At 71.1% G+C, this 54,131-nt stretch carries 61 protein-coding genes and 1 pseudogene (2 of these 62 only partly in view); 34 read left to right on the plus strand and 28 right to left on the minus strand.

What is annotated here, in order from left to right:
- From QSK36_RS08615 to QSK36_RS08625, 3 genes are all read right to left on the minus strand, one after another.
- Nucleotides 1–789 carry the 5' portion of a serine hydrolase domain-containing protein gene (locus tag QSK36_RS08615; protein WP_183532283.1) on the minus strand. Its footprint begins 564 nt before the window's first position, so only the first 789 of its 1,353 coding nucleotides appear in the window; it begins with the start codon at nt 787–789; its stop codon lies off the left edge, out of view.
- 116 nt (nt 790–905) lie between these two features.
- Nucleotides 906–1,853: an adenosine deaminase gene (gene add / locus QSK36_RS08620; protein WP_285781965.1), complete on the minus strand. Its 948-nt coding sequence runs from the start codon at nt 1,851–1,853 to the stop codon at nt 906–908.
- A 133-nt stretch (nt 1,854–1,986) separates the two neighbouring features.
- Nucleotides 1,987–2,550: a TetR/AcrR family transcriptional regulator gene (locus tag QSK36_RS08625; protein ID WP_285781966.1), complete on the minus strand. Its 564-nt coding sequence runs from the start codon at nt 2,548–2,550 to the stop codon at nt 1,987–1,989.
- Nucleotides 2,551–2,626: 76 nt separating this feature from the next.
- Here QSK36_RS08625 and QSK36_RS08630 point away from each other — a divergent pair, with 76 nt between their 5' ends.
- Nucleotides 2,627–3,892, plus strand: coding sequence for a CynX/NimT family MFS transporter (locus QSK36_RS08630; RefSeq protein ID WP_285781967.1), 1,266 nt, complete (start codon nt 2,627–2,629; stop codon nt 3,890–3,892).
- A gap of 33 nt (nt 3,893–3,925) precedes the next feature.
- On the opposite strand, the gene QSK36_RS08635 is transcribed toward QSK36_RS08630, so the two are convergent.
- Together QSK36_RS08635 and QSK36_RS08640 are read right to left on the minus strand one after the other, a co-directional pair.
- Nucleotides 3,926–4,777, minus strand: coding sequence for an alpha/beta fold hydrolase (locus QSK36_RS08635; RefSeq protein WP_183532280.1), 852 nt, complete (start codon nt 4,775–4,777; stop codon nt 3,926–3,928).
- The gene (locus QSK36_RS08640) at nt 4,774–5,211 is read right to left on the minus strand and encodes a MarR family winged helix-turn-helix transcriptional regulator (RefSeq protein ID WP_285781968.1); all 438 of its coding nucleotides are present in this window, start codon (nt 5,209–5,211) and stop codon (nt 4,774–4,776) included. The genes QSK36_RS08635 and QSK36_RS08640 overlap by 4 nt, the downstream gene beginning before the upstream one ends.
- Nucleotides 5,212–5,367: 156 nt before the next feature.
- Between QSK36_RS08640 and QSK36_RS08645 the strand changes: the two genes are divergently transcribed.
- Together QSK36_RS08645 and QSK36_RS08650 are read left to right on the plus strand one after the other, a co-directional pair.
- Complete coding sequence (locus tag QSK36_RS08645) at nt 5,368–6,210, plus strand: AraC family transcriptional regulator (RefSeq protein WP_285781969.1); 843 nt, start codon at nt 5,368–5,370, stop codon at nt 6,208–6,210.
- A 73-nt stretch (nt 6,211–6,283) separates the two neighbouring features.
- Nucleotides 6,284–6,895: a dihydrofolate reductase family protein gene (locus QSK36_RS08650; RefSeq protein WP_285781970.1), complete on the plus strand. Its 612-nt coding sequence runs from the start codon at nt 6,284–6,286 to the stop codon at nt 6,893–6,895.
- Here QSK36_RS08650 and QSK36_RS08655 read toward each other — a convergent pair.
- Entirely contained in the window at nt 6,892–7,374 is a 483-nt protein-coding gene (locus QSK36_RS08655) for a winged helix-turn-helix transcriptional regulator (RefSeq protein WP_285782301.1), read from the minus strand. The two genes, QSK36_RS08650 and QSK36_RS08655, sit on opposite strands and share 4 nt — an antisense overlap.
- Before the next feature lie 91 nt (nt 7,375–7,465).
- Here QSK36_RS08655 and QSK36_RS08660 point away from each other — a divergent pair, with 91 nt between their 5' ends.
- Together QSK36_RS08660 and QSK36_RS08665 are read left to right on the plus strand one after the other, a co-directional pair.
- The gene (locus tag QSK36_RS08660) at nt 7,466–8,167 is read left to right on the plus strand and encodes an SDR family oxidoreductase (RefSeq protein ID WP_285781971.1); all 702 of its coding nucleotides are present in this window, start codon (nt 7,466–7,468) and stop codon (nt 8,165–8,167) included.
- A 36-nt stretch (nt 8,168–8,203) separates the two neighbouring features.
- A complete protein-coding gene (locus tag QSK36_RS08665) occupies nt 8,204–8,629 on the plus strand; it encodes a tautomerase family protein (protein WP_285781972.1) in 426 nt (141 codons plus the stop codon).
- 97 nt (nt 8,630–8,726) lie between these two features.
- On the opposite strand, the gene QSK36_RS08670 is transcribed toward QSK36_RS08665, so the two are convergent.
- The gene (locus tag QSK36_RS08670; RefSeq protein ID WP_285781973.1) at nt 8,727–9,671 is read right to left on the minus strand and encodes an alpha/beta hydrolase family protein; all 945 of its coding nucleotides are present in this window, start codon (nt 9,669–9,671) and stop codon (nt 8,727–8,729) included.
- 15 nt (nt 9,672–9,686) lie between these two features.
- A complete protein-coding gene (locus QSK36_RS08675) occupies nt 9,687–10,532 on the minus strand; it encodes an LLM class flavin-dependent oxidoreductase (RefSeq protein WP_285781974.1) in 846 nt (281 codons plus the stop codon).
- 244 nt (nt 10,533–10,776) lie between these two features.
- On the opposite strand from QSK36_RS08675, the gene QSK36_RS08680 reads away from it, so the two are divergent.
- Together QSK36_RS08680 and recD2 are read left to right on the plus strand one after the other, a co-directional pair.
- Nucleotides 10,777–11,367 carry a TetR/AcrR family transcriptional regulator gene (locus QSK36_RS08680; RefSeq protein ID WP_182900959.1) on the plus strand — a complete coding sequence of 197 codons (591 nt, stop codon included), beginning with the start codon at nt 10,777–10,779 and terminating at the stop codon, nt 11,365–11,367.
- Nucleotides 11,368–11,456: 89 nt separating this feature from the next.
- Nucleotides 11,457–13,718 (plus strand): SF1B family DNA helicase RecD2, encoded by a 2,262-nt coding sequence (gene recD2 / locus QSK36_RS08685; protein WP_285781975.1) that lies wholly within the window; start codon nt 11,457–11,459, stop codon nt 13,716–13,718.
- A 43-nt stretch (nt 13,719–13,761) separates the two neighbouring features.
- Here the strand turns inward: recD2 and QSK36_RS08690 are convergent, their stop codons facing one another.
- Nucleotides 13,762–14,856, minus strand: a complete 1,095-nt coding sequence (locus QSK36_RS08690) for a hypothetical protein (RefSeq protein WP_285781976.1) — start codon at nt 14,854–14,856, stop codon at nt 13,762–13,764.
- Nucleotides 14,857–15,173: 317 nt separating this feature from the next.
- On the opposite strand from QSK36_RS08690, the gene QSK36_RS08695 reads away from it, so the two are divergent.
- The 5 genes from QSK36_RS08695 (at nt 15,174) to QSK36_RS08715 (ending at nt 19,758) form a co-directional block, all read left to right on the plus strand.
- On the plus strand, nt 15,174–16,196 hold the full coding sequence (locus QSK36_RS08695; RefSeq protein WP_285781977.1) for a cytochrome P450: 1,023 nt from the start codon (nt 15,174–15,176) through the stop codon (nt 16,194–16,196).
- Nucleotides 16,193–17,002, plus strand: a complete 810-nt coding sequence (locus QSK36_RS08700) for an isocitrate lyase/PEP mutase family protein (protein WP_285781978.1) — start codon at nt 16,193–16,195, stop codon at nt 17,000–17,002. The genes QSK36_RS08695 and QSK36_RS08700 overlap by 4 nt, the downstream gene beginning before the upstream one ends.
- Before the next feature lie 187 nt (nt 17,003–17,189).
- Nucleotides 17,190–18,344, plus strand: a complete 1,155-nt coding sequence (locus tag QSK36_RS08705; RefSeq protein ID WP_285781979.1) for a L,D-transpeptidase — start codon at nt 17,190–17,192, stop codon at nt 18,342–18,344.
- Between the two features lie 58 nt (nt 18,345–18,402).
- Nucleotides 18,403–18,735, plus strand: coding sequence for an ArsR/SmtB family transcription factor (locus QSK36_RS08710; RefSeq protein ID WP_285781980.1), 333 nt, complete (start codon nt 18,403–18,405; stop codon nt 18,733–18,735).
- 105 nt (nt 18,736–18,840) lie between these two features.
- The gene (locus QSK36_RS08715; protein WP_285781981.1) at nt 18,841–19,758 is read left to right on the plus strand and encodes a TIGR03620 family F420-dependent LLM class oxidoreductase; all 918 of its coding nucleotides are present in this window, start codon (nt 18,841–18,843) and stop codon (nt 19,756–19,758) included.
- A gap of 15 nt (nt 19,759–19,773) precedes the next feature.
- On the opposite strand, the gene QSK36_RS08720 is transcribed toward QSK36_RS08715, so the two are convergent.
- Nucleotides 19,774–19,953 (minus strand): hypothetical protein, encoded by a 180-nt coding sequence (locus tag QSK36_RS08720; RefSeq protein WP_139572524.1) that lies wholly within the window; start codon nt 19,951–19,953, stop codon nt 19,774–19,776.
- Nucleotides 19,954–20,086: 133 nt separating this feature from the next.
- On the opposite strand from QSK36_RS08720, the gene QSK36_RS08725 reads away from it, so the two are divergent.
- From QSK36_RS08725 to QSK36_RS08745, 5 genes are all read left to right on the plus strand, one after another.
- Nucleotides 20,087–20,518, plus strand: coding sequence for a helix-turn-helix domain-containing protein (locus tag QSK36_RS08725; protein ID WP_183532256.1), 432 nt, complete (start codon nt 20,087–20,089; stop codon nt 20,516–20,518).
- A 206-nt stretch (nt 20,519–20,724) separates the two neighbouring features.
- Nucleotides 20,725–21,615, plus strand: coding sequence for an RNA polymerase sigma factor SigJ (gene sigJ, locus QSK36_RS08730; RefSeq protein ID WP_285781982.1), 891 nt, complete (start codon nt 20,725–20,727; stop codon nt 21,613–21,615).
- A gap of 176 nt (nt 21,616–21,791) precedes the next feature.
- Complete coding sequence (locus QSK36_RS08735; RefSeq protein WP_285781983.1) at nt 21,792–22,709, plus strand: NADP-dependent oxidoreductase; 918 nt, start codon at nt 21,792–21,794, stop codon at nt 22,707–22,709.
- 328 nt (nt 22,710–23,037) lie between these two features.
- The gene (locus QSK36_RS08740; protein ID WP_285781984.1) at nt 23,038–23,502 is read left to right on the plus strand and encodes a YkgB family protein; all 465 of its coding nucleotides are present in this window, start codon (nt 23,038–23,040) and stop codon (nt 23,500–23,502) included.
- A gap of 296 nt (nt 23,503–23,798) precedes the next feature.
- Nucleotides 23,799–25,712 carry a glycoside hydrolase family 15 protein gene (locus QSK36_RS08745; protein WP_285781985.1) on the plus strand — a complete coding sequence of 638 codons (1,914 nt, stop codon included), beginning with the start codon at nt 23,799–23,801 and terminating at the stop codon, nt 25,710–25,712.
- Between the two features lie 60 nt (nt 25,713–25,772).
- On the opposite strand, the gene QSK36_RS08750 is transcribed toward QSK36_RS08745, so the two are convergent.
- Nucleotides 25,773–26,612, minus strand: coding sequence for a helix-turn-helix transcriptional regulator (locus QSK36_RS08750; RefSeq protein ID WP_285781986.1), 840 nt, complete (start codon nt 26,610–26,612; stop codon nt 25,773–25,775).
- A gap of 101 nt (nt 26,613–26,713) precedes the next feature.
- Between QSK36_RS08750 and QSK36_RS08755 the strand changes: the two genes are divergently transcribed.
- Nucleotides 26,714–27,928: an MFS transporter gene (locus QSK36_RS08755; protein ID WP_285781987.1), complete on the plus strand. Its 1,215-nt coding sequence runs from the start codon at nt 26,714–26,716 to the stop codon at nt 27,926–27,928.
- Nucleotides 27,929–27,972: 44 nt separating this feature from the next.
- On the opposite strand, the gene QSK36_RS08760 is transcribed toward QSK36_RS08755, so the two are convergent.
- The 4 genes from QSK36_RS08760 to QSK36_RS08775 form a co-directional block, all read right to left on the minus strand.
- Nucleotides 27,973–28,503: a MarR family winged helix-turn-helix transcriptional regulator gene (locus tag QSK36_RS08760; RefSeq protein WP_285781988.1), complete on the minus strand. Its 531-nt coding sequence runs from the start codon at nt 28,501–28,503 to the stop codon at nt 27,973–27,975.
- Nucleotides 28,493–29,215, minus strand: coding sequence for an SDR family NAD(P)-dependent oxidoreductase (locus QSK36_RS08765; protein WP_285781989.1), 723 nt, complete (start codon nt 29,213–29,215; stop codon nt 28,493–28,495). Before QSK36_RS08765 ends, QSK36_RS08760 begins: the two co-directional genes overlap by 11 nt.
- Nucleotides 29,216–29,288: 73 nt before the next feature.
- Nucleotides 29,289–30,050 (minus strand): phytanoyl-CoA dioxygenase family protein, encoded by a 762-nt coding sequence (locus tag QSK36_RS08770; protein WP_285781990.1) that lies wholly within the window; start codon nt 30,048–30,050, stop codon nt 29,289–29,291.
- Between the two features lie 53 nt (nt 30,051–30,103).
- Nucleotides 30,104–31,336 carry an FAD-dependent monooxygenase gene (locus QSK36_RS08775; RefSeq protein WP_285781991.1) on the minus strand — a complete coding sequence of 411 codons (1,233 nt, stop codon included), beginning with the start codon at nt 31,334–31,336 and terminating at the stop codon, nt 30,104–30,106.
- 76 nt (nt 31,337–31,412) lie between these two features.
- On the opposite strand from QSK36_RS08775, the gene QSK36_RS08780 reads away from it, so the two are divergent.
- Nucleotides 31,413–31,976, plus strand: coding sequence for a TetR/AcrR family transcriptional regulator (locus QSK36_RS08780; RefSeq protein WP_183532240.1), 564 nt, complete (start codon nt 31,413–31,415; stop codon nt 31,974–31,976).
- 83 nt (nt 31,977–32,059) lie between these two features.
- Here QSK36_RS08780 and QSK36_RS08785 read toward each other — a convergent pair whose 3' ends face one another.
- The gene (locus QSK36_RS08785) at nt 32,060–32,509 is read right to left on the minus strand and encodes a carboxymuconolactone decarboxylase family protein (protein WP_285781992.1); all 450 of its coding nucleotides are present in this window, start codon (nt 32,507–32,509) and stop codon (nt 32,060–32,062) included.
- Nucleotides 32,510–32,592: 83 nt separating this feature from the next.
- Here QSK36_RS08785 and QSK36_RS08790 point away from each other — a divergent pair, with 83 nt between their 5' ends.
- On the plus strand, nt 32,593–33,477 hold the full coding sequence (locus QSK36_RS08790) for a sigma-70 family RNA polymerase sigma factor (protein ID WP_285781993.1): 885 nt from the start codon (nt 32,593–32,595) through the stop codon (nt 33,475–33,477).
- A gap of 88 nt (nt 33,478–33,565) precedes the next feature.
- On the opposite strand, the gene QSK36_RS08795 is transcribed toward QSK36_RS08790, so the two are convergent.
- Entirely contained in the window at nt 33,566–34,714 is a 1,149-nt protein-coding gene (locus QSK36_RS08795) for an epoxide hydrolase family protein (protein ID WP_285781994.1), read from the minus strand.
- Between the two features lie 62 nt (nt 34,715–34,776).
- On the opposite strand from QSK36_RS08795, the pseudogene QSK36_RS08800 reads away from it, so the two are divergent.
- A pseudogene (locus QSK36_RS08800) lies at nt 34,777–35,731 on the plus strand (helix-turn-helix transcriptional regulator).
- A 37-nt stretch (nt 35,732–35,768) separates the two neighbouring features.
- Here the strand turns inward: QSK36_RS08800 and QSK36_RS08805 are convergent.
- Nucleotides 35,769–36,743 (minus strand): radical SAM protein, encoded by a 975-nt coding sequence (locus QSK36_RS08805; RefSeq protein ID WP_285781995.1) that lies wholly within the window; start codon nt 36,741–36,743, stop codon nt 35,769–35,771.
- A gap of 78 nt (nt 36,744–36,821) precedes the next feature.
- On the opposite strand from QSK36_RS08805, the gene QSK36_RS08810 reads away from it, so the two are divergent.
- Nucleotides 36,822–36,974 carry a hypothetical protein gene (locus QSK36_RS08810; RefSeq protein WP_285781996.1) on the plus strand — a complete coding sequence of 51 codons (153 nt, stop codon included), beginning with the start codon at nt 36,822–36,824 and terminating at the stop codon, nt 36,972–36,974.
- Nucleotides 36,975–37,059: 85 nt separating this feature from the next.
- Here QSK36_RS08810 and QSK36_RS08815 read toward each other — a convergent pair whose 3' ends face one another.
- Complete coding sequence (locus QSK36_RS08815; RefSeq protein WP_285781997.1) at nt 37,060–38,184, minus strand: TetR/AcrR family transcriptional regulator; 1,125 nt, start codon at nt 38,182–38,184, stop codon at nt 37,060–37,062.
- 104 nt (nt 38,185–38,288) lie between these two features.
- On the opposite strand from QSK36_RS08815, the gene QSK36_RS08820 reads away from it, so the two are divergent.
- Nucleotides 38,289–39,485, plus strand: a complete 1,197-nt coding sequence (locus QSK36_RS08820; protein ID WP_285782302.1) for a cytochrome P450 family protein — start codon at nt 38,289–38,291, stop codon at nt 39,483–39,485.
- Between the two features lie 27 nt (nt 39,486–39,512).
- On the opposite strand, the gene QSK36_RS08825 is transcribed toward QSK36_RS08820, so the two are convergent.
- A complete protein-coding gene (locus QSK36_RS08825; protein WP_285781998.1) occupies nt 39,513–40,400 on the minus strand; it encodes an MBL fold metallo-hydrolase in 888 nt (295 codons plus the stop codon).
- Nucleotides 40,401–40,507: 107 nt separating this feature from the next.
- On the opposite strand from QSK36_RS08825, the gene QSK36_RS08830 reads away from it, so the two are divergent.
- The 6 genes from QSK36_RS08830 (at nt 40,508) to QSK36_RS08855 (ending at nt 43,937) form a co-directional block, all read left to right on the plus strand.
- On the plus strand, nt 40,508–40,933 hold the full coding sequence (locus tag QSK36_RS08830) for a MarR family winged helix-turn-helix transcriptional regulator (RefSeq protein WP_183532224.1): 426 nt from the start codon (nt 40,508–40,510) through the stop codon (nt 40,931–40,933).
- A 226-nt stretch (nt 40,934–41,159) separates the two neighbouring features.
- Complete coding sequence (locus QSK36_RS08835; RefSeq protein ID WP_285781999.1) at nt 41,160–41,675, plus strand: DinB family protein; 516 nt, start codon at nt 41,160–41,162, stop codon at nt 41,673–41,675.
- Between the two features lie 384 nt (nt 41,676–42,059).
- Complete coding sequence (locus tag QSK36_RS08840; RefSeq protein WP_183532220.1) at nt 42,060–42,383, plus strand: DMT family transporter; 324 nt, start codon at nt 42,060–42,062, stop codon at nt 42,381–42,383.
- A gap of 106 nt (nt 42,384–42,489) precedes the next feature.
- Nucleotides 42,490–43,158 (plus strand): TetR/AcrR family transcriptional regulator, encoded by a 669-nt coding sequence (locus QSK36_RS08845; protein WP_183532218.1) that lies wholly within the window; start codon nt 42,490–42,492, stop codon nt 43,156–43,158.
- Nucleotides 43,155–43,472: a DUF952 domain-containing protein gene (locus QSK36_RS08850; protein ID WP_285782000.1), complete on the plus strand. Its 318-nt coding sequence runs from the start codon at nt 43,155–43,157 to the stop codon at nt 43,470–43,472. Before QSK36_RS08845 ends, QSK36_RS08850 begins: the two co-directional genes overlap by 4 nt.
- Nucleotides 43,473–43,538: 66 nt before the next feature.
- Nucleotides 43,539–43,937 carry a VOC family protein gene (locus QSK36_RS08855; RefSeq protein WP_183532215.1) on the plus strand — a complete coding sequence of 133 codons (399 nt, stop codon included), beginning with the start codon at nt 43,539–43,541 and terminating at the stop codon, nt 43,935–43,937.
- Nucleotides 43,938–43,963: 26 nt separating this feature from the next.
- On the opposite strand, the gene QSK36_RS08860 is transcribed toward QSK36_RS08855, so the two are convergent.
- Together QSK36_RS08860 and QSK36_RS08865 are read right to left on the minus strand one after the other, a co-directional pair.
- Nucleotides 43,964–44,671, minus strand: coding sequence for a helix-turn-helix domain-containing protein (locus QSK36_RS08860; protein ID WP_183532213.1), 708 nt, complete (start codon nt 44,669–44,671; stop codon nt 43,964–43,966).
- 28 nt (nt 44,672–44,699) lie between these two features.
- Nucleotides 44,700–45,719, minus strand: a complete 1,020-nt coding sequence (locus tag QSK36_RS08865; RefSeq protein WP_285782001.1) for an NAD-dependent epimerase/dehydratase family protein — start codon at nt 45,717–45,719, stop codon at nt 44,700–44,702.
- A gap of 84 nt (nt 45,720–45,803) precedes the next feature.
- Between QSK36_RS08865 and QSK36_RS08870 the strand changes: the two genes are divergently transcribed.
- Nucleotides 45,804–46,253, plus strand: a complete 450-nt coding sequence (locus tag QSK36_RS08870; protein WP_285782002.1) for a MarR family winged helix-turn-helix transcriptional regulator — start codon at nt 45,804–45,806, stop codon at nt 46,251–46,253.
- Between the two features lie 38 nt (nt 46,254–46,291).
- On the opposite strand, the gene QSK36_RS08875 is transcribed toward QSK36_RS08870, so the two are convergent.
- From QSK36_RS08875 to QSK36_RS08885, 3 genes are all read right to left on the minus strand, one after another.
- Nucleotides 46,292–46,954: a response regulator gene (locus QSK36_RS08875; protein ID WP_183532209.1), complete on the minus strand. Its 663-nt coding sequence runs from the start codon at nt 46,952–46,954 to the stop codon at nt 46,292–46,294.
- Nucleotides 46,951–48,126 (minus strand): sensor histidine kinase, encoded by a 1,176-nt coding sequence (locus tag QSK36_RS08880; RefSeq protein ID WP_285782003.1) that lies wholly within the window; start codon nt 48,124–48,126, stop codon nt 46,951–46,953. The genes QSK36_RS08875 and QSK36_RS08880 overlap by 4 nt, the downstream gene beginning before the upstream one ends.
- Nucleotides 48,127–48,592: 466 nt before the next feature.
- Entirely contained in the window at nt 48,593–49,087 is a 495-nt protein-coding gene (locus QSK36_RS08885) for a GNAT family N-acetyltransferase (protein ID WP_183532207.1), read from the minus strand.
- 112 nt (nt 49,088–49,199) lie between these two features.
- Here QSK36_RS08885 and QSK36_RS08890 point away from each other — a divergent pair, with 112 nt between their 5' ends.
- Nucleotides 49,200–49,523 carry a VOC family protein gene (locus QSK36_RS08890; protein ID WP_183532206.1) on the plus strand — a complete coding sequence of 108 codons (324 nt, stop codon included), beginning with the start codon at nt 49,200–49,202 and terminating at the stop codon, nt 49,521–49,523.
- 62 nt (nt 49,524–49,585) lie between these two features.
- Nucleotides 49,586–50,287: a 2-phosphosulfolactate phosphatase gene (locus QSK36_RS08895; protein ID WP_285782004.1), complete on the plus strand. Its 702-nt coding sequence runs from the start codon at nt 49,586–49,588 to the stop codon at nt 50,285–50,287.
- A gap of 134 nt (nt 50,288–50,421) precedes the next feature.
- Here QSK36_RS08895 and QSK36_RS08900 read toward each other — a convergent pair whose 3' ends face one another.
- Nucleotides 50,422–52,080, minus strand: a complete 1,659-nt coding sequence (locus tag QSK36_RS08900; RefSeq protein WP_285782005.1) for an ATP-binding cassette domain-containing protein — start codon at nt 52,078–52,080, stop codon at nt 50,422–50,424.
- Nucleotides 52,081–52,186: 106 nt separating this feature from the next.
- Between QSK36_RS08900 and QSK36_RS08905 the strand changes: the two genes are divergently transcribed.
- Nucleotides 52,187–52,918, plus strand: coding sequence for a TetR/AcrR family transcriptional regulator (locus QSK36_RS08905; protein WP_285782006.1), 732 nt, complete (start codon nt 52,187–52,189; stop codon nt 52,916–52,918).
- A gap of 20 nt (nt 52,919–52,938) precedes the next feature.
- Nucleotides 52,939–53,181 carry a Tn3 family transposase gene (locus QSK36_RS08910; RefSeq protein ID WP_285782007.1) on the plus strand — a complete coding sequence of 81 codons (243 nt, stop codon included), beginning with the start codon at nt 52,939–52,941 and terminating at the stop codon, nt 53,179–53,181.
- Nucleotides 53,182–53,283: 102 nt separating this feature from the next.
- Here QSK36_RS08910 and QSK36_RS08915 read toward each other — a convergent pair whose 3' ends face one another.
- Both QSK36_RS08915 and QSK36_RS08920 read right to left on the minus strand, forming a co-directional pair.
- Nucleotides 53,284–53,931 (minus strand): YdeI/OmpD-associated family protein, encoded by a 648-nt coding sequence (locus tag QSK36_RS08915; protein WP_285782008.1) that lies wholly within the window; start codon nt 53,929–53,931, stop codon nt 53,284–53,286.
- 127 nt (nt 53,932–54,058) lie between these two features.
- Nucleotides 54,059–54,131 carry the final stretch of a carboxymuconolactone decarboxylase family protein gene (locus tag QSK36_RS08920; protein WP_352239945.1) on the minus strand. The gene runs 365 nt beyond the window's last position, so the window shows 73 of its 438 coding nt (coding positions 366–438); its start codon lies beyond the right edge, outside the window; the stop codon is at nt 54,059–54,061.

The raw sequence follows: 54,131 nt of genomic DNA on the forward strand, positions 1-54,131 counted from the left end.
GTCGCCGTCCTCCACGACGGCCGGCTCGCGCATTTCCGCGACCGTGGCCGGCCGCAGCACCTCGCCGGTGTCGCCGCCGACGAAGGCCGCCCAGCGGGCCAGGTCGGCGGCCGTGGACCACATCTGCCCGGCGGGGGCCATCGCGCCGTGGTCGTTCTCCGGCTCCGGCAGCAGCGCGTCGGCCCAGGGGTGTACGGCGTATCCGGTGGCGTGCGGGGCGCGCGGGCGCGGGGTGGTGTCGCGCATGCCGAGCGGCTCCAGGACCTCCTCGCGTACGACCTCGTCCCATGGCGCCGACCGCTTGCGCGCGACCAGCTCGCCGAGCAGGGCGAACCCGACGTTGGAGTAGTGGAAGCGGCGGCCGGGCCGGTGCCGGGCGGACTCGGGGCCGAGCGCCGCGACCAGGTCGCCCACCGGCACGCCCGGGGTGCGCTCCCACCACGGGCCGGGCGACTCGGCGGTCAGCCCGCTGCTGTGCGACAGCAGCTGGGCGACCGTGACGTCGCCCAGCGGCGTGCCGGGCACGTGCTTGTCCAAGGGGTCGAGCAGGTCGAGCAGGCCCTCGTCGCGCAGCCGCATGACGACGGTCGCGACGAAGGTCTTGGTGATGGACCCGATGCGGTACTGGGTGTCCAGGGTGGGCGGCTCCCCGTCGACCCGGCCACGCGCCCCGAACCAGGCGATCTCGCCGCCCCGCACGATCGCCGCCACCAGCGACGGCACCCGTGCCTCCGCCTGCTCGGCCGCCAGCCTGCGCAGCAGTGCGCGGGCCGTCCCCTCCAGCACCATTCCGGTCGTCCCCTTTCCGTGATCCGCACCAGGCTAGCGCCCCGCCGCCCACACGGCCCGGGAGTCGGCCCAGGCCGCGCTTCGTCCCGGGAACGGCGGTGCCGGGAAGCAGGCTCTCATCCGCTCAGCCAGCGGTCGATCTCGACGCTGATCTGCGCTTTCACCTCGGCAGGTGCGAAGCTGCCCTCGACCGAGGCACGGGCCAGGTTCGCCAGTTCCGCATCGCTGCATCCGAAGATCTCTCTGGCGCGCTGGTACTCCGCCGCCAGCGACGTCTCCCCGTCAGTGTTCACGGTGACCGTCAGACCGGCCTCGATCAGGCGCGGCAGCGGGTGCTCCGCCAGTGACGGGACCAGCCCGAGCAGGACGTTCGAGGAGGGGCAGACCTCCAGCGGCACTCGGCGTCTCCGCAGTTCGGTCACCAGGTCCGGATCCTCCAGCACCCGGATGCCATGGCCGATCCGCTCCGCCTGCCCCACCGTCAAGGCCTCCCGGACGCTGGCCGGGCCCGCCGTCTCCCCGGCGTGATGCACCAGGTGCAGCCCCGCCTCGCGGGCGGGCCGGAACACCTCGGCGAACGGCGCCGCCGGGTAGGCCTCGTCTCCCGCGAGACCGATGGCGATCACCTGGGGGTGCCGGGTGGCCAGCTTGAGGCTGTGCCACAGCCGCTCGACGGGACGGCGGCGGGAGTGGTCGAGGATCACCCGAGTCTGGATGCCGTACCGCTCAGCGCCGGCGGCGAGTCCCCCCAGCACGGCCTCCAGCGGCATGTCCGGATCGCCGAGACGCTCGCCGTGAGCCGCCGCGGTGAAGGTGACCTCCGCGTAGCGAACCCCCTGGGCGGCCTCGTCCTGGCAGAACTCCTCGGCGATGCGACGGAAGTGCTCGTAGTCGCGCAGCAGCGCCCGCACTTTGGCTCGTTGGTCGGCGAACTCCCTGAAATCGGTGAACGGCCGGTCCTGGACCGGCGGCTTGCCTCCCAGCTCGCGGATCGTAGCGGGACGGACGGTGCTTTCCAGGTGGGTGTGCAGGTGAGCCTTGGGCAACAGGCGGAGATCTCTCACGGCAGAACCCTAGGCAATCGGCGTCCGCAGCACGGACATGATTTTGACGTGCGGCAACGGCGACCACGCACGGCTGCGCTCGGCGCTGACCCACATGGCCGAGGACGGCTTGTCCGGACGGGAGAGCGCCCGGTCAGCGGGGACGGAGACCGTCGAGCGCGACCTCGATGTACCGCCGCCAATCGCCCGCGGCGTTGCGGATGACCGCCGCCAGGCCGCAGATGATCATGTTGACGTCTCCGGTCGTCACCTCATGCCCGACCGTGCCGCGCGCCTGCGCCCGGTCGATCAGCTCCGCGGCGATGGCGAGCAGCGCCTCGCGGGTCTCTTCCCGCGGTTCGCTCGAGCCCATGGCCTTCTCGATGACCTCCGACATGCCGCGATCGTCCGACAGCACCTCGCCCACGTGGTGCAGGAAACGGGCCAGGCCTTGAGCCGGATCGTCGGCGTCGGTGAGCCGGCGTGCGGCGGCGATGATGTCGGCGGCCCGGTGCTCGGCGATGGCCTCGATCAGGGCTTCCCTGGTCGGGAACTTGCGGTAGAGGGTCCCGATGCCGACGCCCGCCGCCCGTGCGACCTCCGACATCTGCACGTCGTAGCCGGACTCGGCGAACAACGCGCGAGCCGCCTCCAGGACGCGATCTCGATTGCGTTCGGCGTCGGCACGCGTCTTGCGGCGGGCCTGCGGAGTTGACATACCAAACGATCCTCTGCCTAGACTTCGGTTCGGAATCCGGATTCCGCATTCCATATTATGCCTGAGGGGTCGACACATGTCGAAGGAGCGTTTCATCCTGCTCTCGCTGCTCCCGAAGCGGTCGACAGGGCGTTCCGGTCGAGCGCTGCTGGTGTGGGGATTGCTGGTGGTGGCGGCGAACCTACGGCCGAGCTTGACCGGTGTCGGGCCGTTGCTGGATCGCGTGCAGGCCGATCTGGAGCTGGATTCGGCCGTGGCCGGGCTGCTGAGCACGCTGCCCTTGCTGGCGTTCGCGGTGATATCGCCGATGGTTCCGCGACTGGCGGCGCGGTGGGGACCCGAGCGGCTCCTCTGGGGTGCGCTCGTTGTGCTGACCCTCGGGATCGCCATGCGGTGGGCGCCGACGGCGATCGGGCTGTTGGCGGGAACCCTGCTGATCGGGGCGGCGGTCGCTGTGGGCAACGTGCTGCTGCCGAGCCTGATCAAGCGCGATTTCCCTACCAGGGTGGGCCTGCTGACCAGCGCATACGCCACGGTGATGGGAGCTGTCGCCGCGGTGGCTTCCGGGGTGGCGGTACCGATGAGCCAGGTCGCCCCTGGCGGTTGGCACACCGCGCTGGGTTGCTGGATCGTGCTCGCGCTGGCGGCTGTCGTGTTGTGGCTGCCGCAGTTGCGCACTTCGCGGCCGACGCGGCCGGCCTCGGAGGCGATTCGCAGACACCGGTTGCCGTGGGGATCGGCGCTGGCGTGGGCGGTCACGGCGTTCATGGGATTGCAGTCGCTGGGCTTCTATGTCGTCGTCACGTGGTTGCCTCAGGTATTCCAGGACAGCGGGGTAAGCGCGGCGGCGGCGGGATGGCTGCTGTTCGTGTTCCAGGCGGTCGCGGTGTCGACCAGCCTGGCGGTGCCCGCCGCGCTGCGGTGGGCACGCGACCAACGGGTGGTGGCGACGGCGAGCTCGGTGGTCCTGCTCGCCGGCTACCTCGGACTTCTGGTGGTGCCGGGCTGGGCGTTGCTGTGGAGCGTCGTCCTCGGGCTGGGCGGCGGAGCCTGCCTGGTGCTCGCATTGGCCTTCCTCGGCCTGCGCGCCCAGGACGCGACCGTGGCGGGCGCATTGTCAGCGATGGCACAGTCGATCGGTTACCTGCTGGCCGCCGCAGGACCGGTGATTTTCGGGCTGCTGCACACCATCGGTTCCGGCTGGCAGGCACCGATCATTCTGCTGTGTGTCGCTGCGGTCGGTCAGACGGTCGTCGCGATGGTGGCCGGCCGGGGCACGGTGCCGCCAGCCGACGGCCGGGCACCCGACCGCGACGTGGACGTGCACCGAACGGCTCCTTGATTCCGGGCGTGATCCGGCGCCCCGGCGTCCGCCTCATCGTCCCAGGAGGAACGGCAGGGCCCGTTCGGCCACGACCGGGCCCGCTTTGGGTTCCGTCGGCGACAGGTGGCCGAGGCCGTCGATGGTTTCGAGAGTGGCGTCGGGAAGGGTGTCGCCGACCATGGCGAACTCCGCTCGGTGCTCGGGCTTGGAGCGGCCGCCGACGAGGAGCAGCACGGGGGCGGTGACGTCTTTGAACTCGGCGAGGCGGCCGTACTGGGCGGCGAGCTGCTCGTGCTCGGCCAGGCAGGCTCCCAGAAGGGGCCGCATCCGCTGCCAGGCCGGTCCGCGGAAGGCGATGCGGAAGACCATGCGCAGGTACCAGTGCGGCAGTTTGGTCATGAAGTCCGGTGCGCCGCCGGAGCCTTGGATGAAGTGGATGAAAGCGCCGTAGTGGTCGCCGGCGGCCAGCCGTTCGCGGAAGGGGGCCATCCAGGCGGTGGGGACGGGGGAGCAGGGCACTCCGGGCTCGTAGACGGCGATGCGGTCGAACAGCGGGAAGGAGCGTGCGGTCTCCAGGACGACCAGTCCGCCGTAGCTGTGCCCGAAGGCCAGGCGCGCCCCGGTCGCGGCCTGGACGGCGCGTAGGTCCTCCACTTCCTTGGCCAGGGAATATTCGGGTCCCTGGGGGCCGCTGGCGCCGCGTCCGCGCCGGTCGACGACGTGCACGGTGAAGGAGCGGGCCAGCGTGGCGGCCGGCGGCAGGTAGTCGTCCGAGGTGCGAAGGTTGCCGCCGATGACGATGAGGTCGGGGCCTGTGCCCAGCGTCTGGTAGCCGATCACGGTGCCGTCGGCCGAGACGGCCGTGCCCTGGCGTAAGGGCGGGGTGTCGATGTTCCTGCTCACTTGCCCGCCTCCCGCTCCAGCCGGTCGAAGGTGGCCAGCAGCCGCGCGGTGTGCTCGGCGTACTCGGCGTAGGGCACGCCGCTTTCGGCGACGACCGCGGCGAGCCGGTCTTCGAATTCCTGCCGGATCGAGGTGACCCGCCGCTTTCCCGCGTCGGTGAGGCTCAGCCGCCGGCGGTTGCCTCCGGCGGGGTCGGGCTGGACGTCGAGAAGCCCGTCGGCGGCCAGGACGCCGGTCATGCGGCTCACCGACGGCTCGGTCACGCCGAGATATTCGGCGAGGGTCCGCTGCGTCGAGGCTCCCAGTTCTGCCACCAGGGTCAGCGCCAGGAACCGGTTGTAGGAGATGCCGTGCTCGGCCCGGAGGATCCGGTCGGCGGCCCGGTCCAGCCGGGCGGTGAGCACGTGCAGGTTGAGGCTGAGGTTCCGTTCCATGCGTATAACTTAACATGCTAACTTAGCCAAGGCAATATGCGAGCGACGGCGACTGCCGGTGCGGCGCAGCCGCGCCGAGGAGCAGGCCGGCGGCGGGCATGGCGCGCTGGTGCGGCTTTTCGCGCGAGATCGAATCTCGTCGGCCACACTGAGTCCATGGAATACGTCGGCCGGGTGCCCGCGCCGCCGCTCGACCGGTTCATCGACGACATCTACTGCCTGACCGGGGTGCCGCGACACCGCCGGATGAACGTCCCCCCGATGCCGTCGGCACACCTGTTCATCAACCTGGGCGGACCCGCCCGCCTGTGGGACTCCGACCCTTCGGTGCCGCCGGAAGTGTTCACCGATGGCTGGTTCATGGGTGTATGGACCCGGCGTTTCCTCTTCGAGTACCCCACACGGGTGCGGCTCGTCGGGGTGCACTTCAAGCCGTGGGGGATGTCACCGTTCGTCGACGTGCCGGCGATAGAGCTGCGGGACCGATGGGTGCCGGTCGACGCCGTCTGGCGACGATCGGTGGACCGGATTCGCAACCAGCTCGGCGACATCGCCTCGGCCGGCGAGACGCTGCGGGTAGTGGAGGAGGAACTGCGATCGCGATTCGCCGAGGCACCGTCGCGCGGTCTCGACCTGGTCCGGCACACAAGCGGGCGTCTGGAGACCTCACATGGCGCCGTCCCTGTCGGTGTGCTGGCCGATGCGGCCGGGGTGAGTGGCAATCACCTGGCCACGCAGTTCAAGTCTCATGTCGGGGTCACCCCGAAGCGGGTGGCGCGGATCTACCGCTTCGCGCGGCTGATCCTCTCCGTGGACGCCCTGCGTCCGGTCGACTGGTCGGCGCTCGCGCAAACGGCGGGCTACTTCGACCAGGCCCACTTCACCAGGGAGTTCAAGGACTTCACCGGCCACACCCCGACGGAATACCTGGCCCTGCGGCGCAGATTCCCCGTCGAGCCGGGGTTCCCGCCGGACAGCGGTCCTATGCCCGCCGATTGATTTTTTACAAGCCTGGTCGCCCCCAGGGCCGCCAAGATCGGGGTGAACGCGCAAGGCGACCCGAGGAGAACCGGTGGGCACAGTGATCATGCACAACGCGGTGTCGGTGGACGGGTTCATCGCCGACGAGAACGACGACGTCGGGCCACTCCACGATTGGTACTTCAAGGGGGATACCCCGATCACCGAAGGCGGCGACCAGCAGTACGACCATTCCGGAACCGGAAGCGGCTTCAAGCTCTCCCGTGCATCGGCGGAGTACGTCCGGCCGATATGGGAGGCGATCGGCGCGATCGTGATGGGCCGCAACCTGTTCGACCTGGTGAACGGCTGGGAGGGTCGGCCGCCCGCGGGTGACCACGTGATCGTGGTGTCCCACCGGCCCAAGCCCGAAGGCTGGCACCCCGAGGCGTCGTACCATTTCGTCGACGACGTGACGGCTGCGATCGACAAGGCCCAGGAGCTCGCCGGGGAGCGGATCGTCAGCGTGAACGCCGGCGAAGTGGGCAGCCAGATCCTCGCGGCCGGCCTCGTGGACGAGGTGGCGATGGACGTGGTGCCGGTGGTGTTCGGGTCGGGCAAACGCTACTTCGGCGGCATCGACGGGCAGCATCTGCTGGAGGGCCCCCACGTGGTCATCCAGGGCGACGGAGTGCTGCACCTGAGGTTCAGGGTGCGCCGCTAGCCGCGCTGCCAGGCGGGGTTCAGCCGGATCTCGATGTCGTCGCACACCGTCTCCGGCGCCGGCTCGGCGATGACGCGGACCTGTATCGGACGGCCGGTGCCGGCCTCGACGAACGACAGGGGCGGGCGGCCGTCCTGCAGGTGCTTGTCGCCCCACTGCATCAGCGACAGGAACACCGGCAGCAGGTCCTCGCCGGCCTGGGTCAGCCGGTATTCGTCGCGGGCCCGGCTCCCCGGCTCCCGATAGACGACGGGCGCGACGATACCCGCGGCCTTCAGCTGTTTGAGTGCCCGTGACACCGCAGGCGCCGAGGCCCCAATCCGCGTCACGAAGTCGTCGAACCTCGTTGTGCCATAGAAGCATTCGCGGACCACCAGGAACACCGTCTTGGTGCTGAGCAGGTCCAGCACCCGCCCCGCCGAGCATCCGTCGCCGATCGACCACGCATCCCGGTCGGACAGCCGTTCCTCGAACTTCATCGCCACCCCGCCATTGTAGCTAACGCTTGCGTTAGCCAGGCATGGTGTGATGCAATCTCGCTAACGAGGTCGTTACTCAGGGGGAGACGTCATGGTCGCAGTGGCGGGCAGGGTGGTTGTGGTGACCGGGGGCCGGCGTGGACTCGGCGCGGCGCTGGTCGACGAGGTTCTGGCGCGCGGGGCGCAAAAGGTGTACTCGACCGCGCGCTCGGCGTACGTCGACGACCGTCCGGGGGTGGTCGCCGCCGAGCTGGAGGTCCGCTCGGCGGAGTCGGTCGCCGCCCTCGCGGAGGTCGCCACCGACGCCGAGATCGTGTTCAACAACGCCGGGATCCTGCTGCCGGCCCCGCTGCTGACGGGTGACTTCGAGCGCGCCACCGTGACGTTCGACGTCAACGTTTTCGGGCCGCTGCGGATGGCGCGGGCGTTCGCACCGATCCTGGCCGCGAACGGCGGGGGCGCATTGGTCAACATGCACTCCGTGCTGTCCTGGCTGGCCGGCAGCGGCGCCTACGGGGCGTCCAAGGCGGCGGCGTGGTCCCTCACGAACTCGCTCCGGCTCGAACTGGCGCGCCAGAACACCCAGGTCGTCGGTGTGCACGCAGGGTTCATCGACACCGAGATGGTCTCCGCCGTCGAGCTGCCGAAGGCGACGCCGGCCGACGTGGCCGCGCGGATCGTCGACGGCCTGGAGTTCGGGGCCACGGAGGTGCTCGCCGACGACGTCACAGTCGCCGCCAAGGCGGCGCTGTCCGGCCCTGTGGAGAGCCTGACCTTCTCGGCCGCCCGTTGAGATCGCATCTCAGCACTGAAGGAGTACCGAACCGCCATGCCACTGTGGACCATTCATCACACGCCCGGAATCTTCACCGACGAGGAGAAGCACCAGCTCGCCTCCCGCATCGCCGACCATTACGAACAGGTCGGGCTGCCGCGGTTCTACGTGGTCACGCTGTTCCACCAGACCCGGCCCGAGGATTTCTACGTCGGTGGGGAGCCCACCCCGGCCGGGGTCCGCATCGCCATCGACCACATCGCCCGCAGCAACCCCGATCGGGAGAGCCGGCGCCGCACCGCCCGGTGGATCAGGGGCATGCTGCAGCCCCACCTCGAAGGGCACGCAGCGCTGCACTGGGAGTTCCACATCGACGAGACCAGCGACGACCTCTGGATGATCAACGGGATCGCGCCGCCCCCGGCAGGCTCCGACGCCGAGCAGCGCTGGGCTGCGAGCAACTCGGCGTCCCCCTACTGACCGCGCCCCCGGTACGTCACTTCGGCCGGTGAGCGACCGCGCGCCCCCACGCCGGTGACGAGGCAGTGAAGGGGCGCGCAGTGCGCTCGTCAGGGATTCATCTGGATTCGATCCGGCCCAGCGGATCGCCGGCCTGCGCCAGAGCGGCACGCGCCGCCGGCCAGGTGGAATCCCCGAGGCCGAGCGCGGTGCGAAGGTAGGCCCACGTGAGCCGCCGCACGAGGGCGACCCGCTCGGGGTTCTCATCCGTCGTCTCCGTGACGTTGTATCCGGAGATCCCGCCGAGCGAGTGTTCCGCCCCGAAAAGAGTGAGCAGGCTCTTGCCGCCGGGGCTCAAGAAGTACGCGTCGGTGAACCAGTCAGGCCCCCGGACCGACAGCAGGGACTGGTCGCGGTCTCCCGCGACCACAAGAGCCGGTGTGGTCATCTCCGCGAAGCCCGGGTTCATGAACGGGAAGTGCTCGGCGGCGAACGGAGTCAGGTCCGCTCCCCCCGTGCCGGGGAGCGCGAGCAGCACACCCGCCTTGATCCGCGGGTCGGACATGTCCTCTCCCGGCTCGCCCGCGGAATCGAGGACCCGCGCGCCCAGGAGCATGCTCGCCGTCTGGGCGCCCCAGGAGTGTCCGGCCACGGCGACGCAGCTTCGGTCGAGACGCCCGCCGAGGCCGGGAACGGCGGCTTCGACGAACTCCAGCCCGTCGAGGACGCGCTTCAGGTCCTCGACTCGGAAACGCCAGATCAGCGGCGTACGGGGGTCGTCGGGAGGAAGGTTCAGCGTCCTCGAGTCGAGATGGGTGGGCTGGATCACCGCGAAGCCGTGGGCGGTCCAGAAGTCGACCAGCGGGCCGTAGCCGTCCATCGACTCCCCGAAGCCGTGCGAGAAGACGATGACCGGCAGTTCGTTTCCGGTCGCCGGCGCGGACACGCGTACGCGCAGATCCTCGCCACGGCCGGGGGCCCGCAGCACCACCGGCTTCACCGAGATGACCGGAGTGGGTGCGCCGATGGTCACATCCGTGGTCGCCACACCTGCGTGGTTCATGGGTTGGTCTTCCTCTCAGTTGTTTCGTGAGGTGATGAGTTCGTCGGTGACCCACCGGGCGACGCCGGCGGGGTAGGGCGACGGCAGTCCGAGGACGATGTGCCGGAAGCCGGCGTCGATCGCCTCGCCGATCGCGTCCCGGGTGGGGCCGGGCCGGTCGTAGGAGACGGGCAGGTGGATCGAGCGGGTGATGGAGGCGGGGTCGCGGCCGATCTCGGCGCAGTAGCGGTCCAGCAATGCGCTGCGGCGGACGACGTCGTCGATATCGCCGCCGGGGATGTTCCACAGGTCGGCATGCTCGGCGACCACGCGCAGCGTCGGGGACGAGCGTCCGCCGATGAGGATCGGCGGATGGGGGCGCTGGACGGGTTTGGGGTTGCAGAACGCTCCCGTGAGCCGGACGTGGGTGCCGTGGAAGTCGAACGGTTCGGTTTCGGTCCACAACCGCCGGATCACCGTGCAGGCTTCGGCGAGGCTTCCCACGGCGTGCGCGGCGTCGTGGAAGGGCAGGCCGTGTGCCTCGTACTCACGCCGGGCCAGAGGGTGGCCGGGCCGTGAGCCGACGCCGATGCCGAAGTCGAGGCGTCCGCCGCAGATGTCGTCGACGGTCGCGGCGATCTTGGCGAGCATCGCGGGCGGCCGGAACCGGTTGCTGGTCACCAGCACACCGAGTCGCAGTCGCCGGGTCTGCGCGGCGAGGGCCGCGAGCAGCGTCCAGCCTTCGTAGGCCGGCCCGTCCGGGTCTCCGCCGATCGGCATGAGGTGATCGAACAGCCACGCGTGCTCGATCTCCGGGATCGAGTCCGCCTCGCGCCAGACCCGCAGGACGTCGTGGTAGGTGACCTGTTGCGGGGCGGTCATGATCCCGAAACTGGGGCGGAGGGAGTGCGGCATTGGGGTCGTGGTCCTTTCGACACCGGCAGCGCCGGAGTGGGGTGCGCCACCGGCGTTCAACCGGGAGGGAAATGAGGGATGCGTGGTGGCGTCGCATGGCTTGGTCACCGGCCCGCTGATCTGGCATGATGAGCAACCGGGACCGTGTTCCGTTTTGACGATACGGAACCATGTCCCGCTTAGCAAGCCCGGCAACGGAGGGAGCCGCGCGATGAACGACAGCGACCGGGGCGCGGGGCGGGCGGCCCGGCCCAAACGGGCGGACGCACGGCGCAACGAGAAGACCCTGCTCGACGCGGCCGCCGCGGTCTTCGTCGCCTCAGGCGTGGACGCGCCCGTACGCGACATCGCGGCCAAGGCCGGTGTCGGGACAGCGACGATCTACCGCCACTTCCCGACGCGAGCGGATCTCATCATCGCCGTCTACCGGCATCAGGTCGAGGCCTGTGCCGAGGCCGGACCTGCCCTGCTGGAGACCAGCGCGACCCCTTACGCCGCGCTGGAGCGATGGATCGGCCTCTTCGTCGACTTCCTGGTCACCAAGCACGGGCTCGCCGCCGTGCTGCGGTCGGACGACGCGGGCTTCGACGCCCTGCACGCCTACTTCCTCGACCGTCTCGTGCCCGTGTGCACCCGGCTGCTCGACGCCGCGGCCGCCGCCGGCGAGATCCGCTCCGACATCCCGGCCATCGAACTCATGCGCGGCGTGGGGAACCTCTGCATCGGCGCCGAGCACGATCCCCACTACGACGCACGCCGGCTGGCCGGACTGCTCATCGCAGGTCTGCGCCTGCCGCGCTAGGGAGTGCCCGAACGCCGGGTGCGGTGTCCGTCCCCGGCGGCGCCGGTTCCGGTCAGGCGGGTCCCGCCGTGTGGGAGACAATGCGACCCATGACGAATCCTCCCGGAGGCGCCGCGGGCAGGCCGCCCGGCGTGCAGCTCGACGCCGTGCTGGAGCGGATCACCTACGCCAACGAGGAGACCGGCTACACGATCGCCAGGGTCGCCACCGAACGGTCCGGCACCGAGCTGCTGACCGTCGTCGGTCCGCTGCTCGGGGCACAGGTGGGCGAGTCGCTGCGGCTCACCGGCCGCTGGGGCTCCCACCCCAAGTACGGCAGGCAGTTCGAGGTCTGGTCGTACTCCACCGTCCTGCCGGCGACGATCCAGGGCATCCAGCGCTACCTGGGCTCCGGACTGATCAAGGGCATCGGCCCGAAGATGGCCGAGCGAATCGTGGACCACTTCGGCACCGACACGCTGCGGATCATCGAGGAGGAGCCCAAGCGCCTGGTCGAGGTCCCCGGCCTCGGGCCCAAGCGGACCAAGATGATCGCCGCCGCCTGGGAGGAACAGAAGATCATCAAGGAGGTGATGATCTTCCTGCAGGGCGTCGGGGTGTCCACCTCCATCGCCGTGCGCATCTTCAAGCAGTACGGCGAGGACTCCATCGACGTGGTCCGCAAGGAGCCCTACCGGCTCGCCGACGACGTGTGGGGCATCGGGTTCAAAACCGCAGACACCATCGCGCAGGCCGTGGGCATCCCGCACGACAGTCCCGAGCGGGTCAAGGCCGGCCTGCGCTACACGCTCTCGCAGGCCGCCGACGACGGCCACTGCTTCCTGCCAGCCCCCAACCTGGTCGCCGACGCCGTCAAGATCCTTGAGGTGCCGCCCGACCTGACCACCACCTGCCTCGAAGAGCTCGTCGCCGAGGAGGGCGTGGTCCGCGAGGAGGTCCCGGCCAGGGGGAACGGCGAGAAGGGCCAAGGCGAGGAGAACGGCGACAGCACCGTTCCCGCGATCTACCTCGTCCCGTTCCACCGCGCCGAGCTGTCGCTGGCCGGCACGCTGCGCACCCTGCTGACCTCCGGCCATGACCGGCTCGGGGCGTTCACGGACGTGGACTGGCCGGCCGCCTTCGACTGGCTGCGCGGCCGGACCGGCGCCGACCTCGCCCCCGAGCAGGCCCAGGCCGTACGGCTCGCGCTGACGGAGAAGGTCGCCGTCCTGACCGGCGGCCCCGGCTGCGGCAAGAGCTTCACCGTGCGCTCGGTGGTGACCCTCGCCCGCGCGAAGCGGGCCAAGGTCATCCTCGCCGCCCCGACCGGCCGGGCGGCCAAGCGGCTGGCGGAGCTGACCGGCCACGAGGCCACCACCGTGCACCGGCTGCTCCAGCTGCGCCCCGGCGGGGACGCCACCTTCGACCGCGACAACCCCCTCGACGCCGACCTGGTCGTGGTGGACGAGGCGTCCATGCTCGACCTGCTGCTGGCCAACAAGCTCGCCAAGGCGGTCGCCCCGGGCGCGCACCTGCTGTTCGTCGGCGACGTCGACCAGCTTCCCTCGGTCGGCGCCGGAGAGGTGCTGCGCGACCTGCTGGCCGCCCCCGGCATCCCCCGGGTGCGGCTGACGCAGATCTTCCGCCAGTCGCAGGAGTCCGGCGTGGTCGTCAACGCCCACCGCGTCAACACCGGCCAGCACCCCCTGGTCCGGGAGTTCCCCGACTTCTTCCTGTTCTCCTGCGAGGAACCCGAGGAGATCGCCGCCCTGACCGTGGACGTGGTCGCCCGGCGCATTCCCAGGAAGTTCGGGCTCAACCCGCGCAGGGACGTACAGGTGCTGGCGCCCATGCACCGCGGCCCGGCCGGCGCGGGGGCGCTCAACATCGCCCTGCAGGAGGCGCTCACCCCCGCCCGCGAGGGCATGCCGGAACGCCGGTACGGCGGGCGGGTCTTCCGCGTCGGCGACAAGGTGACCCAGCTGCGCAACAACTACGACAAGGGCGCGGCCGGGGTGTTCAACGGCACGGTCGGCGTCGTCACCGCCATCACCCCCGAGGAGAGCAAGCTGACCGTGCTGACCGACGAGGACGAGAACGTCGACTACTCCTTCGACGAGCTCGACGAACTCGCCCACGCCTACGCGGTCAGCATCCACCGCTCCCAGGGCAGCGAGTATCCGGCCGTGGTCATCCCGCTGGCCACCAGCGCCTGGATGATGCTGCAGCGCAACCTGCTCTACACCGCCATCACCCGGGCCAAGAAGCTCGTGGTCATCGTCGGGTCACGGCGGGCGCTCGGCCAGGCCGTGCGCACGCGAGGGGCGGGCCGCCGCCACACGGGGCTGACCCACCGCCTCCGCGTGCCCTGATCTTTCGTGTCCCGGCCGGCGCGCCCGCCCCTGCCGTCCGTCGTCAGTACTTGGAGACGTAGGTCACGAACGACGGCTGGTCGACCTGGGTGGTGCCCTTGTAGCAGACCACGTCACGCACGTAGACATCCGAACCCGAGGTCGTCCACAACGTGAGCAGGTTGCAGTACTCCGGCCCTGGGCCGTACGCCGTCACCTGCACGTTGTTGGGCGTCACCCCGACCTTGGGGAAGTACACCAGGCGCATGCCGGTCCCGGCCGTCCGCACAGTGTTGACCCCGCTCTGGGAGTTGTAGTTGATCCCGGTGGGGACCGGCGCGTACGGCCCGGGGTTGGCCGGGGTGTTGTCGAAGGTGTAGGCGAACAGCTTCGGCGGCGCGAAGGCCCCGGTGATCGCCCGCTCACGCTGGTATGTGAGGGTCCAGCCGGTGTCGTACGGCTTGTCGGCCACATCGTGGCACAGCACCTGGATCTTCTGCCCCGACGCCGCCCAGCTCCAGGCGCCCACCTTGCACCGCGCCGGCTTGCTCGAGTCGACCGCGGTGACCTGGATGTTCCCGGCCTGCACCGCGGAGCCGAGCCCGGGCAGCCAGACGGTCCAGTCGCCGGTCGTGTTGGGGAAGACGGCGTTCACGCCGAGCGAGGAGTTGTAGTCGGAGGCGATGGACGAGCCGTCCCAGTAGACGTAGCCGTACGCCTGCGTCGCCGAGGCCAGCGCCCCGCTGCTGCTGGCGAAGACGATCGAGAAGCGCGCGTTGACGGGGGTTCCGCCGAACCGGTAGCACCGCACCGCCACGATCTCGTCGGAGCCGGCCTGCCCCCACTTCTCGATCTGGCACCACTCGGCCGACTGCGAGATCGCGGTCACGTGCGCGATCCCGCCCTTGGGGATGCCGATCTTCGGGAACCGCACGAAGTACTCGCCGGAGCCGCCGGGCGTGACGCTGACCGTCGGCCCGGGCGCCCAGCTGCCCGCCTGGTAGGCCAGGTTCGGCACCCCGGAGGTGACGTCGACGTAGGCGAACCCCCATACGTCGGGAACCGCCGCGTTCGCGGTCCCCGCCCCGGCGGCGGCGCCCGCGGCGACCAACGCACACAACAACAGTAATCGAGTGACCACGGTTCGTAACAGGCGCATGCCGTCCTCCATCGCGGTGGTGCCCAGCGGGCGTACGAGATGTCGACGCCGGGGTGGGCCCGGCGCGTGGTGCCCAGTCGTGGAGCCGTGGAACGTTCTAGAGGGGGGCGGGGATCACAATCTCCCTCCCGCCCTGTGATAACCCGCGGACCGATCTTTGAGAAGGCCCAAAGGCCCACACGCGCGCATCGCACATTTAGGCGTGAAACGTTCATCTTTCGACGGTTGCCGAAGGATCACGGCCCTAGCCTGCCGGGGAGGCGACGACCACCACAGAAAGGGGGAAGGGGGCGGCCTCCGCGCGCCCCCGGCCACCGATGACAGCAGATCCGCCCGCCGGAGGGGACCGCCGGCTCACCCGGCACGCGGACGTGCGCGCCGTGCTCGCCGATCCCCGCTTTCTCGTCCCCGCCGCCCCCGCCGCGCAACCGGGAACGGGAATGGCGTGGCTGCGGGGAGCGGTCAGCAGGTTCAGCAACGGAGCCGAGCACACCCGCCGTCGCGCGCGCGCGATGGGGTTGCTCGACGCCCTCGACCCCGTACGGCTGCGCCGCGAGGCCCGCGAGCGGACCGGCGCCGAACTGGCGGGCGGCGCCCGTGTGGACGTGATGGCCAGGATCGCCCGCCGCGTCCCGGTCGGCGTCCTCGCCACGCGGCTCGGCGTCCCGGAGGACTGGCGGGAGGAGGTGGTCGCTGCGGTGACGGCCATGGCGGCCGCGTATCACGCTCCCGGTGCGGCGCCCGCGGGGGACGCGGCGGTGGGCGTGCTGGCGGCGGCGCTGGGTCGAGGGGAGGAGACCGAACCCGGCCTGCTCGCGGCGGTGGCGGGGGCGCTGGTCCAGGCGTGCGACGCCACCGCCGGCCTGGTGGGCAACACCCTCGCCGTCGTGGCCCGCCTGCCCGCCGACCTGTCCGTGCGGTGGCCGATCGAGGCGCTGCTCGCCGAGACCCTGCGGTGGGATCCGCCCGTACGGCTCACGCGCCGGGTGGCGGCCGAGGACGCCACGGCCGGGGGAGTCCCCGTGCCCGCGGGAGCCGTCCTCGTGCTGGACCTGGCGGCGGCCAACAGGGACCCCGAGGTCTTCCCCGATCCACACCGCTTCGACCCTGCCCGTTTCCGGCAGGGCCGCGGCGAGGGCGGCGGGCATCTGGGTTTCGGCAGCGGGATCAGGCCCTGCCCGGGGGAACGGACCGCGCTCGCCTTGACGGCGGGTGTCGTGGAGGCCGCTCTCGGGCACCGCCTCGCCGACCCCGAGATCCCGTACGAGCCGTCGCCGAACCTGCGCGTGCCCGCCCGCCTCCACCTTGAGTGCGCCGAGACAACGGGAGGACCCCGATGAGCACCCACGCCGAGACGTTCCGGGCTCTGCATCATGCACGGCGTCCCCTGGTGCTGCCCAACGCCTGGGACCACGCGTCGGCGGCCGTCCTGGCCGCCGCCGGGTTCGCCGCGATCGGGACCACGAGCCTCGGCGTCGCCGCGGCGGCGGGCAAACCCGACGCGACCGGCGACACCGCGGCGGAGACGCTGGCGCTGGCCCGGCGGCTGGCCGGGCTGCCGTGCCCGGTGTCGGTGGACATCGAGGGCGGCTTCGCAGACACGCCCGAGGGCGTGGCCGAGATCGCCGCCGAACTGGCCGCCCTCGGCGTGGCCGGCGTCAACATCGAGGACGGCCGGACGGACGGGACGCTGGCGGACCTCGGCGAGCGGTGCGAGACGATCGCGGCGGTCAAGGCGCGGGCGCCGGAGCTGTTCGTCAACGCCCGCACCGACACCTACTGGCTGGGGGCCGGGGACCTGGGCGCGACCACCGCCAGGCTGCGGGCCTTCGCCGAGGCCGGGACCGACGGGGTGTTCGTCCCCGGGGTCGCCGCCGACGACGATGTGCGGGCGCTGGTGGACGCGGTCGATCTGCCGCTCAACGTGCTGTTCCTGCCCGGCCGCCACACGGTCGCGGGTCTGGCCGCGCTCGGCGTCCGCCGGATCAGCACCGGGTCGCTGCTGCTGCGGGCCGCCCTGCACGCGGTGGCCGAGACCGCCCGGGCGGTCGCCACAGGCGGGCAGATCCCCGCGGGCCTTCCGTCGTATACGGACGTGCAGGCCCTCGTCACAGCGGGTGCTGACTCGCCACTTGATCAGCCTTGACGCGCACCTTACCGTCTACAGAGACGAGTCCACCGAAGAAGCGACCGAAATGTGACCTGAGCGCAGGAGAAAATGCCAACATAAGAGGCAACCCCGAATAAGGTCTTATGGTGCCCTTCGCGCTCATGGGGGAGTAGTTGTGCTGAGCACTGGAAGTCGTTCGAGGTGGCCGATCGCTGGAGTCGCCGTGGCATTGGCCGCGGCTCTGTCGGCATGCTCCGGCGGATCGGGCACGCCAGGCTCGACGGGCGGAGACTCCGGCGACGCCGCGCCCGCCGCTCCGGCCCCCAAGATCACGATCAGCCCGGCGACGGGCAGCGCGAAGGTGCGTCCCGACAAGACCGTGGTCGTCACGGCCGCCGACGGCGAGCTGGAGGAGGTCACCGTCCAGGCGGGCGACGAGACGGTCGAGGGCGAGTTCGACTCCACTCACACCAAGTGGACCTCCAAGGAACCGCTCAAGCCCTCCGCCAGGTACACGGTGTCGGCCAAGGCCACCGGCAAGGGCGGCCCGGCGACCGCGACCAGCCGCTTCACCACGCTCAAGCCCAAGGTCGGCCTGGAGGTCGTGGACGTCACCCCCGGCATCAAGGGGGAGACCGTCGGCATCGGCATGCCGATCATGGTGAGGTTCAACGCGCCGGTGCAGGACAAGGCCGCCGTGGAGCAGGCCCTCGATGTGGACGCGGAGAAGCCGGTCAAGGGCGCCTGGCGATGGATCGACGACCAGTACGTCATCTACCGGACGGCCAAGTACTGGCCCGCGCACCAGAAGGTGAAGTTCACCGCGCACCTGACGGGCGTGAAGGCCGGGCCGAACACCTACGGCATAGAGGACCACAGCGCGACCATCAAGATCGGCGCGGCCTGGATCAGCTCGGTCAGCACCAGGACCCACATGATGGTGGTCCGGCGCGACGGCAAGGTCGTGCAGACCATGAAGATCAGCGCCGGCAAGGCGACCACCCGCGAGTACACCACCACCAGCGGCGTCCACCTGACCATGGAACGCGGCAACCCGGTAACGATGATCTCCCCGGGCAAGAAGGAGGGCGACCCCGGCTACTACAAGGAGGTCGTCAACCACGCCGTGCGCATCTCCAACAGCGGTGAGTACGTCCACGGCGCGCCCTGGTCGGTCGGCTCTCAGGGTCGGGCCAACGTGAGCCACGGGTGCGTCAACGCCAGCCCCTCCCAGGCCAAGTGGTTCTACGACAACTTCCACCGGGGCGACGTCGTCAAGATCGTCGGCACCAACCGGATCCTGGAGTGGAACAACGGCTGGGGCTTCTGGCAGATGCCGTTCAGCAAGTGGAAGCAGGGCAGCGCCCTGGAATCGTGATTCCTCGATCACATCGAGGAATTCCGAAACATCGGTGGGGGAGCTGTAGCCTGGGCTCATGGCGGAGACTGCGACCTCACCGGATCCCGGGCTGGTCGACGCGTTGCGTGCGCTGTCGAACCCGGTGCGGTTGCAGCTGCTGATGTGGCTGCGTGAGCCCGAGCGCCACTTCCCGCTGGAGGAGGCGATCGCCGATCCGGCCGAGGTCGGCGTGTGCGTGAGTCACATCCAGGCCAGGGCGGGGCTCGCGCAGTCGACGGTGTCGGCGTACATGGCCGAGCTACAACGGGCGGGCCTGGTGAAGGCCACACGGGTGGGCAAGTGGACCCACTACAAGCGCGACGAGCAGCGCATCGCCCAGCTCGTCGCCACCCTGGGGGAGACGCTCTAGAACCACGACGTCGCACGACGAACGATCCCGCGCGTCGTCGCTCATATCGGAAATCTGCGATACTTCGATATGTACTGGGCGGGGACGAGCGCGAGGAGATCACCGATGGGCGACCTCGACGGCCTGGATCTGGGCAGGTTCGGGATCTACACCTTCGACTTCGAGCACCAGCCGGCAGCGCGGATGCGCGAGTCGATACAGGAACTGGAGGATCGGGGATGGCCGGCGTTCTGGATCCCCGAGCTGGCGGGGCGTGAGGCGTTCACGCACGCCGGCTACCTGCTTTCCTGCACGCGGCGGATCACCGTCGTCAACGGCATCGCGCAGATCTGGTCGCGCGAGGCCCCCTGGGCGTACGGCGCCGCGCTGCTCCTGGCCGACGCCTATCCCGGGCGGCACGTGTTCGGCCTGGGATTCGGCGGCGTGCCGCGGCCGGGGATCACGCCGCTGGCGGCGATGGCCGGATACCTCGACGAGATGGACGGGCTGAAGACGTCCAACCCGCTGCCGCGGACGCCGATGCGCCGCATCCTCGCGGCCTACGGGCCCAAGATGCTCGAGCTGGCCCGTGACCGCTCCTCCGGCGCCCTCACCTATCACGTCACCGTGGCGCACACCGCACGAGCGCGGGAGATCCTCGGGCCGGACGCGTTCCTGGGCGTCGAGCACGCGGTGCTGTTCGAGTCCGACCCCGCCAGGGCCCGTGCGGTCGCGCGCGAGCACCTGCACCCCTACCTGAACACGCCGTACAACATCGCGAAGTTCCGGCGGCTGGGCTACGCGGACGAGGAGATCACGGGCGGCGGCAGCGACCGCCTCGTCGACGACCTGGTGTTCTGGGGCGACCTCGACACCATCGTGGCCAAGCTCCGCGCCCACCTCGACGCCGGCGCCGACCACGTCGCGATCCAGGTCATCGGGATCGAGCCGGGGCGGTCCGCGATGCCGTACTGGCGGATACTCGGCGACGCGCTGCTGCCCCGTGACGCGCACCAGGGCGCGAGCGTCCGGCCCACGACATGAGGGGAGGCCGCGGTCCTACTGGACGCCCCACTTCATGAGGGCGAAGGCGCCCAGGATCTTCAGCGCGACGAGCGCGATGATCACGCAGAACACGATCAGCGCGGGGCGGTGCTCGAAGTGCTTGCCCTCCTTCAGCGGAGGCCGCTTGGCGACGCGCTCGGCGATGCGCTCTTCGATCGGTTTGCGATGGAACATGTACGCAGACTACTGCCCGCGCCGCTCGGTCCCTCTGACGACCGTGGCCGCCGCAATCCCTCACGCCTCCCCAACATTCCCTTCGAGACGGATATATAGGGTGTGTTGGAGAGCTGATCAGAGGGGAGCGGGGATGCCACAGCAGCCGTACTCGGTGGAGCAGGTGGCGAACCTGCTGGGCCTGCACGTGAAGACCGTGCGCAACTACGTGCGCGACGGGCGGCTCAAGGCGGTGCGCATCGGCAAGCAGTACCGGATCGCCCGTGAGGACCTGGAGGCGTTCATGGGCGGTGCCGCCGAGCCGTCCGCCGAGACCGCCGGGCGGCGTCATATGGAGGCGTCGAGCATCGTGCAGATCGACGCCATCTCCCCCGAGGAGATGATGAGCCTGGGCAACACGCTGGTGGCCGCCGCCGTGAGCCGTAGCCCCGCCGAGAGGCCCCTGCGCGTCGAGACGATCTACGACGAGGAGAGGGCCAGCATGAAAATCATCATCGTGGGCGGCGTGGCCGACACCGCCGAGGTGTTCCGGCTGGTCACCACCCTGGTGAAGGAGCCGGCCTGACCGCCGCCCGGCCGGAGGGATGGTCGCCGCGTGGTCGTGCAGGGCCGGGGGCTGTTGCACAGGCGACCGATGAGACACCGCCCTGTCGAATGAACTACGACGCGTCGTCGGTGTGAGCGTGTGCGCTGCTCGCATCGGGTCTCTGCGTAGATCCCGAGCTCGGATGACTACGCTGGATCCGCAAGCTGGGGGAGGTCGCGATCAGTATGGGCAACGAGAACGCGACTGGACGGTCTGAGCTCGAGGACACGCTCGGAGCCGAATGGGAGGGGCACCGGCCCGCGGTTTTCGGCGTGGCCTACCGGCTGCTGGGCAGTGTGGCCGATGCCGAGGATGTGACCCAGGACGTGTGGCTGCGGGCGGCCGGAACAGATCTGCAGGACATCGATGATCTGCGGGCCTGGCTGGTGACGGTGGCCGCACGGCGGTCGTACGACATTCTCAAAAGTGCCCGTTTCCGCCGGGAGACCTATGTCGGGCCGTGGCTGCCGGAACCGCTGCTGACGGGGCCGGACGCGTCCGAGCCGGTCCTCGTCGACGAGTCCGTCGGCTCGGCGATGCTCCTGATCATGGAGGAGTTGGGCCCGCTGGAGCGGGTGGCCTTCGTCCTGCACGATGTCTTCGGCCTCGAGTTCGTCCGGATCGCCGAAGTGCTGGATGTCTCCGTGCCGGGTGCCCGGCAGTTGGCCTCGCGGGCGCGGCGGCGGGTGACCAACGCGAAGCAGTCTTCGCCGCAGGCGTCGAAGGCGGAGCGTGAACGTGTGCTGGCGGCCTTCCGCGCCGCCTACGAGGCCGGGGATCTGGCTGGCCTGGTCAGGCTGCTGCACCCCGACGCCGTCTACGTCACCGATGGCGGCGGCAGGGTCGCCGCGATGCGCAAGCCGGTCTACGGTGGTCAACGCGTCGCCGAGGTGATGGTGCGCGTGGGCCGCCAGTGGCGTCCGGACCGCATCGACCTCGTCGAGGTCGGCGGCGAGCTCGCCCTGGTGTGCCACCGGGAGGGCCGTGTCTACTCCGTGGACACGCTGCAGATCACAGACGGTCTGATCACCGCGTACCGCAGGGTCATCAACCCGGACAAACTTTCTCACGTCTGAGCTGTCACAACTCGAGGGGCCGCCTCGTCTCCCTGATGAGAACCCAAACGGGACAGACGAACGAACGCTCGCGAGCAGATGAATCGATCATGCCGGACTGCACGCGCCCACCTGGTGCGTTCCTCCGACGAGCCGCGATGAGCCTTGCGAGACAAATGACCGAGGAGACAATTCCCATGAAAGCGATCGTGGTGACGGACCAGGCTGCGGGAACGGCCGGGATGAGGCTGGTGGAGCGGCCCGAGCCGCCGGCAGCGATAAACGACGTCGTCGTCGAGGTTCATGCGTCCGGATTCGTCCCGACTGAGATGGAGTGGCCCTCGACCTGGACCGATCGCGCCGGCCGTGACAAGACACCGTCGATCCCTGGGCACGAGCTGGCCGGAGTGGTCACCGCGCTCGGGTATGGCACGACGGGGCTGTCGGTGGGACAACGGGTGTTCGGCCTCGCGGACTGGCATCGCGACGGCACCCTGGCCGAGTATGTGGCCGTCGAGGCGCGCAACCTCGCGCCGCTCCCGGGCGACGTCGACTTCACGGTGGGCGCGAGCCTGCCGATTTCGGGGCTGACCGCGTGGCAGGGACTGTTCGACCACGGCCGCCTTCGGGCGGGGCAGAGCGTGCTCGTGCACGGCGCGGCCGGCGCAGTCGGGTCGATGGTGACGCAGCTCGCGCGTGAGTTCGGCGCGTACGTCATCGGCACCGGACGCGCTGCCGACCGTCAGAAGGCGCTCGGCTTCGGCGCGATGGAGTTCGTCGACCTTGAGAACGACGCTCTGGAAGACGTCGGCGGCGTCGATCTGGTTTTCGATGTCATCGGCGGCGACATCCAGAAGCGGTCCGCGGGTCTGGTCCGGGCCGGAGGAACACTGGTGTCCGTCGTCGGGCCGCCCGAGGCGCGACCTGCGGACGGCCTGGCGGTCGACTTCGTTGTCGAGGCCGATCGTGCCCAACTGAGTGAGATCGTCCGGCGGGTGCGCGACGGACGGCTGCGGACGAACATCGGCACCATCGCAACCCTCGACGATGCCGTCACCGCCTTGAATCCGACCGAGCGGATCAAGGGGAAGACGATCATCCGCGTTCGTCCGTGAGGACTCGGGGCGAGGGGAACCGCCATGACAGCCGGCGACCTGGAGGGTCGGGCGAGGTACGGGAAGCTCCCGTTGGGCGGGGAGGCGGAGACAGGGTGGCGGTCGTGGTCAAGCGGGGCCGGAGCGGTGTCAGGTGCAAGCGGCCGAGGAGAGGTAGCGTAGTGGGCGGCGCCGCGGACACGGCCCGGCCGCGTGGTCGTCGCCGACCAGGTAGCAGTGATCGGCGGTGGCCTCGACACCGATGGTGAAGCGTGACCTGATGCTTAGCGTTGGCTGATCTTCGAGTCCTACATCGAGCGATATAACCGACGCGGTAGGCGAGAATCCCATGGAAATACACCGCATCGGAAAAATAGTGCATAGCGCGGGGATTTCGACCATCCGGTATGGGCTTGTGATCAACCTTCTGGAGATCGGGCGAATAAAATTCGAAGACTACGAGGTGGAAAATATTCGCCCCCTCGTAACCTCAAGCCCCCCGCTCGCGTGGCTTATCGCCAGATTGGGGGAGAAGAAGGTCGCTAGATTGCTCGGCGTCACTGAGATCGTTCTGGGCTCGCTGATCGGAGCAAAACCGATTGCGCCGCGAGCGTCAGTCATCGGCAGCCTCGCCGCCGTCGGCATGTTCGCCACCACCCTCAGCTTCCTGGCTACGACGCCCGAGGCGTGGCAAGAGACACGCGGGGAACCGAAGCTGTCTCTCGCGGGGCAGTTCCTGGTGAAGGACGTCGTGCTTCTTGGAGCCTCCCTGCTGACGGCCGCGGACGCCCTGCAAGCCGCCGAGCGCCGGTAGCTCAGGGCCTGGCCAGGTAACGGCGCGGTGTCCCGGTGAGAGTGAGGCTGTCGGGTCCACGTGGACGCGTTCGCCTCGGCGATGTGGCAGGTGCCGCCGCACATGCGGTTCGACTGCTCGACGAGCATGACGTGTTGCCGAGACCGCCCATTTTCGCGGCCACGGTCTTGCCGCCCTTGCGTGCCCGCGTATGGGAGGGTGATGCGCCAAGTATGTGCCGCTTGAGGATCGTGTGATCTTCGCCTCGGGCGGGCGGAGCGCTCCATTTTCAGGCCTTTACCGCGATTTTCCGACCCGTGCGTAACATCGTCGTCTTCTCCGGGTATCGGGCGCTGATGAGCGCCACACCCATCGCCGACCTCGCGTTGGTGTCCGATCGCCATTCCGCTGGCCTCATCAGCCGGGACGGATCGGCCGAGTGGCTGTGCTTCCCCCGCTTCGACGGGCCGTCCGTCTTCGCCCGCCTGCTGGACGACGAGGCTGGGCACTGGGCGATCCGCCCGGCCGTCCCATACGAGACGACGCGCCGCTACCTACCGCAGACGATGGTGCTGGAGACCACCTTCCGCACCGGGAGCGGCACGGTCGTTCTCACCGACGCCCTGCTCACCGGGCCGGACGACGGCGGCCACCGGCTCGGCGTCGGTGTGCCGCACCTGCTCGCCCGACGGGTGTCCGGCCTCGGCGGCGAGGTGCCGATGGAGATCGAGTATCGGCCCCGGCCGGAGTACGGCCTGATCTACCCGATCCTGTCCGTCGTCGACGGCGGCGTGACCGCCCGCGGCGGCGCCGACTGGCTCGTGCTGACCACGCCGGTCCCCCTCGGCATCGGCGACTGCAGCGGATACGGCGTGTTCACGGTGCGAGAGGGCGAGACACGGCACTTCGGGATGCACTGCTCGACGCTGCAGGAGACTCCCGCGCGGGTGTGGGACCAGGCGGAACTGGCGGCCCGGCTGGACGACACGATCGTCGCCTGGCAGTCGTGGTCCAGCCTCCACCAGGCCTATGACGGCCCGTGGTGTGACCTGGTGCACCACAGCGGGCGGGTGCTGCAGGCGCTGTCCTTCCAGCCCAGCGGCGCGATCGTCGCGGCCGCCACGACATCGCTGCCCGAATGGGCCGGTGGCGAGCGCAACTGGGACTACCGGTACACGTGGGTACGGGACGCGTCACTGACCATGGGCGCTCTGTGGGTCGCGGCCTGCCCCGACGAGGCGAGCGACTTCTTCGCCTTCCTCACCACCGCAGCCCCGTCCCTGGACAAGGACCGCGCGCTGCAGATCATGTTCGGCGTCCGCGGCGAGCACGACCTGAGCGAGCGCACCCTTCCGCACCTGCGCGGCTGGCGCGGCAGCCGGCCGGTACGCGTCGGAAACGACGCGTGGAACCAGCGGCAGATCGACGTTTACGGCGAGTTGCTCGATGCGGCCGTGCGCCTCGAACACCAGATCTGCGACATCGACGACGACGTCCGGCGCTTCCTCGTCGCCTGTGCCGACACCGCGGCCGAGCGCTGGATGGAGAAGGACCAGGGCATCTGGGAGATACGCGGGGAGCCACGCGACTTCCTGTACTCCAAGCTCATGTGCTGGGTGGCGCTGGACCGCGGCATCGCCCTCGCCGGCCTCCTGCGGGCGCAGGATCGTATGGAGTCCTGGCGGCGGACCCGCGCCGAGATCCGCGACACTCTGCTGCGCGAGGGCTGGAACGACCGGGTGGGGGCGTTCACGCAGGCCTTCGGCTCCGACGAACTGGACGCCAGTGCCCTCATGGTGCCGATCACCGGCTTCCTGCCCGCCGGCGACCCGCGGGTGCTGGCCACGATCGACGCGGTCGCGGACCGGCTCACCGACGACCAGGGCCTGGTCTACCGCTACCGCACCGCGGACGGCGTCGACGGCCTCGCCGGCGAGGAGGGCACCTTCCTGCTGTGCTCGTTCTGGCTGGCGCAGGCGCTCGCCATGTCCGGGCAGGTCGGCCGGGCCAGGAAGGCGTTCGAGCGAGCCGCCGCGTACGCCAACGACGTGGGCCTGCTGTCGGAGGAGGTCGACCCCGGGAGCGGCGAGCTGCTCGGCAACTTCCCACAGGCGTTCAGCCACATCGGGCTCATCAACGCCGCCTGGGCCATCGACGAGGCCGAACGAACCGCACGGGCCGGCGGGGCGACCGGCGCGGGCCGCGGGAACGGCAATGGCCGGATGGCGTGAGGTCACCGCCGAGTTCGCCGGCACGGCGCGCTGGCGGCGAGGTGGCCGAGGTGGCTGGGGTCAGGCACGGCTCGGCACGGGGCGGTCCAGTTCCGCGAGGCGTTGCAGCGCCGTCGCGTCGTTCTCGGTCACGGGCAGGAAGACGACGAGGTGCTGGGTGACGTCCTCGGTGACGGTCAGCTTCGTGTAGTTGAGGCTGATCCGCCCTGCCCGCGGATGGTCGAAGTGCTTGGTCGCCGAGGCGAACGCCCGGATGGGATGGGCCGACCACATCGAGGCGAACGCGGGACTGGCCGCCAGCAGCGCGTCGACCAGCGCGGTGGTCCGCGGGTCGTCGGGGTTCTTGTCGGCCGCGGCCCGGAACTGCCCGAGGATGTCGCGCGCCTCGCGCTGCCAGTCCACCAGCAGCGTACGCATGCCGGGGCGGGTGAACAGCAGCCAGACGCTGTTCCGCTCCTCCTCCGGCAGGTCGTCCAGCCCGCCGACCAGGCCGGCGTACGCGCGGTTGTACGCCAGCAGGTCCCAGCACGGGCTGATCACGTGGGCCGGGTTGGGTTCGAGTGTCTCCAGCAGGGTCCGCAGCGTCGGGCTGACCGGCATCCGGCGTGCCGATTCGGCCGGCAGGGGCGCGCCGGCGAGTGCGAAGAGGTGACCGCGCTCGGCCGGTGTGAGCTGCAGCGCGCGCGAGAGGCTCTCGAGCACCTGTCTGGATACGGTGATGTCCCGGCCCTGTTCCAGCCATGTGTACCAGGTGACGCTCACTCCGGACAGCTGCGCGACCTCCTCGCGCCGTAGGCCGGGTGTGCGCCTGCGGGAACCGCCGGGAAACCCGGCCGCCTCGGGGCTGAGGGACTCCCGGCGCGAGCGGAGGAAGCCCGCCAACTCCTTACGCCTCATCATGCCGACCATGAAACCGCAATCGGGCTTGTTCAGCCGAGTGGGATTTATACCAGCATAAACGCAATCTGTACCAGGATGATCGCCCGCCCAATGATGGCCGGGTGAGCACACAGCAAACGGCGACACCAACCGGCCGGACGAGCACCGCGAAAAGCCCCTGGGTCAGGCAGGTCGCGATCCTCGCGGTCGGATCCTTCGCCATGGGCACCGACTCCTTCGTCCTGGCCGGCATCCTGCCGCAGATTTCCGGGGGCCTCGGCCAGACGGTCAGCGCCACCGGCCAGGCCATCACCGTCTTCTCCCTCACCTATGGCGTGACCGCACCGTTCCTCGCCGCGTTCACCGGCAAACTCCCCCGCAAGCCGCTGATGGCGTTCGCCCTGACCGTGTTCGTCGCGGCCAACCTCGCCTCGGCCGCCGCGCCGACGCTGGCGCTCCTGCTGGTCGCGCGGGTCGCGGCCGGCCTCGGCGCCGCCCTGTACACGCCGAACGCGAGCGCGGCGGCCGCCACGCTCGCGGGGCCGGCTCATCGCGGCCGGGCGCTCGCGGCCATCCTCGGCGGGTTGACCGTCGGCACCGTGCTCGGCGTGCCCGTCGGAACCTGGATCGGCCAGAGCCTGTCCTGGCAGGCGAGCCTGATCTTCGTCGCGTGCGTGGGCGCGCTCGCGCTGGTCGGCCTGCTCACCGTCCTGCCTGCTCTGCCGCTGCCGCCCGCCGTGCCGCTCCGCGCCCGGTTCGCGGTGCTGGCCCATGCCCGGGTGGTGGCGATCGTCGGGTTCATGCTCCTGGAGAGCTCGGCCGCCATCATGGTCTACACCTACATCGCCGACGTCCTCAGCGACACCGTGCACGCCCACGGGACGACCCTGACGCTGCTGCTGCTCGTCTGGGGTCTCGGCGGCGCCGTCGGCGCGTTCGGCAGCGGGCGGCTCACCGACCGCTGGGGCGCCGACCGCACGCTGACGGTCGCGACCGGCCTGCTCGTCGTGACCCTCGCGGCGTTCGCCGTCTCGTCCTCGCTGCCGCTCGCGTTCGTCGTCATGGCACTCAACGGCGCGGCCGGGTGGGCGGTGTCGACGCCGAACAACCACCGGCTCACCGAGTTCGTCCCACATCTCCCGAGCGTCGTCATCTCCTTCAACTCCTCGGGCATCTACCTCGGCCAGGCGATCGGCGCGGGGCTCGGCGGGGTCCTGCTCGGCGCGATCTCGGCGACCCGGCTGTGCTACGTCGGCGCCGGTATGGCCGTGCTGGCAGCCGTGCTGCACCTGCTCATCGTCCGCAGACCCGCGCCGGCGCCCGGCGTTCACACGTGAGCCCTGGCCGGTGGTGGGTCACTGGTGGAAGGACCCGTGAAGGGTCAGTCCCCGACCTGCCCGGTCAGGCTCGGGCCGCCGAGTCCGGCGAGCAGTTCACGCAGCAGGTCGGCAAGCTGATCGCGGCGTTCGGGTGAGAGATGGCCGACGAGGCGGTCCTCGGCCACGAGCAGGTCGGCGACGACGCGGTCGAGCAGGCCGTTGCCAGCGTCGGTGAGGAAGACCGCGCGCGCGTGGTAGCCCGATCCGACGGTGGTCCGTTCGACCAGCCCGGCCCTGACCGCCCGCTCCACGCGCTGGGTGATCGCGCCGCGCGTCACCATGCACGCCTCGGCCAGCTCGCCCGGGCTCATCCGGTAGGGCGGGCCGGAGCGCCGCAGCGTGGACAGCAGATCCAGGGTGGCGACGTCCACGCCCAGGTTCGCGAGGAGACGGCGGCGCTCATCGCCGAAGACCTTGGCGGCCCACCAGATCCGGGTGACGACCCCGATCGACTCCACCGGGACGCCCGGCAGCTCGCGCCGCCAGGCGTCCTGGATCGCGTCGGCACCGTCGCGCGGCGGCTCAGCGGCCACGTTCGGCCCCGCCGTTCACCTGGATGATCTGCGCGGTGACGTGCCCGCCGCCGGGCGAGGCGAGCCAGTGCACGGTCTCGGCGATGTCCTGCGGCGACCCTGCCCGGCCGGTGTGGGTCTGCCCGACGAGCATCGCGCGGCGTTCGTCGTCCATGGTGCCGCGGAAGAACTCGGTGTCCTCGATGAACCCCGGGGCGACCACGTTCACCGTGATGCCGCGTGGCCCGAGTGCGGCGGCGAGATCGAACGCGTAGGGGTGCAGGGCCGCCTTCATCGGGCCGTACGAGGTGCCGCCCGAGCCGCGGAAGGCCGCGATCGAGCTGATGAACACGACTCGCCCGTTCGGGTTCAGCAGATCGCGGAACGCCTCGGTCGGCAGCACCGCCGTCAGCACGTTGGCCCGGAAGTTGCCGGTCCACCGCTCCGCGACGTCGCCGGAACCGCCGTGCCTCTCGATGTTGCCGCCCGCGTTGTTGACCAGCACGTCGATGGTGCCGAAGCGCTCGGCCAGGTCGGCGCGCACCCGCTCGACCTCTGCGGGCTCGCTCAGGTCGGCCGTCAGTGCGGTGCCGCCGATCTCCTTGGCCGTCCTTTCCAGGACGTCGGCGCGGCGGCCGATGATAACCACCTGGTCCCCGTCGGCGGCGAAGCGCGCCGCCACGGCCTTGCCGATGCCGGTGCCGCCGCCACTCACCACTATCGTGCGCGTCATTGCGATCCCCTCTGAGTTTAGGTCTAAACTCATGGTAGCTCGCCGCGGGGAAGGCGTGTCGCGGCGCGGCCGGTCAGCCGCCGAGCCCGAGCCGTACGGCCCGGGCGAGGGGGGTGGCGTCGCCAGGGGTCAGCGGCTCGGCCAGGAAGAGCGGGATCTGGGACATGAAGCGAGGCCGGGTGCCGCGGTGGGGCTGAGCGGCGTGGACGAGGTGCGGGTGGCACAGGTAGACGTCGCCGGGCAGTCCCGTGGCGCAGGTCTCGGGCCGGTGCGCGCTCGCCTCGTCCAGCACCGGGCCGGAGGCGAAGAACTCCAGCCCCTGCTCGCCGTACGGCTCCAGGACGCGGACGGTGTCGAGGTGGGAGCCGACCCTGATGCGGGTGGGCGCGTCGTCGGGTCCGACCTCCGACAGCAGCACCAGCACGAGCATCGTGCGGGACGCGAGGGTGACGGTCCCCCAGGCGTCGGCCGGCCCGGGGTTGTTCTGGTCGATGTGCCAGCCGGTGTCCCCGGCGTCGGAGGGGTGGGGGAAGCGGACCGGCGTGTTGCCGATGGTGCCGCGCGGCACCCATCCGCCCTTGCCCGCGACGAGGTCCAGCGCCTCGGCCAGGTGCGGGCCGCGCATCGCCTCTCCGAACGGGCCCCGCCCCGCCGGGTCGGGGGCGGCCCACACCACCGGCTGCGTCCAGTCCTCCGGCCGATCGGGGGACAGACCGATCTGCCGCCACAGCAGATCCCTGATCCGGTCACCGGTCTCGCGCGGGAACGCCTCCTCCACCTTGAGGAATCCCTCGGTGACGAAGCGGTCGAGGTCGGCATCGGTGAAAACAGCCATGGCCGGACGGTAGCGATCTCCCGCACTGGGTGTCGATCGATTTACCCGCAGCCTCACCCGCCGAGTCCGGATGGCCGGGCGGCGGGCGACGGCGGGTAGTCGTCGACGGTCATGGAGTTGTAGAAGCGTGCGCTCTTGGTGGTGAGGCGGACGAGGGCTCGGCCGGGCCCCGCGGGCAGGGCAGAGACCAGGCGGGCGCCCTGGGCAAGTCCCAGCACGCCGAGGCGGGACGTGGGAACCAGGGTCTTCGCCGCGCTCAGCGCGACCGCGCGGCTGCCGCGCACGTGCTCCGCCATCGCGCGCTCGTAGGCGGGGAAGGCGCGCTCGTGATCGCCGCCCGCCCGCGCCAGCTCCCCGGCGAGGACGTACGCGCCGACGACGGCCAGGCTGGTGCTGCCGCCGACGGCCGGGCCGGGGCAGTAGCCCGCGTCGCCGACGAGCGTCACCCTCCCACGCGACCAGGTGTCCATGCGGAGCTGAGTGATCGAGTCGAAGTAGAACGCCGGCGTGCGGTCGAGCTCGTCCAGCCAGCGGTCCACGTCGGCGTGCATGCCCTCGAACGCACGACGCAACAACTCCTTCTGCCGGGGCACGTCGCGGTGGTGGTAGTCGAGCTCGCGCTCGCTCCGGAACAGGAACAACGCCCGCGCGCCGCCGAGGCGCGGCGAGCCGTACATGCCGGCAGTGCGGCCGAGGCCGGTGTGGATGAGCAGCTCGCCGTCGAGGCCGGAGACGTCGGGCAGGGTCAGCACCCCGAGGTAGGCCCCGATGAAGGCGCTGAAGCGGGACTCCTCGCCGAAGACGAGGCGGCGCACGTTGGAGTGCAGCCCGTCCGCGCCGACGACGAGGTCGAAGCGGCGCGGCGCGGCGTTCTCGAACCGCACCTCGCCGTCGGGGGAGATCGCGGTGATCGAGTCGCCGAAGACGTACTCGACGTCGTCGCGCGTGGCGTCGTGGTAGATCTCACTCAGATCGTCGCGCATGATCTCGACGTGCCGCTCGGAGGTGGCGCTGAAGATCTTCGAGAGGTCCGCCCGGACGGGACGCCGTGCGCCCTCCCGGTACATGGTCATCCGGTTCGTGCCGGTGGCCCGCTCCTCGACGCGGGGGAGCACGCCCATCTTCTCCGAGATGTTCATCGCGGGCCGGAACAGGTCGACCGCGTGACCGCCGGTCTTGCGCGGCGCCGGCGCGCGCTCGACGACGGTGACGGAGAAGCCCTGTCTGGTGAGCCAGTACGCCAGCACCGGACCGGCGACGCTGGCGCCGGAGATGAGAATCCGCATCGGCACGCCCTCCTTACTTAACGATAGGTAAGTGTAGACGGCTAATTACCTATCGTTAAGTCGATAAGCTCGTGGCATGCCTCGCCCCTCTGACACCAAGCAGCGGATCCAGGAGGTCGCCCGCGAGCTCTTCGCCCGGCAGGGTGTGCAGCGGACCAGCCTGCAGGAGATCGCCGGCCGGCTGGGCATCACCAAGCCGGCGCTCTACTACCACTTCTCCTCACGTGAGGAACTGGTCCGCAGCATCGTGCAGCCGATCATCGACGAGGAAGAGGCGTTCCTGATGGGTCAGGAGGCGCTGGGCCAGGTCGAGCCCCGCGCTCTACTGGAGGGCTACTTCGACTTCCACTACCGCCACCGCAGAGACATCGTGCTCATGCTCAGCGAGCTGACCACGCTCGCCGACCTGGGCCTGATCGACCTCGTGCTGAACTGGCGCGGGCGGCTGGTGAAGCTGCTGTACGGCCCCGAACCCACACTCGAGCAGGCCACCCGGGCCGTGATCGCCTTCGGCGGCCTCCAGGACTGCACGATCCAGTTCGCCGACGTGCCGAAGGACGAGCTCCGCCGGGTGGCCGTGGACGGCGCCTGCGCGGCCCTGGGCATCGAGCCGCAGCGTGAGACCCGACGACGGGCGTGATCATGCCTCGTCCCCAGGGCCGCGGGGCGTCATCCCGTGACTTCGCGGATGCGCGGTCACCGGCGAATGACGCCCCGCCCGGCTCACCAGGTCTTGCCGGCCTGCTCCCGGACCGCGCGGTTGATCCGGTTGAAGAAGTTGGTCATCGCGACGTTCAGGATGATCGCGGACAGCTGCCCGTCGTCGAAGTGGGCGGCGGCGGCCTCCCAGATCTCGTCGGTCACGCCCGGCGCGCCGTCCTGGATCCGGGTGGCGGCCTCGGTCAGCGCGAGCGCGGCCCGCTCCGCCTCGGTGAAGAAGGGCGTCTCGCGCCACGTCACCACGTTGTGCAGCCGCTCGTCGGTCTCTCCGTGCCTCTTCGCCGATGCGACCCCGGCGAAGACGCACGGGCTACAGCCGTTGATCTGACTGGCGCGCAGGTGGACCAGCTCGAGAACGCGCGGGTCGACGCCAGCGGCGTGAATCGCCTTGTAGAGGTGCTGGACCGCCGTGGTCACGTCGGGATTCGCCGGGCTCTTCATGCGTGCTTCCATCGGTGTTGCTCCTTCATCGGTTACCTCGGCCCGTCCGGGCCCGTCATCCCCATGACGGAGCGGATTCGAGGAAGGTAACAAACATGTCCGATACCAGCCCGGCGGACCTGGTGACCAAGACGTTCGAGGCCCAGCGCGACCGGCTGCGCGCGGTCGCCTACCGCATGCTCGGATCGCACGCCGACGCCGAGGACGTGGTCCAGGAGGCCTGGCTGCGGCTCTCCCGCCAGGACACGGCGGCCATCCACAACCTCGCCGGCTGGCTGACCACGGTGGTCGGCCGGATCAGCCTCGACGTCCTGCGATCGCGCCAGGCCCGCCCCGAGGCGTCCTACGACGACCGGCTGCCCGAGCTCGTCGTGACGGTCGACGCCGGCCCCGCGCCGGAGGACGACGTGGCGCTCGCCGACTCGGTCGGGCTCGCGCTCCTCGTCGTCCTCGAGTCGCTCGGGCCGGGCGAGCGGCTGGCGTTCGTGCTGCACGACATGTTCGCGGTGCCGTTCGACGAGATCGGCCAGATCCTTGGCAAATCCGCCGCTGCCGCCAAAATGCTCGCCAGCCGCGCCCGCAGGAAGGTGCAGACGACCGAGCACCCGACGGCCGCCGGACGGGAGCAGCGCGAGGTGGTCCAGGCCTTCCTGGCGGCGGCACACCGCGGCGACTTCGAGGGACTGCTGCGCGTGCTCGACCCCGAGGTGAAGCTGACCGTCGACACCCCCGGCGGCGTGGTCGTCGTCCTCGGCGCCACCGAGGTCGCCGCCGGCGCGCAACGCCGTGTGGCCGCCGGTGCGGCCGCGCGGGGGCGGGCGGTGCTCGTCAACGGCCTTCCCGGGTTCGTGTCGTGGCGCGAGGACGGCACCCCGCTGTCGGTCATGGCGTTCACCGTCGTCGACCGTCGGATCGCCCGCATCGCGGTCGTGATCGACCCGGCCAGGCTCGCGGCGATGGACCTGCCGGAGCCGGTGTGAGCCGTCGCGGAGACCGGCTCCGCACCCGGCCGGCGCTCTCAAGGCACTCCCGCGCCGCGGAGCGGGCGTGCCTGTCCGGCCGGCGCCCCTACTGGGCTCTCAGCTTCCGGAAGAAGTCCCGGATGTCGGCGACCAGGAGGTCCGGAGCCTGCAGCGAGGCGAAGTGCCCACCTCGGGAGAACCGCGACCAGTGGACGACGGTGTTCGACAGCTCCGCCAGCCCGCGGATCGCCCGGTCGCCGAGGAAGTTCGCCACCCCCGTCGGCACCGGCGAGGGCGCGGGGCGCCGGCCCCACGCCTCCGATCCGGTCTCCAGGTACAGCCGGGCGGCCGATCCCGCCGTCCCGGTCAGCCAGAAGATCGTGACGTTGGTCAGAACGGTGTCGCGGTCGACGGGGGTGCGCTCGGTGCGGGTGGGGTCCCAATCCACGAACCACTCCAGGTTCCACGCCAGCTGGCCGGCCGGGGAGTCGTTGAGCGCGTACGCGAGGGTCTGCGGCCGGGTGGACATCTGGGTGGCGTAGCCGGAGTGGGGATACCACCACGACTGGTTCCGCCTGGCCTGTTCGCGTTCGTCGTCGGAAAGCTCCTCCAGTTCGCCGGGGCCGACGGGTGTCGAGGCGGTGGCCAGCGCGTTGACATGGACGCCGATCACGCGCTCCGGCGCGATTCGGCCGAGCTCCGGGGAGACGATGCTGCCGAAGTCGCCACCCTGCGCGCCGAAACGCTCATAGCCCAGGCGTCGCATGAGCTCGGCCCAGGCCCGGGCGACGCGGCCCGCCCCCCAGCCGGTCTCGCGGGTCGGGCCGGAGAACGCGAAGCCCGGCACCGAGGGCGCGACGATGTGGAAGGCGTCCGCCGGGTTCCCGCCGTGCGCCCGCGGGTCGGTCAGCGGCCCGAGGACGTCCAGGAAGTCGTACACCGTGCTCGGCCAGCCGTGCGTGACGATCAGCGGGGTGGCGTCCGGCTCGGGGGAGCGTACGTGCAGGAAATGGATGGTCTGGCCGTCGATCTCGGTGGTGAACTGCGGGACCTTGTTGAGGCGGGCCTCGTGCTCGCGCCAGTCGTAGCCGGTGCGCCAGTGGTCGGCCAGCTCCATGAGGTAGTCCTTGTTCACGCCGTAGGACCAGCCGACGCCGGGAAGCTCGTCGGGCCAGCGGGTGCGGGCCAGACGGGCGGCCAGGTCGTCGAGATCGGCCTGCGGGATGTCGATGCGAAACGGATGTGGGGTGCTCATGGCAGTCAGCCTCCCGCCTGTGTAGGACAGCTCCGGTCCTACACATACGTCACCATGGACGAATGTTGGACACCCCGGCCCGCCTGCTCCGTCTGCTGTCGTTGCTGCAGACCCACCGCGACTGGCCGGGCACCGAACTCGCCGAACGCCTGAACGTCACCACCAGGACCGTGCGACGCGACGTCGAAAGGCTGCGCGAGCTGGGATATCCGGTGCACGCCACGATGGGCCCCGCGGGTGGTTACCGGCTCGGGGCCGGCACCTCACTGCCCCCGCTATTGCTGGACGACGACGAGGCGGTGGCGGTGACCGTCGGGCTGCGCACCGGCGCGGCGAGCAGTGTCAGCGGGATCGAGGAAGCGTCGCTGCGTGCGCTGACCAAGGTCGAGCACGTCCTTCCGTCGCGGCTACGCCACCGCGTCGAAACCCTGGAGAACGCCATGGTCACGATCCCGCCGCGCGGCGGACCCACCGTGGACGCGGACGTCCTCACCGCTGTCTCCACCGCGATCCGCGCCGCCGAGACGCTCCGCTTCGACTACGTCGGCCACCACGGGGTGCGGTCGGCCCGGACCGCCGAACCCCATCGCCTGGTCTCCTGGGGCCGCAGGTGGTATCTGGTCGCCTGGGACGTCGGCCGGGGCGACTGGCGCACCTTCAGAGCCGACCGGATGTCGCTGCGCACACCCAACGGGCCCCCGCTTCACCCACCGCGAGCCACCCGACGGCGACGTGGCAGCCTACCTCCGCAGGACGATCGGCCGTGACATCTGGCCGTACCGCTCCCGGCTGACAGTGCACGCCCCCGCTTCGCGGATCGCCGGACGCGTCGACGGCGTCGTCACCCCCATCGACGACGACACCTGCCTGCTCGAACTGGCCTCCGACTCACTCGACCTGGTCGCGCTGGTGGCGGGCATGCTCGACGTCGACTTCGACGTCGAGTCGCCCCCGGAACTCGCCCGGCACCTTCGTAAGCTGTCCGACCGCTTCGCCAGTGCGGCGGCGCAGCGGTGACAGGACGTCCGCCGCGACGGCTCAGGTCAGACTGCGGTCAGACGAGGGCGAGCTGGCGGGTGGGGGAACGGCGCCGCCGCCACCGCCGGGCGTCCCTGCCGATGCCGTAGGTCTCGGCGAGGACGCGCACCTGCTCGGCGATCCGCTGACGGTAGCCGTCCTCGGCGACCTGGCCCCTGCCGTACAGCGCCTGGTAGCGCGGCACGAGACCGGGATGCTCACGCTCCAGCCACCCCATGTACCACTCCCGGGCGCCGGCGGGCAGGCGCAGCACGACAGGAGTCACGCTGACCGCGCCCGCCTCGGCCGCCCGGCGTACGGTCGCCAGCAGGTGATCGGTGGAGTCGGTGATGAGCGGCAGGATCGGCGCCATCAGCACACCACAGGGAATGCCGGCCTCGTTCAGCGTCGCGCAGATCTCCAGGCGCCGCTGCGGGGTCGCGGCCCCCGGCTCGACGGCACGCCGCAGACGGTCGTCGACGAAGCCGACCGACACCAGGGCGCCGACCTGGGTCACCTTCGCGGCCTCGCGTAACAGGTCCAGATCACGCAGGACGAGGGGGCTCTTGGTGAGCACGGTGAACGGGTTGGCCGCGTCGGCGAGCGTCCGGATGACGCCGGGCATCAGGCGGTAGATCTCCTCGGCCGGCTGGTAGCAGTCGCCGGTGAGGCCCAGCGCGACCGCCTCACCGCTCCAGCGGGGGGAGTCCAGCTCGCGCCGCAGGCGGCGGGCCAGGTCGGTCTTGACGACGATCTTCGTGGAGAAGTCGCGGCCCGGGTCCAGACCGAGGTAGCGGTGGCCGCGCCGGGCGGTGCAGTAGCCGCAGCCCGCCTCGCAGCCGCGATAGGGGCTCGCGCCCCACACGAAGGGCAGTTCGGCTGCCTCGGGCACCCGCTCGAGCGCCGCGCGGGCCGGCACTTCATAGCAGGTGATGCCGTCGAAGACGCGGGTGACGGCCTGCCGCTCGATGCGCGGACGGGCGGGCCCCTCACCGACGAGCGACTGCTGCACAGACTGTCCCGGCTGTGGCACGGACTGTCCAGACTGTCGCATGGAGTGTCCGGGCTGCTGAGGGGTCTGTCCAAGCTGGTGCGCTGTCTGTCCCGGGTGGTGCACTGTCTGCTCGGGTTGCCGCGCCTGCTGTTGCCCGGGCTGCCGCACCGTCTGCTGCTGCCCGCGGGGCTGCGCAACGGGCTGGTCCTCCGCGCGGGAAGTGGCGTCGCGACGCATGAGGTTCAGTAGAACACGCATTCGACCCTCGCGCCAAGTGTCCACGCCCGTGCGCGCCGCCCGTGCTCGGCCCCCGGCGGCCAGCGCGGCGCGGCGGTCAGGGCTCGGCGGAGGCGGCGGCGTGACAGGCGCCGTACCCGTCGGCGCGCGCGACCACGCGGCCCGACCGCACCCGGATGGCCGCCTCGGTCCCGTCGCTCACGGCGGCCACCCCGGCAGCCGCCGCCACCGCCCCCTCGTCGTCGTGCACCACGCGCAGGCACGGCCAGGCCGGCGCGGGCAACACCTGCCGCAGGCACGCGCGCAGGCCGGCGAGGGTCAGCCGGGCGAGCGGCCCCAGCTCGCCGGGATCGCCGGTGACCAGAACCGCGGTGACCTCCCCGCCGGGCGGCGTGGCCCGCACCGCCTCCTCCACGGCCTCCAGACGGTGCAGCCCGAGGACCGCCACCACGCCGTCACGCGTGAGCGGGACCGGCTCGCCCCGCACCGCGTCCACCGCGAGCGGCGGCGACCAGGGCTGGTCGGCAGGCCGTGCGCGGGGCACGAAAGGCAGGTGAGGTGGGTCCCACCGGTCGCCGAGATCGAGGTCCGCCAGCGCGGCGCACGCCGCGACGATGTCGAACGGCTCGGCGAACCCGGGCGCCGCGTCGGCCATCTGGCTCGCGCCGTGCAGGGTGGTCAGGGCCGTCTCCGCGATCCGCACCCGGCGCCGCGTGGAGGCGTGCCCGTCGAGTCGCTCAAGCGCGAGCCCGAGCACGATCGCGTTCAGCTTCATGAGCTGCGCGAACGGCTGGCGGACCCGCTGGTCGGCGAGCACCTCCGGCATCAGGTCCATGCCGAGCCTGGCCGGGCCGTCGGTGGCCAGCGGAAGCCGGGAGACCCAGGCGCGGGCGAACGCCGCCAGCGCCTCCCGGGCCGTGGCCACGCCGGGTGTCCCGGCATCGGCTGTGCCGGTGGCGGGCGTCTCGCCGGACGCGGGGGAGGGCCGCCGCGCGCCGTCCGGTCCGGCCTCCCGCTCGGCCAGGCCGGCCAGCACCGAGAAGTACAGGGCCCGCTTGCCCGGGAAGTTGGAGTAGACCGCGCCGCGGGTGAGTCCGGCCCGGTCGGCGATCGCGTCCACCTTGGCGTCGCGGAACCCCCGCTCGGCGAACTCGTCGCGGGCGGCGGCCAGCACCCTGGCCCGGTTGCGTGCCTGAAGCTCGGCCCTGGTGAGGCGTCCCATCCCTCTCCTCGTCCGCATACGCCCGCTTGCCGTACGGGCGGACCCAAGATACCGTCACGCACTCAGATGATAAGAACATCTGGATTCAACATCTGGAGTTGCCAGTGATCGTCCTGCCCGAGGTGGACCTCACCGACCCCGAGGTCCTGCGCGACCCCTTCACGGCCTACGGACAGGCGCGCGAACGTGCGCCGCTCGCCCGGCTGCTGATCCCCGGCCTCGGCCCGATATGGGCTCTCGCCAGGCACGACGGCGCACGGGCGATGCTCGGCGACGCCCGTTTCGAACTCACCGCCGACAGCTTCATGCGCCCTCAAGTCCCCGACGACTGCCTGCCGTACATGCGGACCATGAGCGAGATGAGCGGCCCCGAGCACGCGCGGCTGCGCAAACTGGTCGCTCCGGCCTTCACCCCCCGGCGGGCCGCCGAGTTCCGGCCCCGGATCGAGACCATCGTCGACGCCCTGCTCGACGACCTGCCCGCCCAGGCGGACGAAGGGCGGGTCGACCTGCTACGGCACTTCGCCCGGCCGCTGCCGATGGACGTCATCTGCGCGCTGGTCGGCGTTCCCGAGCAGGACCGCCCGCGCTGGCGCGAATGGGGCGCCACCGTCGCCGCCGGGGCGGGCCAGGACTTCGCACGGGCCATTCCGGGCATCATGGCGGGTGCCAGGGGCGCCGTCGCCGCCGCCCGTGCCGATCATTCCGGCGAGCCCGGGGGGCTGCTGGGCGAGTTGGTGCGCGTTCAGGCCGAGGACGGGGACCGGCTGAGCGACACCGAGATCGTCACCCTTGTCTGGCACCTGGTCCTCGCCGGGCAGACGCCGACCAACCTCATCGCCAACGCCGTGGCCGCCCTGCTGTCCCACCCCGCCCAGCTCGCCGCCGTACGCTCCGACTCCGCGCTGATGCCGGGGGCCGTCGAGGAGCTCATTCGCTGGTGCGGCCCCTCACTGCTGGCGATCCCGCGTCACGCCCGCCAGGACGTCGAACTGTACGGCGCGACCGTGCCCAAGGGCGCCAAGGTCACCGCCCTGGTCGCCGCGGCCAACCGCGACCCGCGGGTGTTCGCCGACCCCGACCGCCTTGACGTCACCCGGACGCCCGGCGCCGGCCACCTGGGGTTCGCCCACGGCCCGCACTTCTGCCTCGGCGCGTCCCTCGCCCGCGTGCAGACCCAGGTCGCGCTCACCGCGCTGCTGCACCGCTTCCCCGGCCTGTCCATGGCCGCCCCGCCCGACGAGCTTCGCGCCCCCGACCCCGGCACGTGGCGGCTGACCGCGCTGCCGGCGACCCTGTGAAACACGACCCGCGGGCTCACCATCGGGTCAGGCGACGGGGACCCAGGTGAACCGGCCGTCGGAGCGGCGCTCGGCGCGCCCGAAGACCACGTCGGCGAAGTGACCGCCGTAGCCGACGGTGTCCGGGCGGCTCAGCTCTTCGACCAGGTGACGGCGGTGCTCGGCGGACTCGCCGGGGTCGTGGTCGATGCCACAGGACCATTCGGGGTGGGTCACCTGGACGGGGGAGTGGAGCGCGTCGCCGAACGCGATGAGCCGCCGGTCGCCGCCGGTGATGGTGTAGGTGGTGTGGCCGACGGTATGCCCGGCCGCGAAGGAGGCCCGGACGCCCGGGAAGATCTCCTCGCCGTCCGCGGCCGGGTGAACGCGGGAGGCGAAGGCGGCCAGGCGCTCCTCGGTCGCCCCGCCCTCGGCGGCGAGGTCGCGCCGCTCCCACTCCGGCGCCGCGACGAAGTGGGTGGCGTGCGCGAAAGGCGGTGCGGCGGCGCCGGGCACGGCGCTCCAGGCCCAGCCCAGGTGGTCGGTGTGCAGATGGGTGATGGCGACGGCGTCGATCCGGCGCGGCTCTCGGCCGAGCCGCCGCAGGCTGTCCAGCAGCCGGCCGCCGTGCAGGTCGCCCAGGAACGGGTTGGCCGGGTCATCGGGGTGGGACTCGGGCCCGAACCCTGTGTCGATGAGCAGCGCGCGCTCGCCTCGCTCCACCAGCAGTGCGCCGATGCCCGCGACCAGGAAGCCGCCGTGGTCGAGGTGGTCGCGCTCGGCCGCCCAGTCGGCGGCGGTGGCGGCGGGCAACCAGCCGCGCGGCTTGAGCCGGACCAGCCCGTCGGGGACATAGCTGATCGTCAGCTCGCCCAGGCGAAGCGTACGGATGCGCGGCGCGCTGCTCAGCCGCGCCCGATCGAAAACGGTGGTCATAGCCCCTGCCTTGCGCTCGGTTGATCGCCGCCGGGCGGCGACGTGAGCAAAAGCTACAACTAGAATGATTCTAGTTGCAATGATTTGAGTTGCAGTAGAATCCTGCCGTGACCACCGAGCGCGAGACCCGAGCCCGAACCGATCGAGAGCTGTGCGGGCTGATCAACGGTCTCGCCAAGCAGATCGAGGCCCACCTGCGGGTCCGCGCGGCCACCCTCGGCCTGACCGCCTCGCAGGGGGCCGCCCTGCGCGAGCTGACCCGCCCCATGACACTGCGCGAACTCGCCGAACGGATGAGCTGCGAGCCCTCCAACGCCACCTTCGTCGCCGACCGGCTCGAAGAGCAGGGCTATCTCGAACGCCACCCGTACCCCGGCAACCGCCGTGCCAAGCAGCTCGTCCTCACCCCCGAGGGCACCGAGCTCCGCGAACGCCTCCTCGGCCTGCTCTCCGAGGACTCCCCGCTGGCCCCCCTGGCCTCCGAAGAGCAGGACGTCCTGCGGCGTCTGCTCGCCCGCGCCGTCATCCGCTGAGGCCTCCCAGGCGGGAGCGCCCAGGTGATCAGGGGTACGGCGATGTGGGCGGCGCCGACCAGGAGGAACGACAGGGCCGTTCCGGCGGTTCAGCCGGGGGTGACGGCCAGCACGGCGCCGATGAGGCGATGCCGACGCCTGGTCAGAACGGTCGGATGCTCCGGGGATATCGGCACGGCCGAAAATACCGTGCGATCCCAGAATCGCCGAAGTAGCATCGCCCCTCATGAGCATTTCCCGGGAACGTCCGCCCTTCGCCGCCGACGAACGCACCCAGCTCGTCGGCTGGCTCGACATGCAGCGCGCGATCGTCCAGTGGAAGTGCGAAAGGCTGTCGGAGGAGGACGCCTACCGGCCGGTGCTGCCCGCCTCGCCGCTCATGACCGTGGCGGGCCTGGTATCGCACCTGCGCTGGACCGAGCACGGCTGGTTCGAAGTGCTCTTCCTGGGCCGCTCCGCCGACGGCAACCCGCAGTTCGACGAGAGCGTGGAGAACGCCGACATGCGGATCGAGGGCGTCCCGCTGGCGCAGCTCCTCGACGAGTACGAGCGCCAGTGCCGGATCTCGAACGAGATCGTCGCGGCCCACTCGCTGGATGATGTGGGCAAGCACTCCGACTACCGCTCGGCGGCGGGGAGCCTGCGCTGGATGCTGATCCACATGGTCGAGGAGACCGCCAGGCACGCCGGTCACCTGGACACCATCAGAGAACTGATCGACGGCGAGAAGGGTTACTACTGACCGCCCCCTGAGACCGTCCGCACCACAGAGAGCCATCGGCCTCGTCATCGCTCGTGCCGGCGCAAGCGGCCCCGGATCCTTCTTCAGCTCCTGAAAGGAGCTGCGCATCCGCCCGCCGGAGCCGTGTCGGAATCGGGTTCGTCGACCGCATTCCGCTCCTCCAGCCTCGCCACCGCCGGGAGTCGATCCAGGGTGCGGGTGGAACGCCCGCCTGAACATCGCCTCGACCGCACCCGCGTGGCCCCGGAGGAACCCGCCCCGCTCGCGCCTGCAGCGCACCCGTGGTCGACAAGCCTGGAGCGCCTGGTCGGCCGGCCCATGGCTTTGCGGAGCCTTGCCACGTAAAATTGGGACAAGCGTACCGTTTTTATCGAAGAGGTTCCCATGGCCTGGCTCCTGCTCGTCGGCGCGATCGCCTCGGAGGTCCTGGCCACCTCCGCGCTCAAACTCAGCGACGGCCTGACCCGCTGGGGCTGGACCATCGTGGTCGCCGCCGGGTACATCGCCTCGTTCCTCCTGCTGGCCTGGGCACTCAAGCTCCGCATGCCGGTCGGCATCGCGTACGCGGTGTGGGCGGGCACCGGGACCGCGGCGATCGCGCTGATCGGCGCGCTGTTCCTCGGCGAGCATATGAACCCCGTCAAGGCCGCCGGCATCGCCCTGATCATCGCCGGGGTCGCCGTGCTCAACCTCTCCGGCGCGCACTGACCGGGCGACACCGATCGTTTGACCCGGCGGCGCGCGCCCGCTAAGGGTGATCCGGACGGCTCCCGCCCGGCGGCGGAGCCCCGACGATCCAGGGGAGGATCACGGCGTGCCCGATCAGGACCGGCCTGCACCCGTCCCGGCGGCGGCCCCCGCACGCGGCGTCGCGATGCGGGCCGTCTCACCTCAGCCGCGGCGCCCGCAGGAGCGCGCCGTACGCCGCAGGGAGGCGCTGCTGGACGCGGCCGTCGACCTGCTCGGCGACGGCGGCTTCGCCGCCGTGACGCACCGCGCCGTCGCCCGCCGGGCAGGTCTTCCTCTGGCCGCCACCTCCTACTACTTCACCAGCCGCGACCAGTTGCTGGCCGAGGCGTTCGCCCTGCTGGTCGAGCGCGAACTCGCCCGCATGCGGGCGACGGTGGACCACCTCGCGGGCCGTACTCCGCTCGCGGTCGCCGAGACCCTCACCGGCGTGTACGCCGCCGACCGGCTGCGCCAGCTCGGCCTGTGGGAGCTGTACCTGCAGGCGGGCCGCGACCCGGCGCTGCAGGCCATCGCCCGCGCCTGGACCGACGGCTGCGACGACATCGTCGCCGCGGTGCTGGAAGGCGCCGGCTACCCCTGCGGGCCCGGGGAGGTCCGCTTCGTCGCCGGTCTGCTGTCGGGACTGTGGGTGGAAGAGGTCGTCGAGGCCCGCCCCGACGGCAGGCAGCGGGCCCGGGAGGCGGTGGCCCGCGCGCTGGCCGCGCTCGGCCCGCCCGCTAGGGTCGGCCCATGATCTTCCATCTCGCGCTGGCCGCCGACTGGGACGCGGCCGTCATCACTGGCGAATACCGCGTCTCGACCCTCGGCCGCACCCTGGAGGAGGAGGGCTACATCCACGCCTCGGCCGACCTGGCCCAGGCACGCGGCGTGGCGGGCCGCTACTACGGCCACGTCACCGAGCCCCTGATGCTGCTGGAGATCGACGAGGACCGGCTCGGCTGCCCGGTCAGGCGGGAGGTGCCCGAGGGGGCGGACGAGGCGTTCCCCCACATCTACGGGCCGATCCCGGTGGCCGCCGTCACGGCCGTCACGCCTTTCTCCCACTGAGCGTCCGGAGCCGGGTGTCCGATACGTTCAAGACGGCGGACCGGCCCGCCTCCTACCGTGGCCGTCATGGCACCAACGTTCGATCTCATCGGCCTGGTCGTGACCGACATGGCCGCCTCTCTGTCCTTCTACCGCCGGCTCGGGCTGGACATCCCGCTGTCCGCCGACACCGAACCCCACGTCGAGGTGACCCTTCCCGGCGGGCTGCGCCTGGCCTGGGACACCACCGCCACCGTCCGTTCGTTCGACCCCTCCTGGTCGCCCGCGAGCGGCGGGCCGCGCATGGGGCTCGCCTTCCGCTGCGACGGCCCCGAGGAGGTCGACCGCCTGTACGCGGACCTGGTCGAGGCCGGATACGAGGGACACCTGGCGCCGTGGGACGCGTTCTGGGGGCAGCGCTACGCGACGGTGCACGACCCTGACGGCAACGGCGTGGACCTGTTCGCCGCCCTGCCCACCGGCTGACGGGCCCAGCTCAACGAGTCAGCGGGTCAGCGGGTCAGCGCGCCGAGGGTCACGCCGGTCAGCGACCTCACCTCACGCGACAGGTGGGCCTGGTCGGCGTACCCGGCCACGGCGGCCACCGTGGCCGCCGGCGTGCCTCTGCGGGCCAGGTCCACCGCCCGGTTCATCCGCAGGATGCGGCCGAGCGTCCGCGGCCCGTACCCGAACGCGTCCAGGCACCGGCGGTGCAGCCGCCGCTCGCCGATCCCCGCGTCGGCGGCGATCCGTGCGACCGGCAGGCCCGCGCGCACGCCCTCGACGACGGCGCCGACGAGAGCGGAGTCGACGGGGCGGGGCGCCGCGCCCAGCCGGCGCGCGGCCTCCTCCTCCAGCACCGCGCCCAGAAGAGGGCCCGCATCGGCGGCCTCGCCCGCCCGCTCCGTCAGCCGCCGCGCCTCGGCGCCCGGCCACAGGTCGGCCAGCGGCACCCTCAGGTCGCGCAGTTCGTGTGCCGGGACCCCGAAGACCACCGGGCCGGTGCCCGGGCCGAAGCGCAGCCCCACGTAGCGGGCGCCGGGCCGGTCGGTCACCACGTGCGCGGCGGTGTCCGGGCCCGCCACCAGCAACGCGCCGTCCGCCCAGATCACGTCCATGCACCCGTCCGGCAGCACGCGCCGCTCGGCGGGCGCGGAGCCGGGGGAGGTGCTCCACCACAGCGCCGCGTCCGGCACACGCGACACCCTCTCCCGGTACATGCCCGGCATTATCCCGTGCGCGCGGCGATCAGCGGGGGTTGCCCGCCCGCAGCCAGCCGACGTAGTCGGCCACGGCGCGGTCGAGGTCGTACTCGGGGACGTAGCCGGTGTCCTCCCGCAGCCGGGAGATGTCGAGACAGGCGTCTATGGCGGGCACTCCAGGGGAGCGCCCGGGACGCAGCACAGGGGCCGCCCCCGGTACGGCCCTGCCGATGGCGGCGGCGACCTCCTGGTTGGCGACGGCCCGGCCGCCGCCGACGTTGTAGGTGCGGTGGCGCAGCGTCGCGGTCGTCTGCAGGAGCGCGAGGGCCCGCCCGCAGTCGCGCGCGTAGCACATGTCGATCATGTCCCCCGCGTAGGAAGGCGCCGCCTCGCCTGGCACGCCGCCCTCACCGGTGGCCTGGGCTTCCCCTGCGCGGGCGGGGGAGGCGCTCGCGCCGTCGTCCGCCGCCGCGTGCCGCGCGGCGGCATGGACGAGCCGGGGAGCGGCGAAGAACGGCGAGGACGGCCTGCCCAACGGGCCCCAGATCGCCCCGATCCGGGCGGCGACCACGTCCAGCCCGGATGACGCGGCGACGTCGGCGACGACTTCTGCGATCTTCTTGCCGGCCGGGATCGGATGCGGGCTCGCGACCGGCAACGGCGCGTCCTCGCGGAGGGCCGGGTCCGCGACCCCCGCGTACACGCCGATCGTGCTCGCGATTACGACGCGGCGGGCGCCCCACTCCTTCGCGGCGCGCAGCACGGTGAACAGCCCGGCCGTGTTCGCCGACAGTTCGTCCAGCGGCGCCGACGCGCCCATCCCCGTCGCGGCCAGGTGCACGATGCCGGTGACGCGGTGACGCCTGCCGACCGCCAGGACGCTGTCGAGGTCGGTGCAGTCCATCCGCTCCACCACGGCCCGCCCGTCCCGCACCTCCCGATCGCGCACGAGGGCCGGCGGCGGTCCCACCGCCCGCTGGCCGAGCACGCAGCGTTCGCCGAGGTCGAGCAGGGCCCGCACGGTGTGCGCGCCGATGAAGCCGCGGCCGCCCGTCACGAGGATCATCCGGATCCCTCCAAGTCGATAGCAAGCTAATGATCAGCGTAACAGCGAGATCGCTAGCAGGCAAACGAATCGTAGAATGGCCAGGTGACCGAAGTGCTGAGGCTGCTCACGCGGGCGCAGAAGCTGTTACGGGCGGCGGCGGACGAGGCCATGAGCCGCCATGGCGTGCGCGTGGGCCAGAACCTCGTGCTGGAGGTCCTGTGGGAGGCCGACGGGCTGACGCCGGGGGAGCTGGCGGCCCGCCTGCAGGTCACCACCCCGACCGTCGTCAACACCGCCACCCGGATGGAGGCGGCCGGACTGCTCGTGCGGCGCCGCGACCCGGTGGACGGCAGGCTCGTCCGGCTGCACCTGACCCCGAAGGCCCGCGCCGCACAACAGCCGATCGCCGAGGCCAGGCGCCTGCTGGCCGAACACGCCACCGCGACCCTCACCGACGAGGAGCGGCGCCACCTGAACAGCGCACTGAAGAAGATCATCGAACGGATGACCGCATCCGCACCACCCCCCGGCCCCGGTGAGGACGGGCAGTGAGGAACACCCGCGTCCAGCTCCGCCGGGGGAGGACGCCATCAGCGCGGCAGCGTCACGAGCCCCATCTCGTAGGCGGAGATCACGAGCTGGACCCGGTCCCTGGCGCCCAGTTTGGTGAGCAGCCGTGACACGTGCGACTTGGCCGTGGCCACCGTGATGAAGAGGTCCTCCGCGATCTCGGTGTTCGACCGGCCGCGTCCGATCAGGGTCAGCACTTCCCGTTCCCGCTCGGTGATTCCCTCGATAGGCCGCGGGGAGCGCTCGGGGGCAGCGCCGGGGCGCCCGACGAAGTCCGCGATCAGACGGCGCGTCACACTCGGCGCGATCAGCGCGTCGCCGGCGGCGACCACGCGGATCGCCGCGAGGATGTCATCCAGCGCCATGTCCTTGACCACGAAGCCGCTCGCGCCGGCCCGGAGCGCGCCGTAAACGTGGTCGTCCTCGTCGAAGGTGGTCAGGACGAGGACGCGGGTCGTCGCCGCGCCGGCCGTGATCCGGCGGGTCGCCTCGATCCCGTCCATGCCGGGCATCCTGATGTCCATCACCACCACGTCGGGGCCGAGGTCGCCGACGAGCCGGACCGCTTCGGAGCCCGTGGCGGCCTCACCGACGACTTCCAGGTCGGGGTGGTCGGCCATGAGCACGCGCAGCCCGGACCGCACCAGCGGCTGGTCGTCGGCGAGCAGGATCCGGACCGTCATCGGGCCTCCACCGCGACTCCGGCGGGTTCGGGCAGCGGCAGCCGGGCTGCTACCCGGAAACCGCCCTCGGGGCGCGGCCCGGCGCTGAGGTGGCCGCCGAGCAGGCCGACCCGCTCCCGCATGCCGACGATGCCGAAGCCCTGAGCCGTTCCGTTCCCAGTGGCGCCGCGCCCGTCGTCGACGACCTCCACGGACAGCTCCTCATCCCCGAAGTCGATGGCCACCCGGCAATAGCCGGTGTCCGCGTGGCGGATCACGTTGGTCAATGCCTCCTGCACGATGCGGTAGGCGGCCAGATCGATGTCGGCCGGCAAAGGACGTTGCCGCCCGCTGCGGCGCACGTCGACGCGTACCCCCGAGTCCCCGGTCGCCGCCGCCAGTTGTTCGACGTTCGCCAGGCCCGGCGAGGGGGCGAGCGGTGACCGCTCCGACCCGATAGCGCCCCCGTCGGCCTGACGCAGCGCCACAAGCGTGCGCCGAAGGCTCGACAGGGTCTGTCTGCTGGTGGCCTCGATGGTGCGCAGCGCCTCGCCGGCCTCCGACGGCTGGGTCTCGATGACCCGGCTCCCCACACCGGCCTGGATGGCGATGATGCCGATGCTGTGCGCGACCATGTCGTGCAACTCCCGCGCGATCCGCAGTCGTTCCGCGGTCACGGCCTCGGCCACCTCCTGCGAACGCAGCGCCGCCGCGTGCTCGCGACGCTCGCGGGTCAGCAGACCGACCATGCAGGCCGCGGCCATGGCCAGGAGGGCGATCACCCCGTTGCCGATCAGGTCCCCTCCGTACGTGAAGCCGCCGATCAGCAGAAGTTGCACGGTGAAAGACGCGGCCACGGCGACGATCGAAGCCCGGCGTGCGCAGGTGGCGACGACGAAGCCCAGGACGAGGTCCACCGCCAGATACGACAGGAACTGGCCCTGATACGACGCCGCCAGGCTCTCATAGTCGGAGCCCGGTGGGCCCACCACCACAGCGGTGGATCCGACGAGCGTCATCGCCAGAGCCGACAGCGGCATCCGCCGCACCATGCCGGCGAGCAGGCTCACGGCGAGCAGGGAACCGGCGGCGTGGACCGTGCCCGGCGCCTCCGGCGCGCCCCACACCAGCAGACCCACCATGAGGAGGTAGAAGGCGCCCCCCGCCCACGCCATGGCCTTCGTTCTCGTCATCGGCGGTGTGCCCTCCCGGGAGCAAGGCCGCGGCAGGCGACGCGCGCAGCCAACGGGGTGGCCGTTACGGGGTCCATGCCGCGAGACTAACCGGGCCGCCGCCCAAGCGGCATCGGCCCGGGGACGTACGCCCAGGGGCCAACCCGGCCCGCACGAGTGCCGCCCACGGCGCGGTCTTCGGCACGTCGGCGCCCTCCTCGACGCCACCCACGTTCACGGCGGACGCAGCGCCGCCACCCACCTTTCCGCGCTCGGCTCCTGGATCGTGTACGCGCTCGGGCCGCTGATCGCGGTCGCGCTCGCCGTGTTCGTGGTGAGGCGCCGGGACGTGTGAGCGTGCCTCGGGGGCGCGCACCCGCGGGGGGTGGCTCGATCCGGTCGTCGCGGCCACGGGCGCGCTCGCGCTGCAGACGCGCCGGAACGGCGTCGCCGGCAACACCCGTGCGAGCGACCGGGGGAGCAGGCGTCACCCTTCGCCGACGCCCTTGGCCATGACGTATTTGCGCAGGCCCGGGTCGCGCGGATGGACTTCGTATTCGCCCGTGCCGTGGAACCCGAGCCGCCGGTAGACGCGTTCGGCCGAATCGTTGCCCGAGACGACCCACAGCTCCACCCGGGAACGTCCTGTTTCGCGCGCCCAGGCCACCACCTCCAGTGCCAGCCGCTCGGCGATCCGCCCGCCTCTGAGCCGGGGACGCACCCACATGCCGAAAAGTTCCACGGCCCCGGCCCGGTCTGCCGGGACACGCCCCGCGGCCACCCCCACAGGCACGCCCGCGTCGAACGCGGCCACCTTGACCCCGTCCTCGGTCCACGCGCGCCACCGCGCCTCGTCGTAGGCCCGCTCCTCCTCCAGGTCCCCGTGGAAGATGCCGGGCGCGTCGGCGAGTGCCCCCAGACGCAGGCGGCGCCAGGTACGCCAGTCCTCACCGCTGAGACGGCGTATGACAACCGGGCTCATGCTCGCACCCCTTCGCTCTTCCTCGGAAGATCCTCCTTCTGCCATGGTCGAGATCCGGGCCGGCCTGGACAACGGGCGCGGGCATGATCGATCCGTACGCCGAGAGGGAAGAATGAGCATTCGCGTGGGTGGCGTGGTCATCGACGCCAACGACCTCGACGGGCTGGCCGGGTTCTGGAGTCGGCTGCTGGAGCGGGACATCACCCGTCGTGAGGACGACTGGATCAGCCTCGGTCCCGATCTGGCCCTGCAGCGGGTCCGCGAACCCAAGACCGTGAAGAATCGCATCCACCTGGATCTGGTCACCGATGACTTCGCCGACGCGGTCGCCCGCGCCGCCGCGCTCGGAGCCACCCCGGCAGGGGAGATGCACGAGGATCTCTGGCAGGTCTGGCGGGATCCCGAAGGCAACGAGTTCTGCGTGTGCGTGTCCTGAGTCGATGTGATGCATCGTCACTGTCTGGGTGCTTCGGATCGGGCTTGTGTGATCATGACCGGATGGACGTTCGTTTCCTTGGCATCGCTGAGCTGGCCGGAGCCCCGTCCACGGCGGTCGTAGTCGACGTCATGCGTGCCTTCACAGTGGCTGCCTGGGCCTTCGCCCGGGGAGCGGAAAAGATTGTTCTCGCTGAGTCGCTGGACGAAGCCCTGGTGCTCAAGGCTCGCCACCCGGATTGGGTCGCGCTCAAGGACGGTCCGCCCGCGGCCGGGTTCGACGCCGTCAACTCGCCGGGCCTGCTGCGGTCCGTTGACCTTGGCGGGCGGACCGTTGTGCAGAAGACCACGGCAGGGACGGTCGGCGCCCTTGCCGTCAAGGAGGCGTCGCTCGTGCTGTGCGCCGGCTTCGTGGTGGCGGAGGCGACGGCTCGGCTCTTGCGGACACGCGAGTGCGGCAGCGTCACGTTCGTGGTCACCGGCGACGACGGGCGCGCCGATGAAGATTTGGCGTGCGCTCAATACATCGCCCAGAGGGCCACCGGGGCCGGGGCGGATGCAGTTGAGTTCCTCCGCCGCGCCGGTGAGTCACGCGCCGCCGCCGAGTTGGCGGAGGGCGTGCGTCAAGGAGCCCATCCTGATGATGTCGCACTCTGTCTTGAACTCGACCGGTTCCCCTTTGCCATGGTGGCGGCCTTGGAGGACTCGCTCATGGTCCTCCGCCCGTGCGCCGTGCCCTCGCTGACCGACGAGGCTTCGATCTGATCGCTGGTGAGGTCCGACGCTCGCCACCGCCCGGGCACGCGGCAGCCGCAGCGCGCCCCCGGACTCGGTCACGGACTCGGTCACGGACTCGGTCACGGGCGAGAACGATCACGCCCGCCCTGAGGGCACGGCGGTCAGCGGCCACGCCGCACACGGGCCTCGTCCCACACCGGCTCGGCGCTCTCGTACACGGTCCCGTCGGCGCCGAAGACGAGGAAGCGGTCGAAGTCGGCGGCGAACCAGCGGTCGTGGGTGACGGCCAGGACCGTGCCGGAGAAGGACGCCAGCCCCTGCTGCAGGGCCTCGGCGCTGGCCAGGTCGAGATTGTCGGTCGGTTCGTCGAGCAGCAGCAGGGTCGCACCGGACAGTTCAAGCAGCAGGATCTGCAGCCGCGCCTGCTGCCCGCCGGACAGGGTCTCGAACCGCTGCCCGGCGGCCGGCGCGAGCTCATAGCGGGCCAGCGCGGCCATCGCGTCGTTGAGCGTGAGCGCACACTCGGACGTCACCAGCTCGGCGGGGGTGTGTCCGTGCAGCTCGGGCCGGGCGTGGGTCTGCACGAAGTGGCCGGGCACCACCCGCGCGCCCAGCCGTACGGAACCGCTGTAACGCACCGAGGTGAGCGCGCCCGAGGCAACCGTGCCCGGGGTAGCCGCACCGTCCGCGGCCTCGGCCAGCAGCCGCAGGAAGTGCGACTTGCCCGAGCCGTTCGACCCGAGGACGCCCACGCGCTCGCCGTACCAGATCTCCAGGTCGAACGGCCGCATCAGCCCGGTGAGCTCCAGGCCCTCGCAGACGACGGCGCGTTTGCCGGTCCGGCCGCCGCGCAACCGTATCCGCACGTTCTGCCGCCTGGGCGGGCGCTCGGGCGGGCCCGCCTCCTCGAACCGCTCCAGCCGGGTGCCGGCTGCCCGGTAGGCGGACGACAGCGCGTCGTTGTTGGCCGCCGTCTGCCGGAGGGTCTGCACCAGGCGCCTGAGCTTGGCGTGCTCCTCGTCCCAGCGGCGGCGCCGCTCCTCCAGCCGGTCGATGCGGTCACGGCGGCCCTGAGCGTAGGTGGCGAAACCCCCGCCGTGCACCCATACACCGCGCGATTCCACCGTGACGATCCGGTCCGTGGCCTCGGCCAGCAACCGCCGGTCGTGAGAGACCAGCAGTACGGTCTTCGAAGTGGCACGCAGCCGCCCTTCCAGCCATTGCTTGGCGGGCACGTCCAGGTAGTTGTCCGGCTCGTCCAGCAGCAGCACCTGGTCCGGGCCGCGCAGCAGCGCCTCCAGCACGATTCGCTTCTGCTCCCCGCCCGACAGCGTGCCCACCGGCCGTCGCCGGACCACGTCGTAGGGCAGGCCCAGCGCCGCAGTCGCGCAGGTGTCCCACACCACCTCCATGTCGTAGCCGCCGGCGTCGGCGTAGTCGCCGATCGCCTGCGCGTAGGCCAGCTGCGCCGTCTCCTCGTCACGAGCCGCCACCGCCGACTCGGCCCGCCCCAGGGCCGCCGCGGCGGCCCTGACCCGCTCCGGAGCCACGGACAGCAGCAGGTCGTGCAGGGTCCTGTCGTCGCGGACACCGCCGATGAACTGCCGCATCACCCCCAGCCCGCCCGAGTGGGCCACCCGGCCGTCGTCCGGGCGCACGTCCCCGGCGATCAGCCGCAGCAGGGTCGTCTTGCCCGCGCCGTTCGGCCCCACCAGCCCGGCCTTGACGCCGTCGCCGACGCGGAACGACACCTCGTGCAGGAGCCGCCGCCCGTCCGGCAGCACGTAGGTGAGCCGGTCCACCTCCACATGTCCCGCCACCGTCGTTCCTCCCAGCCCTCCAGACCAACGTTCCATTTACCGGATCAATGATCCGGCACCCGATCGCCATACTAGACTCGCCCTCGGACGAGGAGGAGGACCGGAAGTGGTGGGGAAAGGCTCGGGATCGGCCGGAGACGTGTGGCTGCGACCGCCCGCGCGGGCGGCGCGCGAGGCGCCCCCGCTCAGCCGGGACCGCATCGTGGAGGAGGCCGTCGCCCTCCTGGACGAGGAGGGCGCCGACCGGCTGACCATGCGCCGGCTCGCCGAGCGCCTCGGCACCGGTTCGACCACGTTGTACTGGCACCTGAAGACCAAGGACGACGTCCTCGACCTCGCCCTCGACGCGATCTTCGCGGCCGTCGCGATCCCCGGCGACGACGGCGGACACTGGCGCGCCGCCGTCACCACGCTGATCAGCGGGTGGCGCGCCGTCCTCCTGGAGCACCCCTGGTCGGCCGCGCTGCTGGGCCGCCCGATGCTCGGCCCCAACGTGCTCGCCCGCAGCGAGTTCCTGTACGCCACCCTCGTGAAGGCCGGGGTCGTCGAACCCCACCTGACCGCCGCGGCGTACGGGCTGTCCAACTACGTCATCGGAAGCGCGCTCATGCAGGCGACCTGGACGGCCAGGGGACAGCAGGCCGCCGGACAGGCCGCCCGCGAGCAGTTCCAGGCCAAGAGCGACCGCTATCCCGTCCTCGCCGCCCATGGCCCCCTGGTCGCGGACGGAGACTGGGACACCAGCTTCGCCATCGGCCTCGACTGGCTCCTGGACGGCATCCAGGCCGGCACGGCCACCGGCGAGGCGCCCAAGCGGCCCGAGGAGGGGTCCCGGTAGTCCCGGCCGGAAAAACAACGGTGCCGACGAGCGCGGTCATCACGTGGACGACCGAGTACTACCAGCTCGCCGTCGAAAACCTGCGCGCCGGCGGCCGGGATGCGCCTGATGAGCTGCTGGCCCACATCTCCCCGGCCCACAGCGAGAACGTCAACTTCTTCGGCGTCATCACCGTCGACGACGAAGCCGAGCTCGCCAAACTCGACGGAGGCGGCTGGCGCCCCTTGCACCCGGCCGCTGTTGAGCCGAGCCTGCGCCCATGACGGGTTCTTGGGGGCTGGGTAAGGTTCCGGGTCTGGCTGAACGCCGAGCCGCCATGTGCGTGGGCTTGGAGGAGCGAGGCGGGGAGAGGAGTGGGCCCGCATTCAACTGCCGAGGGCGCGCTTTTGTGGGTGGATCGCCTCGCCGCGGGCGAGCATGTCAACGAACTGGGTGATACGGCGGGCTCGGGTCTCGGCGCGTTTGGCGTTCGCGATCCGATAGAGAACGGCGTAGCGGTTTTGGGAGGTGAGGATGTCGAACATCGCTTGTGCCTGGGGTTTCGCGGCCAATGCGGCGGCCAGGTCGGCTGGTACCTCGATGCCGGCTTGTCCCGCGTAGGCCGTGTCCCAGCGGCCGTCGGCCTTGGCGCGTTCGACCTCGGTCATTCCGGCCGGATGCATCCGGCCCTCGCTGATCAGACGGGTGACGATGGAAACGTTCCGCGCTGACCAGGGACTTTGCCTTCCGCGAGGGGTGAAGCGCCGGCAGAAGGTGATCTCATCCCGCCGTCGTAGCCGACCATCGATCCAGCCGTGGCACAGGGCTTCGTCGAGCGCCTGGTCATAGGTCAGGCTGGTGGGCCGGGTCGTGTTCTGCTTGGCGAGGACCAGCCACACCCCTGCCGAGCTGTCGTGGTGCCTGCTGAGCCACTCCCGCCAGGCTCGGGCATCGGTAACGGTCAGTTCCAGTGGTTCGTTGCTCATCGTCATGTGCCCCTGATGATCATCAAAAGGATGGTTGTCGGCGGTCACCCGAAGGTGGGAGCCCACGAGGGGGCCTGCCGGAAGTGGCGCTGGATCGGCCAGCGGTGGAGCCGGCCGATCACGTCCTTCGCCACGTCGCCACCGCGGTCCCTGGACGGATGACGCCCGCCCGCCTTCACCAGGTCTTGCCGGCCTGCTCCCGGATCGTGTGGTTGATCCGGTTGAAGAAGTTGGTGATTGCGATGTTC

Source organism: Microbispora sp. NBRC 16548, from assembly GCF_030268985.1.
Taxonomy (GTDB): domain Bacteria; phylum Actinomycetota; class Actinomycetes; order Streptosporangiales; family Streptosporangiaceae; genus Microbispora; species Microbispora catharanthi.

Coding starts and splice junctions, on each gene's coding strand:
- QSK36_RS08640 (WP_285781968.1), bottom strand. CDS start 5,211: ATGGAACGGAACCTCAGCCTCAACCTGCACGTGCTCACCGCCCGGCTG.
- QSK36_RS08770 (WP_285781990.1), bottom strand. CDS start 30,050: ATGGCTGTTTTCACCGATGCCGACCTCGACCGCTTCGTCACCGAGGGA.
- QSK36_RS08860 (WP_183532213.1), bottom strand. CDS start 44,671: ATGTACCGGGAGAGGGTGTCGCGTGTGCCGGACGCGGCGCTGTGGTGG.
- QSK36_RS08875 (WP_183532209.1), bottom strand. CDS start 46,954: ATGACGGTCCGGATCCTGCTCGCCGACGACCAGCCGCTGGTGCGGTCC.
- QSK36_RS08710 (WP_285781980.1), top strand. CDS start 18,403: ATGGCGGAGACTGCGACCTCACCGGATCCCGGGCTGGTCGACGCGTTG.
- QSK36_RS08795 (WP_285781994.1), bottom strand. CDS start 34,714: ATGAGCACCCCACATCCGTTTCGCATCGACATCCCGCAGGCCGATCTC.
- QSK36_RS08895 (WP_285782004.1), top strand. CDS start 49,586: ATGGACGTTCGTTTCCTTGGCATCGCTGAGCTGGCCGGAGCCCCGTCC.
- QSK36_RS08700 (WP_285781978.1), top strand. CDS start 16,193: ATGAGCACCCACGCCGAGACGTTCCGGGCTCTGCATCATGCACGGCGT.
- QSK36_RS08695 (WP_285781977.1), top strand. CDS start 15,174: ATGACAGCAGATCCGCCCGCCGGAGGGGACCGCCGGCTCACCCGGCAC.
- QSK36_RS08785 (WP_285781992.1), bottom strand. CDS start 32,509: ATGGAAGCACGCATGAAGAGCCCGGCGAATCCCGACGTGACCACGGCG.
- QSK36_RS08725 (WP_183532256.1), top strand. CDS start 20,087: ATGCCACAGCAGCCGTACTCGGTGGAGCAGGTGGCGAACCTGCTGGGC.
- QSK36_RS08630 (WP_285781967.1), top strand. CDS start 2,627: ATGTCGAAGGAGCGTTTCATCCTGCTCTCGCTGCTCCCGAAGCGGTCG.
- QSK36_RS08765 (WP_285781989.1), bottom strand. CDS start 29,215: ATGACGCGCACGATAGTGGTGAGTGGCGGCGGCACCGGCATCGGCAAG.
- QSK36_RS08815 (WP_285781997.1), bottom strand. CDS start 38,184: ATGGGACGCCTCACCAGGGCCGAGCTTCAGGCACGCAACCGGGCCAGG.
- QSK36_RS08790 (WP_285781993.1), top strand. CDS start 32,593: ATGTCCGATACCAGCCCGGCGGACCTGGTGACCAAGACGTTCGAGGCC.
- QSK36_RS08665 (WP_285781972.1), top strand. CDS start 8,204: ATGCCACTGTGGACCATTCATCACACGCCCGGAATCTTCACCGACGAG.
- QSK36_RS08675 (WP_285781974.1), bottom strand. CDS start 10,532: ATGACCGCCCCGCAACAGGTCACCTACCACGACGTCCTGCGGGTCTGG.
- QSK36_RS08715 (WP_285781981.1), top strand. CDS start 18,841: ATGGGCGACCTCGACGGCCTGGATCTGGGCAGGTTCGGGATCTACACC.
- QSK36_RS08690 (WP_285781976.1), bottom strand. CDS start 14,856: ATGCGCCTGTTACGAACCGTGGTCACTCGATTACTGTTGTTGTGTGCG.
- QSK36_RS08780 (WP_183532240.1), top strand. CDS start 31,413: ATGCCTCGCCCCTCTGACACCAAGCAGCGGATCCAGGAGGTCGCCCGC.
- QSK36_RS08840 (WP_183532220.1), top strand. CDS start 42,060: ATGGCCTGGCTCCTGCTCGTCGGCGCGATCGCCTCGGAGGTCCTGGCC.
- QSK36_RS08670 (WP_285781973.1), bottom strand. CDS start 9,671: ATGAACCACGCAGGTGTGGCGACCACGGATGTGACCATCGGCGCACCC.
- QSK36_RS08750 (WP_285781986.1), bottom strand. CDS start 26,612: ATGATGAGGCGTAAGGAGTTGGCGGGCTTCCTCCGCTCGCGCCGGGAG.
- recD2 (WP_285781975.1), top strand. CDS start 11,457: ATGACGAATCCTCCCGGAGGCGCCGCGGGCAGGCCGCCCGGCGTGCAG.
- QSK36_RS08880 (WP_285782003.1), bottom strand. CDS start 48,126: ATGACGAGAACGAAGGCCATGGCGTGGGCGGGGGGCGCCTTCTACCTC.
- QSK36_RS08885 (WP_183532207.1), bottom strand. CDS start 49,087: ATGAGCCCGGTTGTCATACGCCGTCTCAGCGGTGAGGACTGGCGTACC.
- QSK36_RS08835 (WP_285781999.1), top strand. CDS start 41,160: ATGAGCATTTCCCGGGAACGTCCGCCCTTCGCCGCCGACGAACGCACC.
- QSK36_RS08850 (WP_285782000.1), top strand. CDS start 43,155: ATGATCTTCCATCTCGCGCTGGCCGCCGACTGGGACGCGGCCGTCATC.
- sigJ (WP_285781982.1), top strand. CDS start 20,725: ATGGGCAACGAGAACGCGACTGGACGGTCTGAGCTCGAGGACACGCTC.
- QSK36_RS08660 (WP_285781971.1), top strand. CDS start 7,466: ATGGTCGCAGTGGCGGGCAGGGTGGTTGTGGTGACCGGGGGCCGGCGT.
- QSK36_RS08855 (WP_183532215.1), top strand. CDS start 43,539: ATGGCACCAACGTTCGATCTCATCGGCCTGGTCGTGACCGACATGGCC.
- QSK36_RS08625 (WP_285781966.1), bottom strand. CDS start 2,550: ATGTCAACTCCGCAGGCCCGCCGCAAGACGCGTGCCGACGCCGAACGC.
- QSK36_RS08645 (WP_285781969.1), top strand. CDS start 5,368: ATGGAATACGTCGGCCGGGTGCCCGCGCCGCCGCTCGACCGGTTCATC.
- QSK36_RS08740 (WP_285781984.1), top strand. CDS start 23,038: ATGGAAATACACCGCATCGGAAAAATAGTGCATAGCGCGGGGATTTCG.
- QSK36_RS08775 (WP_285781991.1), bottom strand. CDS start 31,336: ATGCGGATTCTCATCTCCGGCGCCAGCGTCGCCGGTCCGGTGCTGGCG.
- QSK36_RS08720 (WP_139572524.1), bottom strand. CDS start 19,953: ATGTTCCATCGCAAACCGATCGAAGAGCGCATCGCCGAGCGCGTCGCC.
- QSK36_RS08890 (WP_183532206.1), top strand. CDS start 49,200: ATGAGCATTCGCGTGGGTGGCGTGGTCATCGACGCCAACGACCTCGAC.
- QSK36_RS08735 (WP_285781983.1), top strand. CDS start 21,792: ATGAAAGCGATCGTGGTGACGGACCAGGCTGCGGGAACGGCCGGGATG.
- QSK36_RS08825 (WP_285781998.1), bottom strand. CDS start 40,400: ATGACCACCGTTTTCGATCGGGCGCGGCTGAGCAGCGCGCCGCGCATC.
- QSK36_RS08865 (WP_285782001.1), bottom strand. CDS start 45,719: ATGATCCTCGTGACGGGCGGCCGCGGCTTCATCGGCGCGCACACCGTG.
- QSK36_RS08655 (WP_285782301.1), bottom strand. CDS start 7,374: ATGAAGTTCGAGGAACGGCTGTCCGACCGGGATGCGTGGTCGATCGGC.
- QSK36_RS08680 (WP_182900959.1), top strand. CDS start 10,777: ATGAACGACAGCGACCGGGGCGCGGGGCGGGCGGCCCGGCCCAAACGG.